At 66.4% G+C, this 55,803-nt stretch carries 54 protein-coding genes (2 of these 54 running past the window's edge); 30 read left to right on the top strand and 24 right to left on the bottom strand.

All coding sequences use genetic code 11. The annotated features are described in order from the left end of the window. Window positions 1-931, top strand: the final stretch of a protein-coding gene (locus tag BMI89_RS07405) for a cellulose synthase catalytic subunit (protein ID WP_078570404.1). The gene continues 1,058 nt to the left of window position 1, outside the view; the window shows 931 of its 1,989 coding nt (coding positions 1,059-1,989); its start codon lies beyond the left edge, outside the window; the stop codon is at window positions 929-931. A 17-nt stretch (window positions 932-948) separates the two neighbouring features. Here the strand turns inward: BMI89_RS07405 and BMI89_RS07400 are convergent, their stop codons facing one another. Continuing rightward, window positions 949-1,527 carry a hypothetical protein gene (locus BMI89_RS07400; RefSeq protein ID WP_078570403.1) on the bottom strand — a complete coding sequence of 193 codons (579 nt, stop codon included), beginning with the start codon at window positions 1,525-1,527 and terminating at the stop codon, window positions 949-951. A 278-nt stretch (window positions 1,528-1,805) separates the two neighbouring features. On the opposite strand from BMI89_RS07400, the gene BMI89_RS07395 reads away from it, so the two are divergent. Continuing rightward, window positions 1,806-2,939 (top strand): cache domain-containing protein, encoded by a 1,134-nt coding sequence (locus BMI89_RS07395; RefSeq protein WP_143593848.1) that lies wholly within the window; start codon window positions 1,806-1,808, stop codon window positions 2,937-2,939. A 68-nt stretch (window positions 2,940-3,007) separates the two neighbouring features. Here the strand turns inward: BMI89_RS07395 and BMI89_RS07390 are convergent, their stop codons facing one another. Next, window positions 3,008-3,574 carry a PAS and helix-turn-helix domain-containing protein gene (locus tag BMI89_RS07390; RefSeq protein ID WP_232621740.1) on the bottom strand — a complete coding sequence of 189 codons (567 nt, stop codon included), beginning with the start codon at window positions 3,572-3,574 and terminating at the stop codon, window positions 3,008-3,010. A 94-nt stretch (window positions 3,575-3,668) separates the two neighbouring features. On the opposite strand from BMI89_RS07390, the gene BMI89_RS07385 reads away from it, so the two are divergent. Genes BMI89_RS07385 through BMI89_RS07375 form a run of 3 tightly spaced genes read left to right on the top strand, consistent with a single transcriptional unit; the run spans window position 3,669 to window position 7,137 of the window. Further along, complete coding sequence (locus BMI89_RS07385) at window positions 3,669-4,835, top strand: acetyl-CoA acetyltransferase (protein WP_078570401.1); 1,167 nt, start codon at window positions 3,669-3,671, stop codon at window positions 4,833-4,835. Beyond that, window positions 4,832-6,334 (top strand): AMP-binding protein, encoded by a 1,503-nt coding sequence (locus BMI89_RS07380; protein WP_078570400.1) that lies wholly within the window; start codon window positions 4,832-4,834, stop codon window positions 6,332-6,334. The genes BMI89_RS07385 and BMI89_RS07380 overlap by 4 nt, the downstream gene beginning before the upstream one ends. Further along, window positions 6,334-7,137, top strand: coding sequence for a 3-hydroxybutyrate dehydrogenase (locus BMI89_RS07375; RefSeq protein WP_078570399.1), 804 nt, complete (start codon window positions 6,334-6,336; stop codon window positions 7,135-7,137). The genes BMI89_RS07380 and BMI89_RS07375 overlap by 1 nt, the downstream gene beginning before the upstream one ends. 107 nt (window positions 7,138-7,244) lie before the next feature. Here BMI89_RS07375 and BMI89_RS07370 read toward each other — a convergent pair whose 3' ends face one another. The 3 genes from BMI89_RS07370 to BMI89_RS07360 all read right to left on the bottom strand — a co-directional run bounded on the left by BMI89_RS07370 (window position 7,245) and on the right by BMI89_RS07360 (window position 10,257). Then, entirely contained in the window at window positions 7,245-8,783 is a 1,539-nt protein-coding gene (locus BMI89_RS07370; RefSeq protein WP_078547322.1) for a tripartite tricarboxylate transporter permease, read from the bottom strand. Between the two features lie 9 nt (window positions 8,784-8,792). After that, window positions 8,793-9,224, bottom strand: a complete 432-nt coding sequence (locus tag BMI89_RS07365; protein WP_078570398.1) for a tripartite tricarboxylate transporter TctB family protein — start codon at window positions 9,222-9,224, stop codon at window positions 8,793-8,795. Window positions 9,225-9,291: 67 nt separating this feature from the next. Further along, window positions 9,292-10,257 (bottom strand): tripartite tricarboxylate transporter substrate-binding protein, encoded by a 966-nt coding sequence (locus BMI89_RS07360; protein ID WP_078519231.1) that lies wholly within the window; start codon window positions 10,255-10,257, stop codon window positions 9,292-9,294. Between the two features lie 114 nt (window positions 10,258-10,371). Between BMI89_RS07360 and BMI89_RS07355 the strand changes: the two genes are divergently transcribed. The 3 genes from BMI89_RS07355 to BMI89_RS07345 are packed head-to-tail and all read left to right on the top strand — an operon-like array spanning window position 10,372 to window position 13,506. After that, window positions 10,372-11,052 (top strand): response regulator transcription factor, encoded by a 681-nt coding sequence (locus BMI89_RS07355; RefSeq protein WP_078570397.1) that lies wholly within the window; start codon window positions 10,372-10,374, stop codon window positions 11,050-11,052. After that, window positions 11,039-12,457 (top strand): sensor histidine kinase, encoded by a 1,419-nt coding sequence (locus tag BMI89_RS07350; RefSeq protein ID WP_143593847.1) that lies wholly within the window; start codon window positions 11,039-11,041, stop codon window positions 12,455-12,457. Before BMI89_RS07355 ends, BMI89_RS07350 begins: the two co-directional genes overlap by 14 nt. Next, window positions 12,454-13,506 (top strand): ABC transporter substrate-binding protein, encoded by a 1,053-nt coding sequence (locus BMI89_RS07345; protein WP_078570396.1) that lies wholly within the window; start codon window positions 12,454-12,456, stop codon window positions 13,504-13,506. Before BMI89_RS07350 ends, BMI89_RS07345 begins: the two co-directional genes overlap by 4 nt. Before the next feature lie 7 nt (window positions 13,507-13,513). On the opposite strand, the gene BMI89_RS07340 is transcribed toward BMI89_RS07345, so the two are convergent. From BMI89_RS07340 to BMI89_RS07330, 3 genes are read right to left on the bottom strand one after another with little or no spacing between them, the layout of a single operon-like run. After that, entirely contained in the window at window positions 13,514-13,987 is a 474-nt protein-coding gene (locus BMI89_RS07340) for a flavin reductase family protein (RefSeq protein ID WP_078570395.1), read from the bottom strand. Beyond that, the gene (locus tag BMI89_RS07335; RefSeq protein WP_078570394.1) at window positions 13,974-14,603 is read right to left on the bottom strand and encodes an FAD synthetase family protein; all 630 of its coding nucleotides are present in this window, start codon (window positions 14,601-14,603) and stop codon (window positions 13,974-13,976) included. The genes BMI89_RS07340 and BMI89_RS07335 overlap by 14 nt, the downstream gene beginning before the upstream one ends. Window positions 14,604-14,663: 60 nt before the next feature. Further along, window positions 14,664-16,229, bottom strand: a complete 1,566-nt coding sequence (locus BMI89_RS07330) for a 4-hydroxyphenylacetate 3-hydroxylase N-terminal domain-containing protein (protein WP_078570393.1) — start codon at window positions 16,227-16,229, stop codon at window positions 14,664-14,666. Window positions 16,230-16,388: 159 nt separating this feature from the next. Here BMI89_RS07330 and BMI89_RS20565 point away from each other — a divergent pair, with 159 nt between their 5' ends. The 4 genes from BMI89_RS20565 (at window position 16,389) to BMI89_RS07300 (ending at window position 20,043) form a co-directional block, all read left to right on the top strand. Further along, window positions 16,389-17,135 (top strand): IclR family transcriptional regulator C-terminal domain-containing protein, encoded by a 747-nt coding sequence (locus BMI89_RS20565; protein ID WP_168176779.1) that lies wholly within the window; start codon window positions 16,389-16,391, stop codon window positions 17,133-17,135. 128 nt (window positions 17,136-17,263) lie between these two features. Continuing rightward, entirely contained in the window at window positions 17,264-18,133 is an 870-nt protein-coding gene (locus tag BMI89_RS07310; RefSeq protein ID WP_078546917.1) for a dioxygenase, read from the top strand. Window positions 18,134-18,221: 88 nt separating this feature from the next. Further along, window positions 18,222-19,403 (top strand): muconate/chloromuconate family cycloisomerase, encoded by a 1,182-nt coding sequence (locus BMI89_RS07305; RefSeq protein ID WP_078570391.1) that lies wholly within the window; start codon window positions 18,222-18,224, stop codon window positions 19,401-19,403. A gap of 4 nt (window positions 19,404-19,407) precedes the next feature. Then, entirely contained in the window at window positions 19,408-20,043 is a 636-nt protein-coding gene (locus tag BMI89_RS07300) for a glutathione S-transferase N-terminal domain-containing protein (RefSeq protein ID WP_078570390.1), read from the top strand. Window positions 20,044-20,070: 27 nt separating this feature from the next. Here BMI89_RS07300 and BMI89_RS07295 read toward each other — a convergent pair whose 3' ends face one another. The 7 genes from BMI89_RS07295 to BMI89_RS07270 form a co-directional block, all read right to left on the bottom strand. Next, window positions 20,071-20,958 carry a LysR family transcriptional regulator gene (locus tag BMI89_RS07295; protein WP_078519240.1) on the bottom strand — a complete coding sequence of 296 codons (888 nt, stop codon included), beginning with the start codon at window positions 20,956-20,958 and terminating at the stop codon, window positions 20,071-20,073. A 115-nt stretch (window positions 20,959-21,073) separates the two neighbouring features. After that, the gene (locus tag BMI89_RS07290; protein ID WP_246831979.1) at window positions 21,074-21,664 is read right to left on the bottom strand and encodes a transporter; all 591 of its coding nucleotides are present in this window, start codon (window positions 21,662-21,664) and stop codon (window positions 21,074-21,076) included. Between the two features lie 15 nt (window positions 21,665-21,679). Beyond that, window positions 21,680-21,943 (bottom strand): hypothetical protein, encoded by a 264-nt coding sequence (locus BMI89_RS21070; RefSeq protein ID WP_246831978.1) that lies wholly within the window; start codon window positions 21,941-21,943, stop codon window positions 21,680-21,682. Window positions 21,944-22,058: 115 nt separating this feature from the next. Next, window positions 22,059-23,135, bottom strand: coding sequence for a 4-hydroxy-2-oxovalerate aldolase (gene dmpG, locus BMI89_RS07285; protein ID WP_078570389.1), 1,077 nt, complete (start codon window positions 23,133-23,135; stop codon window positions 22,059-22,061). Continuing rightward, window positions 23,132-24,049, bottom strand: coding sequence for an acetaldehyde dehydrogenase (acetylating) (locus BMI89_RS07280; protein WP_078570388.1), 918 nt, complete (start codon window positions 24,047-24,049; stop codon window positions 23,132-23,134). The genes dmpG and BMI89_RS07280 overlap by 4 nt, the downstream gene beginning before the upstream one ends. Before the next feature lie 22 nt (window positions 24,050-24,071). After that, the gene (gene dmpH, locus BMI89_RS07275; protein ID WP_078570387.1) at window positions 24,072-24,878 is read right to left on the bottom strand and encodes a 2-oxo-3-hexenedioate decarboxylase; all 807 of its coding nucleotides are present in this window, start codon (window positions 24,876-24,878) and stop codon (window positions 24,072-24,074) included. Continuing rightward, complete coding sequence (locus tag BMI89_RS07270; protein ID WP_281478234.1) at window positions 24,875-25,675, bottom strand: fumarylacetoacetate hydrolase family protein; 801 nt, start codon at window positions 25,673-25,675, stop codon at window positions 24,875-24,877. The genes dmpH and BMI89_RS07270 overlap by 4 nt, the downstream gene beginning before the upstream one ends. 249 nt (window positions 25,676-25,924) lie before the next feature. Here BMI89_RS07270 and BMI89_RS07265 point away from each other — a divergent pair, with 249 nt between their 5' ends. The 5 genes from BMI89_RS07265 to pcaD all read left to right on the top strand — a co-directional run bounded on the left by BMI89_RS07265 (window position 25,925) and on the right by pcaD (window position 31,022). After that, a complete protein-coding gene (locus BMI89_RS07265) occupies window positions 25,925-27,391 on the top strand; it encodes a 2-hydroxymuconic semialdehyde dehydrogenase (protein WP_078570386.1) in 1,467 nt (488 codons plus the stop codon). Between the two features lie 89 nt (window positions 27,392-27,480). Continuing rightward, window positions 27,481-28,368, top strand: a complete 888-nt coding sequence (locus BMI89_RS07260; RefSeq protein WP_078570385.1) for a LysR family transcriptional regulator — start codon at window positions 27,481-27,483, stop codon at window positions 28,366-28,368. Between the two features lie 132 nt (window positions 28,369-28,500). After that, window positions 28,501-28,857, top strand: a complete 357-nt coding sequence (locus BMI89_RS07255) for a 2-hydroxymuconate tautomerase (RefSeq protein ID WP_281478231.1) — start codon at window positions 28,501-28,503, stop codon at window positions 28,855-28,857. Between the two features lie 35 nt (window positions 28,858-28,892). Next, window positions 28,893-29,906, top strand: a complete 1,014-nt coding sequence (locus tag BMI89_RS07250; RefSeq protein WP_078546899.1) for a VOC family protein — start codon at window positions 28,893-28,895, stop codon at window positions 29,904-29,906. Window positions 29,907-30,239: 333 nt separating this feature from the next. Further along, window positions 30,240-31,022 carry a 3-oxoadipate enol-lactonase gene (pcaD, locus tag BMI89_RS07245; RefSeq protein WP_078570383.1) on the top strand — a complete coding sequence of 261 codons (783 nt, stop codon included), beginning with the start codon at window positions 30,240-30,242 and terminating at the stop codon, window positions 31,020-31,022. A gap of 179 nt (window positions 31,023-31,201) precedes the next feature. Here pcaD and pcaF read toward each other — a convergent pair whose 3' ends face one another. Genes pcaF through BMI89_RS07230 form a run of 3 tightly spaced genes read right to left on the bottom strand, consistent with a single transcriptional unit; the run spans window position 31,202 to window position 33,802 of the window. After that, window positions 31,202-32,407: a 3-oxoadipyl-CoA thiolase gene (pcaF, locus tag BMI89_RS07240; RefSeq protein ID WP_078570382.1), complete on the bottom strand. Its 1,206-nt coding sequence runs from the start codon at window positions 32,405-32,407 to the stop codon at window positions 31,202-31,204. Next, window positions 32,400-33,083 carry a CoA transferase subunit B gene (locus tag BMI89_RS07235; RefSeq protein WP_078570381.1) on the bottom strand — a complete coding sequence of 228 codons (684 nt, stop codon included), beginning with the start codon at window positions 33,081-33,083 and terminating at the stop codon, window positions 32,400-32,402. The genes pcaF and BMI89_RS07235 overlap by 8 nt, the downstream gene beginning before the upstream one ends. Then, window positions 33,080-33,802, bottom strand: coding sequence for a 3-oxoacid CoA-transferase subunit A (locus BMI89_RS07230; protein ID WP_078570380.1), 723 nt, complete (start codon window positions 33,800-33,802; stop codon window positions 33,080-33,082). The genes BMI89_RS07235 and BMI89_RS07230 overlap by 4 nt, the downstream gene beginning before the upstream one ends. 104 nt (window positions 33,803-33,906) lie before the next feature. Between BMI89_RS07230 and BMI89_RS07225 the strand changes: the two genes are divergently transcribed. Next, window positions 33,907-34,668 (top strand): IclR family transcriptional regulator C-terminal domain-containing protein, encoded by a 762-nt coding sequence (locus tag BMI89_RS07225; protein ID WP_078570379.1) that lies wholly within the window; start codon window positions 33,907-33,909, stop codon window positions 34,666-34,668. Window positions 34,669-34,671: 3 nt separating this feature from the next. Here the strand turns inward: BMI89_RS07225 and BMI89_RS07220 are convergent, their stop codons facing one another. The 5 genes from BMI89_RS07220 to BMI89_RS21015 all read right to left on the bottom strand — a co-directional run bounded on the left by BMI89_RS07220 (window position 34,672) and on the right by BMI89_RS21015 (window position 39,885). After that, window positions 34,672-35,433, bottom strand: a complete 762-nt coding sequence (locus BMI89_RS07220) for a DeoR/GlpR family DNA-binding transcription regulator (RefSeq protein WP_078539379.1) — start codon at window positions 35,431-35,433, stop codon at window positions 34,672-34,674. 96 nt (window positions 35,434-35,529) lie between these two features. After that, complete coding sequence (locus BMI89_RS07215; RefSeq protein WP_078570378.1) at window positions 35,530-36,177, bottom strand: DUF3047 domain-containing protein; 648 nt, start codon at window positions 36,175-36,177, stop codon at window positions 35,530-35,532. A gap of 91 nt (window positions 36,178-36,268) precedes the next feature. After that, a complete protein-coding gene (locus BMI89_RS07210) occupies window positions 36,269-36,523 on the bottom strand; it encodes a hypothetical protein (RefSeq protein WP_078519256.1) in 255 nt (84 codons plus the stop codon). 114 nt (window positions 36,524-36,637) lie between these two features. Then, window positions 36,638-39,211, bottom strand: a complete 2,574-nt coding sequence (locus BMI89_RS07205; RefSeq protein WP_078570377.1) for an HWE histidine kinase domain-containing protein — start codon at window positions 39,209-39,211, stop codon at window positions 36,638-36,640. Continuing rightward, window positions 39,208-39,885 carry a hypothetical protein gene (locus BMI89_RS21015; protein ID WP_210402147.1) on the bottom strand — a complete coding sequence of 226 codons (678 nt, stop codon included), beginning with the start codon at window positions 39,883-39,885 and terminating at the stop codon, window positions 39,208-39,210. The genes BMI89_RS07205 and BMI89_RS21015 overlap by 4 nt, the downstream gene beginning before the upstream one ends. 301 nt (window positions 39,886-40,186) lie before the next feature. Here BMI89_RS21015 and BMI89_RS07195 point away from each other — a divergent pair, with 301 nt between their 5' ends. The 11 genes from BMI89_RS07195 to BMI89_RS07145 are packed head-to-tail and all read left to right on the top strand — an operon-like array spanning window position 40,187 to window position 54,297. Continuing rightward, window positions 40,187-41,428 (top strand): glycosyltransferase, encoded by a 1,242-nt coding sequence (locus BMI89_RS07195; protein WP_078570376.1) that lies wholly within the window; start codon window positions 40,187-40,189, stop codon window positions 41,426-41,428. After that, the gene (locus BMI89_RS07190; RefSeq protein ID WP_168176778.1) at window positions 41,418-42,599 is read left to right on the top strand and encodes a glycosyltransferase; all 1,182 of its coding nucleotides are present in this window, start codon (window positions 41,418-41,420) and stop codon (window positions 42,597-42,599) included. The genes BMI89_RS07195 and BMI89_RS07190 overlap by 11 nt, the downstream gene beginning before the upstream one ends. Next, window positions 42,596-43,912: an O-antigen ligase family protein gene (locus tag BMI89_RS07185; protein WP_078570374.1), complete on the top strand. Its 1,317-nt coding sequence runs from the start codon at window positions 42,596-42,598 to the stop codon at window positions 43,910-43,912. The genes BMI89_RS07190 and BMI89_RS07185 overlap by 4 nt, the downstream gene beginning before the upstream one ends. A 4-nt stretch (window positions 43,913-43,916) precedes the next feature. Further along, window positions 43,917-44,522, top strand: a complete 606-nt coding sequence (locus BMI89_RS07180) for a colanic acid biosynthesis acetyltransferase WcaF (RefSeq protein WP_143593845.1) — start codon at window positions 43,917-43,919, stop codon at window positions 44,520-44,522. Further along, window positions 44,519-46,084, top strand: a complete 1,566-nt coding sequence (locus tag BMI89_RS07175; protein ID WP_143593844.1) for a hypothetical protein — start codon at window positions 44,519-44,521, stop codon at window positions 46,082-46,084. Before BMI89_RS07180 ends, BMI89_RS07175 begins: the two co-directional genes overlap by 4 nt. Beyond that, window positions 46,081-47,232, top strand: coding sequence for a glycosyltransferase family 4 protein (locus tag BMI89_RS07170; RefSeq protein ID WP_078570371.1), 1,152 nt, complete (start codon window positions 46,081-46,083; stop codon window positions 47,230-47,232). The genes BMI89_RS07175 and BMI89_RS07170 overlap by 4 nt, the downstream gene beginning before the upstream one ends. Then, window positions 47,213-48,430 (top strand): glycosyltransferase, encoded by a 1,218-nt coding sequence (locus BMI89_RS07165; protein WP_078570370.1) that lies wholly within the window; start codon window positions 47,213-47,215, stop codon window positions 48,428-48,430. Before BMI89_RS07170 ends, BMI89_RS07165 begins: the two co-directional genes overlap by 20 nt. Further along, window positions 48,427-49,317, top strand: a complete 891-nt coding sequence (locus BMI89_RS07160; RefSeq protein ID WP_078570369.1) for a polysaccharide pyruvyl transferase family protein — start codon at window positions 48,427-48,429, stop codon at window positions 49,315-49,317. The genes BMI89_RS07165 and BMI89_RS07160 overlap by 4 nt, the downstream gene beginning before the upstream one ends. Further along, window positions 49,314-50,321 (top strand): glycosyltransferase family 2 protein, encoded by a 1,008-nt coding sequence (locus BMI89_RS07155; RefSeq protein ID WP_078570368.1) that lies wholly within the window; start codon window positions 49,314-49,316, stop codon window positions 50,319-50,321. The genes BMI89_RS07160 and BMI89_RS07155 overlap by 4 nt, the downstream gene beginning before the upstream one ends. Further along, entirely contained in the window at window positions 50,318-52,327 is a 2,010-nt protein-coding gene (locus BMI89_RS07150) for an HAD-IIIC family phosphatase (protein WP_078570367.1), read from the top strand. Before BMI89_RS07155 ends, BMI89_RS07150 begins: the two co-directional genes overlap by 4 nt. Further along, the gene (locus tag BMI89_RS07145; protein WP_078570366.1) at window positions 52,324-54,297 is read left to right on the top strand and encodes an acyltransferase family protein; all 1,974 of its coding nucleotides are present in this window, start codon (window positions 52,324-52,326) and stop codon (window positions 54,295-54,297) included. The genes BMI89_RS07150 and BMI89_RS07145 overlap by 4 nt, the downstream gene beginning before the upstream one ends. 49 nt (window positions 54,298-54,346) lie before the next feature. Here the strand turns inward: BMI89_RS07145 and lipA are convergent, their stop codons facing one another. After that, entirely contained in the window at window positions 54,347-55,297 is a 951-nt protein-coding gene (gene lipA / locus BMI89_RS07140) for a lipoyl synthase (RefSeq protein WP_078519270.1), read from the bottom strand. 296 nt (window positions 55,298-55,593) lie between these two features. Between lipA and BMI89_RS07135 the strand changes: the two genes are divergently transcribed. Then, window positions 55,594-55,803 carry the beginning of a peroxiredoxin gene (locus BMI89_RS07135; protein ID WP_078570365.1) on the top strand. 339 nt of this gene lie beyond the right edge of the window, so the window shows 210 of its 549 coding nt (coding positions 1-210); its start codon is at window positions 55,594-55,596; its stop codon lies off the right edge, out of view.

Below are 55,803 nucleotides of genomic sequence, written 5' to 3'. Positions count from 1 at the left end.
CTCGCTCGGCCCGTTCTCGAAAAGCAACCTGCGACTGCGCGACCGCTGGAGCGTCATCGACTCGATCTTCTATTGGACCACGACCTTCCCCTTCCGGATCGCGGCGATCTGCTACCCCCTGCTCTACTGGTATTTCAACATCACGGTGGTGAATGCGGGCCTTGCGGATGTGCTGAGCTATTTCGGGGTCTACTACCTGTGGAGCCTGATGACGCTGAACAGGCTCAGCCGCGGCATGGTCGTGCCGCTGCTGAACGACGTGAGCCAGTTGATCGGCGCGATCCCGATCGCCCGCGCCGCCTTCACCGGCTTGCTGCGGCCCCATGGCCACCCGTTCTCGGTGACCGCGAAAGGCGGGGATCGGTCGAAGGTCGTCGTGCAATGGCGGATCATGATGCCGTTCCTGATCCTGTTTTTCCTGACGCTGGGCGGCCTTCTGATCGGGATCGTCTGGGATCGCTTCGCCTATTACGACGCGGGCGACGGCAAATGGGTGATCCTGTTCTGGACGGTCTATAACCTGTTCCTGCTGGCCGCGACCTGCCGTGCCTGCGTAGAGCTGCCCCGGCGCGAAATCCATGTGGCCGACAAGCCCGAGCGGATTTCCTTCGTCTCCGACGGCACGGAATACTGGGTCTGGATGACCTCTTTCACGATGGACACGGTGCGCCTGCGCGGCCTGACCCTGCCGGAACAGACCCGGGGGATGCTGACGATCGACCTGATCACCGACCCGATCGAATGCTACGTCATCGCGAAGACCCGCGATGGCGCGCGCCTCCAGCTTCTGCCGACTGAGGAACAGCGCGAAGAACTGTTCGTGCGCTTCTATGCCGAAGGGGACGAGCCGGGCGTCAGCCATGTGAGCGCGAGCGCGCTTCTGCACGACATCTACCGCCGCTTCTTGCCGAAATATTCCTCGGACGAGTGAGCCCGCGGGGCGCGCGATTAATAGGTATTGATGGAGATGCCGACGAAGGCTTCCTTGGCCAACGCGCGCCACCCCGCCCGGATCGAGACCGGCCCGCCGTCGATTTTCTGGGTCACCGCGATGGTACGCTCGGAATAGGTGTCGCTTCCGCCCGCGGAGAGTTCGAGCCCCAGCCCGGAGCGGTTCCCGGCCTGAAGCAGCGCAAACCAGTCCTGATCGATCGTGTTGTATTGCGCCAGCATGAAGACATGTCCGAAGCTGGTCGGCGTATACCGCTCCAGCCCCACGCGCGCACCGAGGCGCCAGTTATCGTCCGCCAAGGTGCGCCCGACGCTGGGGCCGAGTTTCAGCGTACCGATTCCCTCGAGCACGAAGTCCCGCGTGACGGCCGCGCCAGTCGACCATCCGCCATCGTAATCCGAGAAATTCGCGCTGAAGCTCACCTTCCCGCGCGACATCGAAAAGACCGTGTCGGAGGTATTCTGCGCCGCGTCGAACTGCACAAACGTGCCATCCGCGCGGGCTTGCGAGCCCGCCCCCAGTGACAGTGCCAGACAGGTCGCGATCGCGACGCTTACATCTTGAATCTTTTGCATATTACGTGTCCTGTAAGCCTGTGCCCGAGACCTTTGCGGCCCCTCGATCTGCTATTTGGTTTTTGCGGCAAGACCCGTCGATAGAGCCCTCGCAGCCCCGTGCCCCGGGAGCTTGTTCCTTCGAGTGTTTGACATCGCTTTGCGCTTTGCAAGCCATCCTTCCGGTCCGCGAAAAAATTTACCTTGAAATGGGCCCGCACCACTTTCTCGCCGTATTTACTCAGTAACCATGATTTAAATCGGACCCCTTCTACAATTAACGTAGGATTGAAGCGAAGATGACCATTCGTCGACATCACAATCTCGGAGGCATTTTCCTACGCACCGCTCTGGCGATGGTGCTCGTCGTGGCAGCGACCGCCGTCTTCGTCGCCAAGGTCGTGTCGGATCAGGCCCATGAATTTCAGACAACCATTGAACACAAGCTGGTTCTGAGAGGCTCCGACGCGATCGCGCTCAGCTTCAACACCGCGCTGATGCGCGAATGGGACAGTATGCATGCCGTTGCGCGAAGCATCGGCACCGCGTCGAAAGACGACATCAACAAGTTCATGGACGCCGTCGCCCGCACCGGGGGTCAGGTCGCCTGGGCAGGCTTCGCCGCGCCCGATGGCACCATCATCTCCGGCTCGAACGGCTATGATGTCGGCAAGAATGTCAGCTCCAAGCGGTGGTTCCGCGATGGCATCCGCGTGCCGTCGGTCGATTCCATCACCGAGACGGCCACCAATGCGCTGACCGGCAAGATGGAGTATTTCCTGAACCTCTCGACCCCCGTGAAGGGCCCGGACGGCCAGAAGATCGGCGTGCTCGTCTACCGCGTGCGGATCGCATGGGTGCGCAGCTTCCTGTTCGAGGCGAGCAAGGAGCTTGGCATCGACGTGGTCGTGCAGGACATCAACGGCGATACGGTCATCGACACCCGTCACGAGAGCACGCCCCTGCCCAAAAGCCTGACCTCGAGCGCGAGCCTGCGCAGCAAGTCTTCCGGCGTCTTCCACCTTGTCGACGGCAAGGACGGCGGAACCTATGCCTTTGCCCCGGATTTCGTCTGGAACAAACTGCCCAACTTCGGCTGGCGCGTCTTCGCGGTTCTGCGCCGCGACAACATCTCGAACGATCTGCCGGTTTTGACGCAGGTGACGCTGGCGACGGTCGCAGCCGCGGCGCTGTGCCTGCTCGGCGTGACGCTGGTGTTCCTCAAGCTGCTGCTGCGCCCGGTCGAGCGGCTGGCAGAGGATGCCAAGAGCATCGCGAACGGCAAATACGTCTTCCCCGAAGAAGCGACGAGCTCTCAGGAAGCCGCCTCGCTGTCGAGCGCGCTCGCGATCATCCAGAGCAAGCTCACCCCGCAGCGAAACGAGCGACCGCCGCGCCCGACACCTGAGGCGACACCTGAACCGCATTCGTGATCTGGGCCAGATTTGGAAACGAGACAGAAAGGGGCGCATCGGCGCCCCTTTTCCCTGGGACGCCGCGGCTAGAGCGGCAGCCCCGTCAACCGCGCTACCAGTTCGGCGGTGTTGCGCGCGCCGAGTTTCGCCTGCAGCCGCGCGCGATGGGCCTCTGCCGTGCGCGGCGACAGCTCCAGCACCCGCGCGATCTCCTTGTTGGTCTGCCCCTCGGCCAGAAGGGCTGCCACCTGCCGCTCGCGCGCGGTCAGATCGACGACGGGCCGCAATTCCGACAGATCGGCAAAGCTCCACACTGCGCGGGCGAAGGGATCGTGGGGCGTCAGCGATTGCCCCCGCACCCGGCACCAGAAGAGCGACCCGTCGCGGCGCTGCATGATCCGCTCATCGGCATAGCGCCCGGTCTCGCGCATCCGCCGCAACCCGATCTCGCCGATGCGAAGGAATTCCTCCTGCGACGGGTAGAGCACCGCGAGCGAGCGCTGCGGCAACTCGTCTTCGCGATAGCCGAAACTCTCGCAAAACCGCGCGTTGCACCGCTCGATCACCCGGTCGCGGGTGACCGCCAGCCCGACCGGCGCATGCTCGAACGCCAGCAGCGCCATCTCATCGCTGTCCAGCAGGTCCTGCTCCATCCTCTCCTCCTGATAGCGTAGTTCTACGAATAGAGGTCGTGCCGCCCCTGCGCTAGTCTCCCCCGCAACGGAGGATCATTGGGAGGAGCCCCGCATGGACGCGAAGATCGTCGGCTGGGGCCATACGAAATTCGGCAAGCTGGAGGGGCGCACGCTCGAGGATCTGGTTCTCGAAGCGGGCGGCGGCGCGCTGGAGCACGCAGGGATCGACCCGGCAGAGATCGACGGTATCTGGCTGGGGCATTTCAATTCCGGGCTGGTGCCGGATGGGTTCGCAAGCTCGCTGGCGCTGGGGATCGACGACAGGCTGCGCTTCACGCCTGCGACCCGCGTAGAGAATGCCTGCGCGTCGGGCTCGGCTGCGATCTATGCCGCGCGCGATGCGATCCGCTCGGGCCGGGTGAAGGCCGCGCTGGTGATCGGGGCCGAGAAGATGACCGCGAAGGACACCGCCGGCGTCACCGAGGCGCTGGCCGGGGCGTCCTACCAGATGGAGGAAGCGGGCGTTTCCTTCCCGCAGATTTTCGCACGTTTCGCGCAGGCCTATTATCAGGCGCATGGCGACCGTTCCGCGGCACTCGCCCGGATCGCGGCAAAGAACCACCACAACGCGCTCGCCAATCCGCTGGCGCAGATGCGCAAGGATGTGGGGTTCGAGTTCTGTAACACGGTCAGCGACAAGAACCCGATGATCGCCCCGCCGCTGCGGATGACCGATTGCTCGCTGATTTCCGACGGGGCGGCCGCGCTGGTCATGGTCGCCGACGACCGCGCGGGCGATTTCGCCAATTCCATCGGTTTCCGCGCCGCCGAGCAGGTCAATGACTACCTCCCGATGTCGCGCCGGGACCTGCTGGCCTTCGAGGGTCCGTCCGAGGCGTTCCGCCGCGCCTATACTGCGGCAGGCGTCAGTGTCGATGATCTCTCCTTCGCGGAGGTCCATGACTGTTTCACCATCGCGGAATTGCTCGTCTACGAGGCGATGGGGCTTGTGCCGCAAGGCTCCGGTGCGCGGGCCATCGACGACGGGTTGGTACTGCGCGACGGGCGGCTTCCGGTGAATATCTCGGGCGGGTTGAAGGCCAAGGGCCATCCCGTGGGCGCGACCGGCGTGTCGATGCATGTGCTGGCCGCGATGCAGCTCACCGGTCAGGCGGGCGAGATGCAACTGCCCGGCGCGGAGCTGGGCTGCGTCTTCAACATGGGCGGCTCGGGCGTCGCGAATTACTGCTCGATCCTCGAAGCGGAGCGCGCGGCATGAACCCGGCGGAGTGGCTGATCCGCAGTGCGGTCCGCACCCCCGACGCCCCCGCGCTGCTGCAGGGCGAGGAGCTGCGCGCCACCTATGCGGAATTCGCCGACCGTGCCGCCCGCATCGGGGCCGCGCTGGTGGCGAAAGGGATCGCGCCGGGCGACCGCGTGGCGCTGTTCGCCAAGAACTGCCCCGAATATCTCGAGGCGATCTATGGCATCTGGTTCGCAGGCGCGGTGGCGGTGCCGATCAACGGCAAGCTGCACCCGCGCGAGGCCGCATGGATCGTTGAAGCTTCCGAGGCGAAGCTGGCCTTCACCGGCGGCCCGGAAAACGATCTGGGCGTCGAAACGGTGGACCTGAAAGGCCCGGCCTATGCCGATCTTCTGCGCCATGACCCGATGCCCGCCCCGGTCGAGATCGCGGAAAGCGAGACGGTCTGGCTGTTCTACACCTCCGGCACGACCGGGCGGCCCAAGGGCGTGTGCATCACCTCGGCCAATGTGCAGGCGATGTGTCTGGGCTATTTCTCGGATGTCGACAGCGTCGAACCGCAGGACGCGATCCTCTACGCCGCACCGATGTCGCATGGCGCGGGGCTTTACAACTTCGTCCATGTGATGCGCGGCGCGCGCCATGTGGTGCCGCGTTCGGGCGGGTTCGAGGCCGACGAAATCCTCGATCTCGCGCCGAAGCTGCAACATGTCTCGATGTTCGCCGCCCCCACGATGATCCGCCGTCTGGTGGACCGCGCCCGCGCCACGGGCCAGACCGGCGAGGGCATCAAGACGATCGTCTATGGCGGCGGGCCGATGTATGTCGCGGATATCATCGAGGCGGTCGAGGTGATGGGGCCGCGTTTCGTGCAGATTTACGGTCAGGGCGAGAGCCCGATGACGATCACCGCCCTCTCGCGCGAATTGGTGGCGGACCGGGCCCATCCGCGCTGGCGCGCGCGGCTTGCTTCGGTCGGGCTGGCGCATAGCCCGGTCTCCGTGCGCATCGCCGATCCCGAAGGCCGCGCCCTGCCCGCTGGCGAAACCGGCGAGATTCTCGTGAGCGGCGCGGCGGTGATGGCGGGCTACTGGCAGAACCCCGAGGCAAGCGCGAAGGCGCTTCGCGACGGCTGGCTCTGGACCGGCGATCTGGGCACGATGGATGCGGACGGCTTCGTCACGCTGCAGGACCGCTCCAAGGACGTGATCATCTCGGGCGGCACGAATATCTACCCCCGCGAGGTCGAGGAGGCGCTGCTCCTGCACCCTTCCGTCCACGAGGTCGCGGTGGTCGGCAAGCCCGACCCGGAATGGGGCGAGAGCGTCGTGGCCTTCGTCACGCCCGCGCCGGGGTCCGAAGTCGACCCCACCGCCCTAGACCAGCATTGCTGCGAGCAGATCGCGCGGTTCAAGCGCCCCAAGGCGTATCGCGTGATCGCGCAGCTTCCCAAGAACAATTACGGCAAGGTGCTGAAAACCGAGCTGCGCAAAATGGTGACGGAGGAGGACTAATGTCGCGACTGGATGGAAAGACGGCTCTGGTAACGGGTTCGGTGCAAGGCATCGGGCTGGCAATCGCGAAATCGCTCGCCGAGGCGGGCGCGCGCATTGCTTTGCACGGTCTGGCCGATGCGGCGCAGGTCGCCGAGGCGACAGCGGTGCTGGAGGCCGCGGGCGCGCCGGAGGTGAAGTTCTTCGACGCCGACATGGCCGATCCGGCGCAAATCGACGCGATGATGGATGCGGTCGCGGATTGGGGCGGCGCGGATATCCTCGTGAACAACGCAGGCATCCAGCGCACGGCGAGCCTTGCCGAAGCCACGCCCGAAATCTGGAACGCCATTCTCGCGGTGAACCTGTCGGGCGCGTTCCACACGATGCGCCGCGCGATGCCGGGCATGGCCGAGCGCGGTTATGGCCGTGTCGTGAACATCGCCTCGGTGCATGGGCTCGTGGCCTCGGCCAACAAGGCGCCCTATGTCGCCTCAAAATTCGGTCTCGTCGGCATGAGCCGGGTGGCGGCGCTGGAATATGCGCAGGCGGGCACGCGCGAGGCGGGTGGCGTGACGGTGAACTGCATCTGCCCTGGCTGGACCGAGACCGACATCCTCGGGCCCCAGATCGCGGAGCGCGCGGCTGCACATGGCGGCGACCGGGCAGCGGGGATCGCGGATCTTCTGGCGGAGAAGCAGCCCACCCGGCGCATGTCCGACCCCTCCGAGATCGGGGCGCTCGCGCTGTGGCTTTGTGCGCCTATCGCGCATAACGTGACCGGCACCTCGATCCCGGTCGATGGGGGTTGGACCACGCAATAAGGCTCGGAGGAGAGAAAGGGGCGGCGGGTTGACCACCGCCGCCCCTTCCTTCGAACCGGCGCAGGCACCTCGGGGGAGGTGTGATGCCTGCGCTAGGGGGTGCGGTCTCAGTCCGAGATCGCACCCTCGTCATCGCGGCGCTCATGCATCCGCGCTTTCACGAAGCGGCTCAGGAACAGCGGCAGGATGAAGCCCACGATCGCCACGGTCCACAGACCGATCGCCAGCGGGCTGCCGACCAGCGTCCAGTAATCGCCGTTCGAGATCGTGACGGCCCGGCGCAGGTTGTTCTCCATCGTGTTGCCCAGAAGCGTGCCGAGGATGATCGGCACCAGCGGCACGTCGAGCTTGCGCAGCAGCCAGCCCATCACGCCGAACCCGATCATCACCAGCAGATCGAAGCTGGAGCCGGAGATGCCGTAGATCCCCACGAAGGAGACCATCGCGACGATCGGCATCAGGATGCGCGGCGGGATCATCAGCACGCGGGTGAAGATGCCCACCATCGGGATGTTCATCGCGAGCAGCATGAAGTTGGCGATAAACAGCGCCGCGATCAGGCCCCAGACCACATCGGGGTTGTTCTGGAACAGCAGCGGCCCGGGCGTGATGTTGAGCGACAGAAGCACCGCGAGAAGCACCGCCGTGGTGCCCGAGCCCGGCACGCCGAGCGCCAGCATCGGCACAAGCGCGCCACCGGCTGCCGCGTTGTTGCCTGCCTCGGGGGCGGCCACACCACGCGGATCGCCCGTGCCGAAGGTGTTCTTGCGGTCTACCAGCTTCTTCTCCATCGAGTAGGAGATGAAGGAGCCCAGCGACGCCCCTGCCCCCGGCAGCACGCCCGCGACGAAGCCCAGCAGCGACGAACGCAGCATGGTCGGCGTCGTCTCTTTCACCATCTTCCACGGCGGCGTGATGCGCCCGACCGAGACCTTGTGGCCCGCGCCGGTGGCCGAGCCGTGACGGTGCTCGAGGAAGATGAAAACTTCCGACAGCGCGAAGAGGCCGACGATGGCGACGAGGAAATCGAGTCCGTCATAGAGGTGGACCTCGCCGAAGGTCAGACGCGGCACGCCGGTCTGCGTGTCCACCCCGATCACCGACAGGCCAAGGCCCAACATCGCGGCGAAAGCCGATTTCGCCTGATTGGTCGAGGAGACCCCGCCCAGCGTGGCAAAGGCCAGTGCGAAGAGCGCGAAATATTCCGCCGGTCCGAACAGCAGCGCGAATTTCACCAGCTGCGGCGCCAGCAGGATCAGGCCCCAGGTGGCGATGAAAGCGCCCACGAAGCTTGCGATGCCCGAGAGAGACAGCGCCTCGCCCGCAAGGCCTTTCTTGGCCATCGGGTAGCCGTCGAGACAGGTCATCATCGCGGGCTCGTCGCCCGGGATGTTCAGCAGGATCGAACTGATCCGCCCGCCATACATCGCCCCGTAATAGACCGAGGTCAGCAGGATCAGCGAGGGGGTAGCGCCCAGCCCCAGCGTGAAGGCCAGCGGGATCAGGATCGCGACGCCGTTGGACGGCCCGAGCCCGGGCAACGCGCCCATCATGGTGCCGAGGAACGTACCCAAGAGCGCGAGCAGCAGGTTCTCGAAGGTCAGAGCGGTATGAAAACCGTCTGCGAGTGACATTAAGGTGTCCATCATATCACCTCAGAAGCCGAAGGGGCCGCTGGCGAGCGAGAGGCCCAGAACCAGCTTGAAAATTACGTAGATACCGATCGAGGTGGCGACGCCCACGACGACGGATTGCAACGGTCCCGTGCCCAACCGCCAAGTCAGGTAGGCGCTGGCAAAAGCGGTTGCGATCAGGAAGCCCACGATGGGCAGGAACTCGGCATAGAGGATCATCACCACAACGGCGGCGAGGATTTCGGCGAGCCGCGCGAGGCTCGGCCAGACCGGGTCGGGATCGGGGCGCAGCAAGATCACGAGCGAGGCCAGCCCGAGGATCACCGCGATCACCAGCGGGAAGGTTTTCGGCCCCACCGCATCCGACAGGAAACTTTCTTGGATTTGCAGCGTCGCCCAGCCGTAGAACAGCGCGAGGCACAGGCCGACGGCGCCGAAGATGCGATCACTCATGATCCCCTCCCTTGGTATGAAGGCGCGGCGGCACTCGAAAGCCCGCCGCGCGCATGGGTTGTCTCGCTTACTTGATGATGCCGATCTGGCGCGAGATGTCCTGAATCTGCTGGACCGAGTTCTGCACGAAGCTCTCGAATTCAGCGCCCTGCAGATTGAGCGGGGCCAGACCGTTGGCCGCCATCACCTGCTTCCACTCGTCGGAGGCGTAGAGCTGGCCGACCTTGTCGACCCACATCTGGTAAGCCTCGTCGGACATGCCGCCCGGAGCGTAGAAGCCGCGCCAGTTCGCGCCGATCGCGTCCACGCCCTGCTCTTTCGCGGTCGGGAATTCCGAGAATTCGCCGTCCAGACGCTCGGGCGCCAGCACCGCGATCACGCGGATATCACCGGAGTCGACGAAGCCCTTGGCTTCCGACAGATCGCCGGTGAAGGCCTGCACGGAGCCCGCCAGAAGCTGGGTGACCGCTTCGCCGCCGCCGTCGAAGGCGATGTATTTGACCTTGCGCACATCATCGATGCCGTAAGCGTCGGCCGCGATCAGCACCTTGAGGTGATCCCAGCCGCCCACAGCCGAGCCGCCCGCGACGGAGACCGAATTCGGATCGGCCTTGATCTTGTCGAGCAGTTCGGGAAGCGTCTGGATGTCGCTGTCGGCTGCGACGGCGATCACGCCGTAATCCGCGCCGATCGAGCCGACCCAGCGGACCTGATCCATCGAGTTGCCCGGATAGGCGCCTTGCGCCAGACGGGTCGCGGTGGCCGAAGAAGCCGCAACGATCAGGTTGTCGTCGTCATTGCGCTTGTTGACCACTTCGGCGAAGGCCACGCCACCGCCGCCACCGGCGAGGTTCACGACCTGCATGGTCGAGTCGATGAGGCCCAGATCCTGCATGGTTTTGCCGACCTGACGGCAGGTGAAGTCCCAGCCGCCGCCGGGGTTCGCGGGCGCGATACATTCCTGCGCCGAAGCGCCGGTCGCAACGGTGAGTGCCGCGACGGCAATCGCCGCGCGCATGAGTTTAAAAGCCATGGTATATCCTCCACTGTCCGCCCGTTGCCTCCCGCAGCGGGCTATGGACCGGGTTTTACCGCTTGAACCTGTCACGAACCTGTCACAGGTTCAGAGGCGCATGAGGGAGGAAGAATGCGGCTCTTGCTAGTGGAGGATGCCGAGGAGCTGGCCGAGGCCACGCAACGTCGGCTTGCGCGCTCGGGTATGGCCTGCGATCTCGCCGCCTCCGTGGGCGAGGCGCGCGATTTTCTGGCGGTGCAGGCCTATGACGCGGTGATCCTCGACATCAACCTGCCCGATGGCAGCGGCACGGACCTTCTGCGCGAGATGCGCGCGCAGGCCGCCACGATGCCTGTGCTGATGCTGACAGCGCAATTCTCGGTCGATGACAAGATTTCCGCCTTCGAGCTCGGGGCCGACGACTATCTCGTAAAACCCTTTGATCACCGTGAGTTGGAGGCAAGACTTCATGCGATCGGGCGACGGCAGACGACGGATCGCTCCGCCGATCTGGAACTTGGCCATCTGCGCTATAACGCGACGGCGGGCAGCGCCACGGTCGGGGATCAGGCGTTGAAACTGACGGGCCGCGAATTCGCGCTGCTGGGCCTGCTGATGCGCAATGCAGGGCAAGTGATGTCGAAGGATCGGCTGCACGAGGGGCTATACGCCTTCGACGACGCGGTGCCGGGCGACAATGCGATCGAGCTCTATATCGCGCGGCTGCGCAAGAAGATCGCGGGCAGCGGGGTCGAGATCGAGACCCTGCGCGGACGCGGCTACCGTCTGGCGGCGCGCGATGGCGATGTCTGACGGCGTGCGCTCCCGCGAGATCGGCATCTCCGCCACGCGCTCGCTGACCGCGCGGCTCGTGACCGGGCTGTCGGGGCTGATGATTATCGGCGGGTTGATCCTCGCGCTGGCGGCCTTCGCCTATGGGCGCGCCGCGGCCCGTGACGCCTTCGACCGGCTGCTCGTGGGCGCGGCCAATGACATCGCCGCCTCGATCTCGATCCGCGACGGCGCGCCGGTCGTCGATCTGCCGGTCTCGGCGTTTGAGCTGCTGGCCCTCGCCCCCGATGACCGCATCGCCTATCAGGTCAGCGGCCCGAAAGGCGCGGTGCTCACGGGCTACGAGGATCTGCCCCGCCCCGACACGACCGCACAGGATTCCGAGCTCTACGACGCCCGCTTCAAGGGAGAGCCCGCGCGCTACATCCGGGTCACGCGCCGTTTCGCGGAGCGCCAGTTCTCCGGCACGGTGGAGGTGATCGTCGGCCAGACCCTGCGGGCACGCACCCAGCTTGCGCTCAGCATCACCCGCAACGCGCTTGGCGGGCTGGCGGTCGGCGGCATCGCCATGCTCGCCTTCGCGATCATCATCGTGCATAGCGCGCTGCGCCCGCTGGAACGGCTCGCCCATCGCATCTCGGAACGCGACCCGCAGGACCTCACCCCGATCCGCGCCGCCGTGCCGCGCGAGGTCGATGTGATGGTGCAGGCGACGAACGGGTTCATGGGGCGACTGGACCGGCAGTTCGCCACGATGAAAAGCCTGATCTCGGACACCGCGCATCAGCTGCGCACCCCCGTTGCGGCCCTGCGCGCGCAATCCGACCTCGCCGCCGAAGAGGACGACCCGGCCCGGCGCGACCAGATCGTCGCGAAGATGCATTCCGGCACGGTGCGGCTGAGCCGCCTGCTCGATCAGATGCTGTCGCGCGCGCTTGTGATCCACCGCGCCGACAGTGCGCGGCGCGAGCGGGTCGATCTGCGCAACATTGCCTTGGATATCTTCGAGGAAGGCGATCACGCCACCCTCGCGCCGGGCAGCGAAATCCGGCTGGAGATCGCCGAGACGGAGGTGCCCGTGCTGGCCGATGAGCTTTCGCTGTCCGAGGCCGCGAAGAACCTGCTGGGCAATGCGCTGGCGCATGGCGAAGCCCCGGTCACCATCGGTGCGGAGCTGCGCGACGGGCGCGCCCGGCTCTGGGTGCGCGACGCAGGCCCCGGACCCACGCCCGAGCTGCGCGCGCGTCTGGGCGAGCGTTTCGCGCCGGGACACTCGGACACGCGTCGCCGCGGTGCGTCGAGCGGGCTGGGCCTCGCCATCGCGCAATCGGTGGCGGAAACCTATGGCGGCACGCTGGAAATGGAGAGCGATGCGGCAGGCTTCACCATCGCGATCACTCTCCCTCAGGCGGAGGAAACCACATGATCCGCGCGCTCCTGTCCCTGACGCTCTGGCTATGCCTGAGTTCCACCGTCGCGGCGGCCGAGCCCGAGGCCGTGCGGACCTTCGGCCCGGATCAGCCCGCACGCAAGATCACCCTGCGCACCACGACCGACGTCAACATCCTCGCCCCCGCGATCGAGGCGTTTCTCGACACCCAGCCCGGCCTCGCGATCCGGTTCGAGCAATGGGGCTCGAACGACCTCTACGATATTTCCGAGGCCGACTGCGCGTCCGGCAAACCCGGCGCTGATCTGGTCATCAGCTCGGGCGTGCAGCATGTGGTGAAGCTGGTGAACGACAATTGCGCGGCCACATGGGTCTCGCCCGAGACCACGGCGCTGCCGAAGGAGTTGCGCTGGCGCGATCAGGTCTGGGGCATCTCGCGCGAACCTGCGGTGATGATCTACAACCGCGCGCTGGTCCCGCCCGAGGACGTGCCGCGCACGCGCTTCGATCTGGTGGACCTGCTGCGGCCTGCGCAATCGCCCTACACCGGCAAGGTCGCGACCTATGATATCGCGGATTCCGGGCTGGGGTTCCTGTTCGCTTTCCTCGACAGTCAGGAGGCCAGCACCTTCGGCGCGCTGACCGAGGCCTTCGCGCGCTCCGGCGCGGTCGCCACCTGCTGCTCGGCCGAGATCATCGACGGGGTCGCGGGCGGGCGCTACCTGATCGCCTACAATATCCTCGGCTCCTATGCGGCACAGGCGGCGCGCGACAATCCCGATCTGGGGATCATCGCGCCCGCCGATTACACGCTGGTTCTGTCGCGCGCAGCCTATCTGCCGGGGCGCGAGCCCAACCCGACCGCCGCGAAGCTGCTGGATTTCCTGCTCTCGCCAGCGGGTCAGAGGGCGCTGGCGAAGACCAAGCTGATCGACCCGATCACGCGCGACGGTGGCGGCAGCGACAGCGACGAGACGCTGGCCCTGCAACGCCTCATCGCGCTTGGCCCGGCGCTATTGGTTGCGACTGATACGATGAAAACCGCGCGATTCCTCGAACGCTGGCGGGATATCTTCGCGCAATAGCGTTGGCCTAGCTCGCCAGCGCGCCGAACTTGCCGCCGCAGAACAGAAGCGGTCGGGCCTCCAGATCGCGGTCTATCTCGACCACACGGCCGATGAAGAGCGTGTGATCGCCCGCCTCCACCTCCTGCGCGACCTCGGTCACGAAGACGCAGGCAGCCCCCGGCACGACGGGCATCCCGGCGCGCTCGATGAAGGGATCGTTATGCGCGGGATCGTGGCGGCCCGCGAAATGCATCGCCAGCCCTTCCATCTCGTGATTGAGCACCGAGACCGCGTAGCGCCCCGAGGCGCGCACCTTCTCGCGCAGCTTGCAGTTATGATCGAGCGAGATGGTGATCAGCGGCGGGTCGAGCGAGACCGACATGAAGGCATTCGCCGTCATCCCGTGGTCGCCATCTTCGGTGCGCGTCGAAATCACCGTCACGCCGGTTGCGAAACTGCCGCAAGCGTCGCGCAGATCGCGCGGATCAATTCCGGACATCGAATTCCTCCCCAAATCTCATATCCTGTGTCAGAAGCGCGCCCGACATCAGCGCTGCGGCATCGGTCGAGCCCTGAAGCGCCACGGCCTCGCGCGACCGGCCTTCGGCGCGCAGGCCCCGGATGCGCGTGGACGAGATGACCTCGCCGCCTTCGCACAGCACCGCGGGCGCCAGCGTCACGTCGAAACGCTCGGCCAATGTGGTGACGCTGCCCGCCTGTTTCGCGCCGAAGCGGAAATCCGCGCCGACATGGATGCGGGCCGGGTTGATCCGCGCCAGATCGTCCAGAAAGGCCTGCGGGCTGCGCGCCGCGTAGCTTTTGCAAAACGACGCCAGCACGATGTAATCCGGCCCGAGCCGCGCAATCCGGGCGAGTTTCTCCGAGACGGGCGACAGTTGCTTGGCGCGTCCGAAGAACACTTTCGGCGGCGGATCGAAGGTCCAGACGACCGACGCCACGCCTGCCGCCCGCGCCTCGGCCACGGCGCGCGTGATCAGCGCCTGATGGCCGCGATGGACGCCGTCGAACGCGCCGATGGTCAGGACGCTCGCGGGCAGCGCGATCTGATCGTCGCGCAGCACCTGCGTCTTCATACCTGTGAAATCCAAACTCATGGGGCTCCTCCTTCCCCGGGGTCGTGGGCTGCGCGAGGATCCCGCGCAGCCCCTTCAGTCTCAGGCCTGGAACCCGCCCTTGAGGCGGTTCACGTCCCAAGGGTTCACGAGATCCTTCGACACCCAGCCGTCGAGGTCGTATTCGCTCATGAAATTGTCGACGAGACCGCGCATCATATCCAACTCGCCCGTGGCCTGAGCGGTGAACATCGTCTCCATGCGGATCGCTTCGTAGTTGCCCGCATAGTTGCTCTCGTAGAGCTCGTGACGACCGCCGAATTCCGAGCCGATCGCGTCCCAGAGGAGCTTCAGGAGCTTCACCCGGTCGACCGCGACCATCCCGTTCGAGCCGCGTACGAAGCGGTCGAGATAGGGGCGCAGGTCTTCCGATTGGAAATCGAGCGTCGAGGACGGCAGGTAGATCAGACCCGAGGCGACGTGGCGCTCGATCAGCTCCTTGATCCGGGAATAGGCCATCGGCGCGAAGACGCGGTAAGCCATCGCCGAGGACGATTTCGGCGCGAGATAGCCATCGGTGCCGACCCAGACATCGGGGTTCATGACCATTGCGTCGCTGAGGCCCCAGAACAGGTTGCGCCAGCCGATCACCTCGCCCACCGCCGTTTGCGGCCCGCGGAAGCCGCCTGCCCCGGTCGCATCCAGCGCCTTCGAGAACAGACCCGCGATGAAGTCGAGCTTCACCGCGAGACGGGTGCAGCCATGCAGCGTGAAGCGCGGCGCGAAGCCAGAGGCCGGGAAGAAACCGTTCACCTTCTCGATGTCGCCATAGAGGAACAGGTTCTCCCACGGCACGAGCACCTTGTCGAAAACGAGGATCGCGTCGTTCTCATCGAGGCGCGAGGAGAGCGGGTAGTCGAAAGGCGTGCCCATGACGGCGGCGTTGAGCTCGTAGGACGCGCGGGAGATCAGCTTCACGCCGGGGCTGTCCATCGGCGCGGTGAAGGTCAGCGCGAACTTCTTGTCTTTGATCGGCACGCCGTAATAGCCGATGAAGTTGTAATGCGTCAGCGCCGAGCCGGTCGCGACCACTTTCGCGCCCGAGACCACGATCCCCGCGTCGGTTTCCTTCTCGACCTGCATGAACACGTCGCCGGTCTCCTCAGCCGGCAGGTGACGGTCGATCGGCGGGTTGATGATCGCGTGGTTCCAGTAGTCGAGACGCTCCTGCGACTTGGCATACCAGTTTTTCGCGTTCTGCTCGTATTCTCCGTAATAGCCGGAATTCGCACCCAGCGTGCCAAGGAAAGCCGCCTTGTAGTCCGGCGCACGGCCCATCCAGCCATTGGCGACGCGCTGCGTCTCGGCGATGGCGTCGCGGCCCGCGATCAGGTCTTCCTTCGTCTTCGCGCCCTTGAAGAACGGGTGCGTCCAGCCGCCCGAGCCGGTATCGGTGGGACGCCCGATCGTGGCCTTCTCGGCATGGAGCTTGTCATACCAGCGCGCCACCATGCGCGACGAGTTCCGAAATGCCGGGTGCTTGGTCACATCCTTGACGCGCTCGCCATGGACATAGACTTCGCGGGCGTCCTGCAGGCTCTCGAGATATTCGTCACCGGTATAGGGGGTCGTGACGCCGCTCTGGGCGTCTTTCACTTGGTCTTTCATGGTTCCTCCTCCATCAGGTCGGATGAACGAAAGACATGTCCGACCTGTCCCCTTCACGGTGCCGGAGCCGGGCTGATACCGAAAGGTATCGACAAATACCGCGACTTTTTCCGGCAATACCGGAATTCTGAGACCCGAAATCACCGCGGGAGGGTCCAGATGAAGACATTACGCAAGGTCGGGGAGCTTTTGCGCCAGTTCACCGCCGCACAGCCGGAGCATTCGGTCACGGATCTGTCACGCGCGATCGGCAATTCCGTGAGCGGCACGCATGACCTCGTGAACGGTCTGGCGCGAATCGGATTGCTGCGAAAGGTCGAGCGCGGGCGCTATCGGCTGGGTCCGCTGGTCGCGACGCTGAACCGCGCGCTGGAGGATAGTTCCGCGCTGACGGAGGCCGCGCGGCCCGTGCTGGCGGCGCTCTGGCGCGACTATGGCGAGACGCTGCACCTGACCTTGCACGATCACGGGCGGCTTCTGGTGCTCGACGCGCTGGAGGGCACGCAGGCGCTGCGGGTCTCTCGCGAGGCGCTGGGGTCTTGGATCTCGCTACATGACAGCCCGCCGGGGATGCTGCATCTGGCGCAGTTCTCCCCGGCACAGCTTGATGAATATCTCGACCGGCACACGCGGCCCGGCTCGCGGCTGGAGGATCGCGCACGCCTGCGCGCGGAGCTGGACGCGCTCGCACGCGACGGGTTCAACGCGGGCGCGCCGAAGGACGAGGCGGATGTGATCTGCGTCTCGGCGCTGATCCGCGACCATATCGCCCAGCCCGTCGCGGTGCTGGTCATCTCGGTCCCCCGCTCGCGCCACGAGGTCCAGCCGCGCGCCTTCCGCAATATCGCCCTGGGCGCCGCGCGGACGATCTCTGAACGCCTGGGGTATGAACTTCGCCCAAACTGAACCTTTGAGGTATTACAGGATACCGCGCACCCGTCTGGCCCAAGCCGCGTGCGCCATGCAAATCTCCCTTATCGAATTGAAGGCGCCGCCCGGAGGAGGGCCGCCCGCCGCATCCGAGGAGGAGACTTATGCGCAACGTAACCGTGGATAATGTGACCGATGTGGTCATCGACTCGCTGGGCCAGCACGCCACGCTCGAGCCGCGCCAGCGCGAGATCATGGAAAGCCTGATCAAGCATCTGCACGGGTTCTGCAAAGACGTGAACCTGACCCATGACGAATTTCTCTATGCCTGCGACTATCTGGGCCGCGCCGGTGCGCTGTGCTCGGACAAGCGTCAGGAATTCATCCTGCTGGGCGACATTCTCGGCGTCGAAGTTCTGGTCGACATGCTCTCGAACCCGATCTCGGGCGACGAGACCGTCTCGACCGTGCTCGGGCCGTTCTTCCGCGAGAACGCTCCGGTGATGCCGAAAGGCGCCTCGACCGTTCAGAAGAACTTCGAGGGTCAGGAAACCGTCTATGTCGAGGGCTATATCCGCGACAACAAGGGCAACCCGATCCCCGGCGCGATCATCGACGTCTGGGAAGACGCGCCGAACGGTCTTTACGAGAACCACGATCCCGATCAGCCCGAATACAACCTGCGCGGCCGCTTCGAGAGCGACGAGAACGGGCATTACGCCTTCGTCGCGATCCGCCCCGTGCCCTACCCGATCCCCGGCGACGAGACCGCGGGCGAGCTGATCCGTTACATGGGCCACCACTGCATGCGCCCGGGCCATATCCACATGATGGTCACGCGCGAGGGCTACCGCCCGCTGATCTCGCAGATCTACGACGCCGATAGCGACTATCTCGACAGCGACTCGGTCTTCGCCGTGAAAGAGGACCTGATCGGCAAGTTCGAGAAGGCGCCCGAAGGTTCGGACACCGATCTGGTTCTGCGCTTCGACTTCACGCTGGGCAATCAGGCTCAGGCGATGGCCGCGGAATGATCCGAGTGGCGTAAAGAGTTCCCGGCGCCGCACGCGTGGCGCCGGATTTACCTTGAAGACCAATGACATATTTCGAAGGACAGAGCCGATGACTACGCCCGGCGTTGCGAAACTCGCAGATCATTTTCAGGGCGCGGACGCCCATGCGGGTCGCCAGATCGCGAAGATCGAGACTATGATCGTCGATTGCCCGACGACCCGGCGTCACAAGCTGTCCAACACGGAAATCAACTTCCAGTCCTATGTGATCGTGCGCGCCGAACTGGCCGACGGATCGGTCGGCTGGGGCGAGGCATCGACGCTGGGCGGTCCTCGCTGGGCCGAGGAAAGCGTCGAGGCGATGAAGGCCAATATCGACACGTATCTGGCCCCGGCGCTGGCGGACGCGAATGCGCTCGATTTCGAGCTGAATGCCGCCAAGATGGCCAAGGCCGCGAGCCGTAACAACGCCGCGCGCGCCGCGGTGGATGCAGCGCTCTACGATGCCGCCGGGCACTCGCTCGATCTGCCGGTCTCGGTCCTGATGGGGGGCGCGGTGCGCGACAAGATCGAGGTGATCTGGGCGCTGGCCTCCGGCGATGCCGATCAGGAAATCGAGGAAGCCAACCGCAAGTTCGACGCGCGCGAGCATCGCCGCTTCAAGATCAAGCTGGGCTTCAACACGCCCGATCAGGACATGATCCGCCTGCGCAAGATCGTCTCGGCGCTGGAGGGCAAAGCCACCGAGATCATCGTCGACGTCAATCAGGGCTGGACCGAAGCGGTCGCGATCCGCTACCTGCCGCAGCTGGCCGAGATGGGCGTCTCGCTGATCGAACAGCCGCTGCGCCCCGGCCTGATCGCCGCGACCGCGCGCGTGGCCGCGCGCGCCGCAATCCCGATCATGGTCGACGAGGCCGCCTTCACCGGCCCCGATATTATCGCCAACGGCATCGCCGCGGCCGGCTCGGTCTATTCGCTGAAACTGGTGAAATCGGGCGGTCTGAACGAGATCAAACGCGCCGCCGGCATTGCGCAGGCCTGCGGGATGGAGCTGTATGGCGGCTGCCTGATCGAAAGCGGCATTGGCGCCGCGGCGCATCTGGCGGTTTTCTCGACCCTGCCCCGGCTCGAATGGGGCTGCGAGCATTTCGGCCCAAAGATCCTGAAAACGGACCTGACCGGCGGCGAAATCCGCTTCGCCGATTTCCACGTCCATTGCCCGACCGGCCCCGGCCTCGGGATCACGGTGAACGAGGACGTGCTGGCCTCCGTCGCGCGGAAAGGCTGAGCCGATGCCGATCCTGCACTGGTCCCCGCGCTCGCCCTATGTCCGCAAAGCGATGGTCGCGCTGCATGAGAAAGGTCTGGCCGATCAAGTCGAGACCGTGCGCACCCATGCCGATCCGATGATCCCGCATGAGGGGCTGATGGCGATCAACCCGCTGTCGAAAATCCCGACGCTGGAGCTGGAGGACGGCCGCGTGCTGTTCGACAGCCATGTGGTCTGCGAATGGGCCGATCTGGAAAGCGCGGACGGCCCGCAGCTTTTCCCCGCCGACCCCGCCGCGCGGCTCGAAGCCGAGCGCGACGAGGCGCTGGGAACGGGGCTTCTGGATGTGGCACTGCCGTGGCTCGTGGAGCTGAAGATGCGGCCCGAGGAACAGCGGTCCGAGCAGATGCTCGCCGTCTACCGGACCAAGATGAACCGGGTTGCGGATTGGCTCGAAGACCACGCCCCACGGCTGACCGAGCGGCCTTTCGATATCGGACATCTGAGCATCGGCGTAGCGCTGTGTTATCTCGATTTCCGCTTCGAGGGTGAGGGCTGGCGCGAGGGCCGCCCGGCACTGGCGGAATGGCACGCACGCTTTGCCGAGCGCCCGTCTGTGCAGGTCACGACCTTCCGCGACGACCCGCGACCGACTTAACGCATCACTTGAACTTCTCGCCACAACCTACTGTTTTCGCGCGAATTTCCGGGTCACCTCCAGAAAGTGCATTACCTGCGGCGCGCGATTGTCGAGCCGCGCATGCACGGTCAGGCCGGTCCCCGGATTATAGCCCTTATAGGGCCGGAAGATCACGCCGGGGCGCTGCGTGCGCGACACCGATTGCGGCACCACGGCGATCCCCACGCCCACGGAAACAAGGCTGATCGCAGATTGAAAATCCTGCGCGAGATCGACGGCCTTCGGCTTGAACCCTTCCCGCGCGCAGATATCGAGCACGACATCGGCATAGCTGGGCCGGGGCTTGCGCGGATAGAGCACGAAGGTCTTATCGGCGAGGTCGGCGAAATGGATCTCGGCGCGGGTGCCGAGGTCGGAATTGTCGGGCAGCGCGAGGATCAGCGGCTCGGTGCAGAGCGGCTCGCGCCGGAATTCCTCGTCGTCGAGGATCGGCCGCGCCACTGCAATGTCGATCTCGCGGCTGACCAGCGCGGTGTGCAGCTCGGCATTGTTCATCGCCGAGAGCTGCAGCTCGACCTCCGGGTAGAAGGAGCGGTAGGATTTGATCAGCGTCGGCAGCACCCCATGCGAAGCTGAGCCGACAAAGGCGATCCGCAGCCGCCCGCCCGCGCCCGAGCCCACCATCTTCGTCTCGCGATAGGCCGCATCCAACCTTTCAAGCAATTGCCGCGCGTGATCCTGCAACACCTCGCCCGCCTGCGTCAGCCGGATCTGGCTGCGCGAGCGGTCGAAGAGCTGCACCTCCAGCTCGGCCTCCAGCGCCGCGATCTGGCGCGACAGCGGCGGCTGCGCGATATCGAGCCGGTTCGCCGCGCGTCCGAAATGCAATTCCTCGGCCACCGCGAGGAAATATTTGAGCCGCTTGAAGTCCATTCCCACGCCTCCTCCCGTTGATACCATATAGGTCATAACGGAACCCTCCTCACTATCGCAAAAGGTATTGGATAATGCCGGGCACGAATGAGGGCTCGCGCCCGGCGGGGGAGGATCAGAAGACCTTCAGGAAACGCAGCTCCGCGACCACGTCGTTGCGGAACCCGCCATCGCTGTTCACGTCCTTTGCCAGCATCCCCTGCACCTGGACGGTCGGGGTAACGAAAGTATTGGCATAGAGGCGGATCTGATCGCGCTCGGTGCGCTGGCCGGTATCAGCGCCGCCCACCTTGATCTTGCCGCCACGCTGCGAGGACAGGCCGAAGGACACGGAGGTCTTCTGGCCGAATTGCTTGCGCAGATAGGCCTGAACCTGCGTGGCGGGGCTGCGCTCGATCTTCTGCCCGCTCTCCGTGTGGTCCATCGTGACCGCCACATCGGCCATCGCGTCGAAATAGAGCCCCTGCCCGAGCCCCTGAATGAACCCGATCTGCGGCGTCAGCGTCCACGTCCCAGAGCCCGCGCTGACCTTCGCCGCTTCATACTGGCCCGTCGGGGCGGTCACGAAGGCGGTCACGCCCAGCGTTGTCCCTGTCTCTGGGTTCGACGGCTGCACCGGCCAGACCGAGAAGCCCAGCGTCAGATCGCCCACGCCCGATTTGGTCGGCTGATCGCCACCGCCGATGCGCGCAGTTTCGAAATTCACGATCGGCAGCACCGCCTAATAGAGCGCAGGCATCCCGAAGGCTTCGGAATAATGCAGCCCGCGCAGGACCATCACATTCACCTTGGCCTTGCTGTCGGGCACCTTCGTCCCGCCGAGCTCGAACGTATCGGCGCTCTGGTGCTGCAGATAAAGCAGCCCGATATTCGTGCCGGACGGCAGGATGTTGTAATCCCCCGGGGCCACGTCGATCGCATGGGCCGGCAGTGCGGCAAGCGACATCAGCGCGCTCAAAGCGAGCGCGGCGCGTTTCAGTTTCATGGATTTCCTCCCTTCGCGTTTCTCTGGTCCGGTCGCTCCGGGCGTCAGGGCTCCTCTTCCCCTGCCCGGTCCGGCTTTCCGCGCGCCGTTGGGACCGACGCGCGGAAAGGATCTGTCAGGCGCTCTCCTTCAACAGACCGCGTTCGCGGGCCATGGTCATTGCGGTGTCCTGGATCATGTCTTCCTGACCGCCGATCATCTTCTTGCGGCCCAGTTCGACAAGGATGTCGCGCGCCGGGATGCCGAAGCGCTCGCCTGCGCGTTTCGCGGGCAGCAGGAAGGTCGAATAGACCCCCGCAAAGCCCAGCGTCAGCGCCTCGCGGTCGGCGCGCACGACGTGATCCATGAACGGAACCACGACATCCTCGGCCAGATCCATCAGCGCGAAAGTGTCGGAGCCAGTCTCGATCTCCATCCGGTCGCAGACAGCGGCCAGCACCTCGATGGGCGCGTTGCCCGCGCCCGCGCCCAGCCCTGCGAGCGAGGCGTCGATCCGCGTCGCGCCCGCGCCGATGGCGGCGATGGAATTGGCGATGCCGAGGCCAAGATTGTGGTGACCGTGGAAGCCGATTTCGGTTTCCGGTTTCAGCGCATCGCGCATCATCGCGATCGCATGGGTGACCTCATGGGTCAGCATCGCGCCCGCCGAGTCCGTGACATAGACGGTGTTGGCGCCATAGCTCTCCATCAGGAGCGCCTGTTCGGTCAGCCCCTCGGCCGAGTTCAGATGCGACATCATCAGGAAGCCCGACGCATCCATGCCAAGCTTGCGCGCGAAGGCGATATGCTGCGGCGAGGTGTCGGCCTCGGTGCAATGGGTCGCGACATGGACCGAGCGCGCACCGCACTGATAGGCCTCTTCGAGCTCTTTCATCGTGCCCAGACCGGGGATCAGCAGCACCGAAATCGTCGCCTGCGTCACCACCTCGGCCACCGCCGAGATATATTCGGCATTGGACGCCAGCGCGCGGCCATGCTGGATCGAATTGCCGCCCAGACCCGCGCCATGGGTGACCTGCATGTAAGGCACGCCCGCCGCATCGAGCCCCTTGGCGATCTTCACCATCATCTCGACCGGGATCTGCTCGCGCTTGGCATGCATCCCGTCGCGCAGGGACATGTCGTGCAGCTTGACCTTGCGGCCCTCGAGGCCGGATTTCACTTTCTGTTGGATCACGCTCTCTGAGGTCATTGTGCCGGCTCCAGTTTCTTGAGTTCCATCGACCCGTCGAGGATCCGCTCGGCGAACATCTCGGCGGTGCGTGCCGCCGCCGCCGTCATGATGTCGAGATTGCCCGCATAGGTCGGCAGGTAGTCGCCAAGCCCTGCGACCTCCATGAAGACCGCGACGCGATTGCCGTCGAAATCGGGGCCGTTCACCAGCTTGTAGCCGGGCACGTAGCGCTGAACCTGCGCGATCATTTCCTTGACCGATCTGGTGATCGCGGCCTGGTCCGGCTCGCCCTCGACCTCGCAATAGATCGTGTTGCGCATGATCATCGGCGGATCGGCGGGGTTGATGATGGCCAGCGCCTTGCCCTTCTTCGCGCCGCCCACCTTCTCGATCGCGTTCGAGGTGGTGAAGGTGAACTCGTCGAGGTTCGCCCGCGTGCCCGGCCCGATGGATTTCGAGGAAAGCGAGGCGATGATCTCGGCATATTCGACCGATTGCACCGCGCCCACGGCCGAGACGATCGGGATCGTCGCCTGACCCGCGCAGGAGATCATGTTGACGTTCATCGGCGTCGCTTTCGCCAGATCGCCGAGGTTCACCGGCGGCACGCATAAGGGGCCGATCGCGGCAGGCGTCAGGTCGACCATGAACACGCCCAACTCGTTGAGCTTGCGCGAGTTTTCCGCATGGACATAGGCCGAGGTCGCGTCGAAAGCGATCTGGATACCGTCTGCCTCGACATGAGGCAGCAGCCCGTCGACGCCCTCATGGGTGACCTTCAGCCCCTTGTCCCTGGCGCGCTTGAGACCATCGGAATTGGGGTCGATGCCGACCATCCAGACCGGCTCCAGCACGTCCGAGCGCAGCAGCTTGAACATCAGATCGGTGCCGATATTGCCCGACCCGATCAGGGCACATTTGATCTTGTTCATCTTGAACCTCCTTGGCTCGGGATCACTCGGTGAAACTCACCGTGATCGAGCCCATCTCGTAAAATCTCGCGGTGATGGAATCGCCGGGTTTGACGGCCACGGCGGCGGTGATCGCGCCAGCCATCACGAAGCTGCCCGCGGGCAGAACCTCACCCATGTCACCCAGCACACCGACCAGCATCGCGATCGCCTCGGCGGGGTGTCCCAGGACCTCGGCGCCCGCGCCGATCTGGGCGATCTCGCCGTTATGCTCCAACACGACGCCCACCGTCCGCAGATCGAGCGCATCGGGGCGGATCATCCGCCCGCCCGGCACATAGCGCGCCGAGCTGGAATTGTCGGCCAGCACCGATTCCAGATCGAACTTGAACCCGGTGAAGCGCGAGTCGATCACCTCCAGCGCGGGCTGGACGTAATCGGTGGCGGCCAGCACGTCTTCTCGGGTGACCTTGCCCGACAGCTCCTTGTTGGTGACAAAAGCGATCTCGGCCTCGACGCGCGGGTGGATCATGTCACTGACGGTGATCTTCGAGTTCGCCGGACGCTCCATCGCATCGGTCAGGAAGCCCACGCCGGGGGTCGAGACGCCCATCTGCGCCATTTTCGGCTTGGAGGTCAGCCCCGCTTTCCAGCCGATCACCCGCTCGCCCTTCTTCTCCAGATTGCGCCGCAGCGCGGTCTGGACGCGATAGGCATCGGCGATGCTCAGATCGGGGTAATCCTCGGTAAGTTTGCGGATCGGCACCGCGTAGCGCTGCGCGGTCTCGACGCGCTCGGCCATGCGGATGATCGCTTCCTCATCGACGGTTTTCGGTTGATCGAGGCTCATACCATCGCCCTCCCGGCAAAACGCATCTCGCACGAGCCGATGCCCGCGATCTCGCAAGTGAAATGATCGCCATCCGTGACGGCCAGCAGCGGCGCCTGCGCGCCCGACAGGATGATCTCTCCGGCCTTCAGCGGAATGCCCAGACGGCCCAGCGTATTGGCCAGCCACGCGACCGCCATCACCGGCGAGCCCTGCACCGCGGCCCCTGCCCCGGTGGCGACGACTTCGCCGTTCTTCTCGATCACCATGCCTGCGAGGCTCAGGTCCAGATCGCGCGGATCGGCCTTGGCCTCGCCCAGTACGAACACGCCGCAAGACGCGTTATCGGCCACGGTGTCCTGGATCTTGATCTGCCAATCTTGATACCGGGTATCGACGATCTCGAAGCACGGCGTCACATAGTCGGTCGCGCGGATCACATCCGTCACGGTCACGCCCGGCCCGATCAGGTCTTCCTTCAGGCGGAAGGCCAGCTCGCCCTCGAGGCGCGGCTGCATCAGTTTCGAAAGGTCGATCGTCGCGCCGTCCTCGAACAGCATCCGCTTCGTCACCTGTCCGAAATCGGGTTGGTAGACGCCAAGCGCGTCCTGAATGGCGCGGCTCGTCAGGCCGATCTTCTTGCCGACGACCGCGTCGCCCGCCTCCAGACGCCGCTCCAGCATCCGCAACTGGATGCGATAGGCGTCCTCGATGTCGCTCTCGGGTTCGAGCGCGCTGATTTTCTGAGTCGGTCGGCCCGAGCGCAGCGCGTCATACAGCGCATCGCCCAAGCTCTCGATCTTGGTGCTGTCCAGCATATGTCCTCCGTCGCGGCCCTCCTCTGCGTCGGTCTCGTGAAACCGATACGGGCTGCCTCCGGATCAAGGCTAAGACGGCGGCGCGATACGCTCCAATACTTTGACGGGCCGGGTTTGATACGGGTTTTGCATCGCGCACCGATGCGGCATCATGCAAAAACGGTATCGCGTGCGGGATGCAAAAGCATTGGAGCGTATCGGCCGGGTTGCCTAGCTTGTCGCCCAAGAGGTGGCTCACGGGAGGACGATATGACCACGCATAAGCTCTTCATCGACGGCGAATACCGCGCCGCGCAATCGGGCAAGACCTTCGACAAGATTTCCCCCTCGACCGGCGAGAAGATCGCCGATGTGCATGAGGCGCTGGCCGAGGATGTGAATGACGCGGTTGAGGCGGCACAGGCGGCGCTGAAAGGCCCCTGGGGCAAGATGCCGAAGGCGCAACGCTGCGACCTGTTGATGAAGCTCGCCGACGCGATCGACGCGCGCAAGGCCGATTTCATGGAAGCGGAAGTGGCCGATACCGGCCACACGCGTGGCTTTGCCGAGAAGGTCGAGATTCCGCGCGGCGCGGCGAACTTCCGGATCTTCGCGGAGATGCTGAAGAACACCGGCGGCGAGTATTTCCACATGGATACCCCCGACGGCACGGGCGCGGCCAATCTCGAGCTGCACCGTCCGAAAGGTGTGATCGGGGTGATATCGCCCTGGAACGCACCCTTCCTGCTGATGACGTGGAAAGTCGGCCCGGCGCTGGCCTGCGGCAACACCGTCGTCGTGAAGCCGTCCGAGGAAAGCCCCGCCACCGCGACACTGCTGGGCGAGGTGATGAACGAGGTGGGCATCCCGAAAGGCGTCTATAACGTGATCCACGGCTTCGGGCCGGAAAGCGCGGGCGAATTGCTGACCCAGCATCCGGGCGTCAACGGCATCACCTTCACCGGCGAGACCCGCACCGGCGAGGCGATCATGAAACAGGCCGCGGTGGGGCTGCGCGATGTGTCGTTCGAGCTGGGCGGCAAGAACCCCGCCATCGTCTTTGCCGATGCGGATATGGACAAGGCGATCGAGGTCACGATGCGCTCGTGTTTCGCCAATACCGGGCAGGTCTGTCTGGGCACCGAGCGGATTTATGTCGAACGCCCCGTCTTCGAGGAATTCGTCAGCCGTCTGAAAGCGGGCGCGGAAGCTCTGATCCAAGGCGGACCGGATACCGACGGCGCGACCATCGGCCCGCTGATCTCGGCCGAGCATCGCGAAAAGGTGCTGAGCTATTACAAGAAGGCCGCCGATCTGGGTGCGCAGATCATCACCGGCGGCGGCGTTCCCGACTTCCCCGAAGGCGACTATCGCAACGGGGGCTTCTTCGTCGAGCCCACGATCTGGACCGGTCTGCCCGAAGACAGCCCCATCGTGCGCGAGGAAATCTTCGGCCCTTGCTGCCACATCCAGCCCTTCGACAGCGAAGACGAGGTGATCGCGATGGCCAATGACACCAATTACGGGCTGTCGGCCACGCTCCTCACCGAAAATCTCAGCCGCGCCCATCGCGTCGGCGGGCAGATGGAGGCGGGTCTCGTCTGGGTCAATTCGTGGTTCCTGCGCGACCTGCGCACGGCCTTCGGTGGCTCGAAATCCTCCGGGATCGGACGCGAAGGCGGGGTGCATTCGCTCGAATTCTACACCGAGCGGACGAACCTCTGCCTCAAGCTGTGAGCGTCCTCCCTCGTCTCAAGGCTTGTGCGCGCGTCCCGGCTTGTCCGGGGCGCGCGTTCGCGTAACTGTGGACGCGGAAAGGGAATGTCATGAACCTGCGCCAGCTTCGCTATTTCATCGCCGTGGCCGAGGAGCTGCATTTCGGTCGCGCGGCCGAGCGGCTGCATGTCTCCCAGCCGCCGATCACCCGCCAGATTCAGGCGCTGGAGGAACAGCTCGGCGCGCAGCTTTTCAACCGCACGCCGCGCGGTGTGGAGCTGACGCAAGCGGGGGCGCTGTTTCTCGATGAGGCGCGCAATATCGCGGCGCTGCTCGATCAGGCGGCGGACCGGGTGCACCGGGCGTCCGAGGGCGGGCTTGGCCGGATCGACATCGCGATCTTCGGCACCGCGATCCTCAGCTTCATCCCGCGCATCATCCTCGAATTCAAACGCCGCTACCCGGATGTGAAAGTGGTGATGCACGCGCTCGACAAGCTGGCGCAGATCGAGGGGCTGCAGAACCGCTCGATCGATCTGGGCTTCAACCGGATGCTGACGCCGGTGCCGGGGCTGGCGATCGAGGAGCTGGCCTCGGAGCCGCTCTATATCGTCGTGCCCGATCCGGGGCCTTTCGCGGATCGCGAGAGCGTCGCGCTGTCGGAACTGGCGCGCGAGCCGATGATGCTGTTTCCCGCCAGCCGCGCGCAGGGGTTCGTCGAAAAGGTCACGGGGCTCTGCCACGAGGCGGGGTTCGCGCCCAATGTCGCGCAGGTCGTGGGCGACGGCTTCACCGCGATGGCGCTGGTGGCGGCAGGGTTCGGCGTCTCGGTCGTCCCGCAATCGATCACATCGGTCATCATGGAGGGCGTGAAATGCCTGCCGATCAGTGATGTGAGCGAGACCGCGCGGGTCGATATCTCCTGCATCTCCCGAGAGGATGACACGTCCCCGATCGTCGCGAACTTCCTAGAAGTCGCACGCAGTTTAAGTCAATAAATTCCGCCACTTGAAAAACGTTCTTCATGCGACAGACCGGACGCGATCCGGGTACTGCATCATGCCATTTGACGGGTTTCCTCTTACCCGGAGCGATGCGCCTTCGGTATCGCAACCCGGACTAAATGGTATTTGATCGTATCGCCTTTTCTGCCCCAATCTCGGTCCACGGACACGCCGAGGAGGCCCCGACACGCGGGGAATGAGGGCGCGTCCCGAGACAGAGGAGCAGTCATGCCGGTAATCCAGATCAACCTTATGGAAGGCCGCACCGAGGCGCAGAAAGAAGCGCTGATGCGCGAGGTCACGCGCGCAGCGGTCGACACGCTGGGCGTCAAGCCGCAGGCCGTTCGGATCATGCTCAACGAGCTGCGCTCGGGCCATTACGCGGTCGCGGGCGAGCCGAAATATGTCGAAGCGAGCGAGCAACCCGCCGCCTCGAACGGCACAGCCCCGACCAACGGCCACGAGAAGGCCCCCGCAAACTGACCGCATTCACCTTATCGAGCTTTAGGGAGGACACCATGAGCTTTCAGGAACAGATCCACGATATCGCGCAGCTTGCCTGCATCGAACTTTTCACCCCCAAATTCGAGGAAAGCTTCTGGTTCTTCCACGATGTGCTGGGCATGACCCCCACCGAGGATGACGGCAAATCCTGCTACCTGCGCGGCTACGAGGATCGCTATCACCACTCGCTGAAGCTGACCCGCTCGGACAAGGCCGGGATCGGCATGGTGGGCTGGCGCGCCTCGTCGCCGCAGGCGCTGGAGCGCCGCGTGGCCGTGCTCGAGGCCTCCGACAATCCGGGCAAATGGGTCGAGGGTCACAAGGGCTATGGCCGCGCCTATGAATTCACGACGCCGGACGGCCACAAGCAGCACCTGTTCTGGGAGGTCGAGTATTACGAGGCCCCGGCAGAGCTGAAATCGAAGTTGCTCTCGCGCGCCCAGAAGCGTCCGCTGCGCGGGGTGCCGGTGCGTCGTCTCGACCACGTCAACCTGCTCTGCTCGGACGTGACCAAGAACGGCAAGTTCCTGCAGGACAATCTCGGCTTCCTGAAGCGTGAGAACGTGGTCTTCGGCGGCTCGGACGAGCTGGCGGCGTGGTTCTCGGTCAGCCCGCTCGTGCACGAGGTCGCCTTCACCAAGGATCAGGCAGGCCCCGGCAACCGTCTGCACCATGTCGCCTTCTGGTATGGCAATCAGGGCCAGATGCTCGACCTTGCCGACATCCTGCAGGAATATGACGTGACCATCGAGGCGGGCCCGGCGAAGCACGGCGTCTCGCAGGCCTATTTCATGTATGTCTACGAGCCCGGCGGCAACCGCATCGAGCTGTTCGGTGACACCGGCTACCTGATCTTCGATCCGGACTGGAAGACGCTGACCTGGGACGAGAGCAACTTCTTCAACGGCGGCGGCGTCTGGTTCGGCGGCGAGCTTCCGCAGGACTTCTTCGTCTATGGCACGCCCATCGTCGAGGCCGCGATGGCCGACGCGGAGACCAAGGACGAAGTGGCCGAGCCGGCCGAGTAACACCTCTCCGCAGTTTCGGAGACTGGCCATCCCCTCGGGGGGTGGCCTTTTTGGTTTTGGGCGGAAAGGGCCGCGCCCGACCTCGGGTGGGCGCTGTACGCGCTCTGTGGCTTGGCGCTTTATCTCGCAAGCCCGTAGACCGGTTATACCCGCGACGCCTTCGCCAATGCGCCCTCCCGGGGGGAGGTCGGGCGCGGCCCGGGGCTAGTCGCCCCGCGCCAAGGAGATCCCGCCCCCTCCAAGGGTATCACAAGGGTAATCCCCAATACCTCCGCGGTATGTTTTCCTTCCCCCGTCCCGCGCGCTACAACCTCCCGCAAAGAGGAGGCTTTCATGCACGCACTGACCCATGACGGGGTGACGCTCCACATTCTCGACGAAGGCCCGCGCGACGGGCGCGTGGTGATGTTCGGCAATTCGCTGGGCAGCGATCTGCGGCTTTGGGAGGCGCTGATCCCGCATCTGCCCGAGGGGCTGCGGCTGATCCGCTTCGACAAGCGCGGGCATGGGCTGAGCGATTGCCCGCCCGGCCCCTACAGCATCGAGGACCTCTCGGGCGACGCCGCCGCGATCTGCGATGCGCTCGGGCTGCGGGACGTGACCTTTATCGGCCTCTCGATCGGCGGGCTGATCGGCCAGAGCCTCGCCGCGCGCCGCCCCGATCTTCTGCGCGCGCTGGTCCTGATGGATACCGCCGCCAAGATCGGCACGCCCGAGATGTGGAACGAGCGGATTGCCAATGTGCGCCGCGACGGCATCGCGAGCATCTCCGACGCGATCCTCGCACGCTGGTTCGCGCCCGGTTTCGCCGAAGCCCACCCGGCGGAGTTCACGCTCTGCCGCAACATGCTCGAACGTGGGCCCGACGAGGGCTATGCAGGCTGCTGCGCGGCGATTGCCGGGGCCGATCAGACCGAGGCGACACGGGCGCTGACACTGCCGGTGATGGCGATGACGGGTGCGGATGACGCCTCGACCCCGCCCGATCTGGTGCGCGGCACGGCGGAGCTGTGCGGCGCCGCGTTCCACGAGATCGCGAATGCGGGCCACCTGCCCTGTTACGAGCAGCCCGAGGCGGTCGCGGCGCTGCTGAAGGATTTCTTGGACAAGACCTGAGCTAACACCCCGCCCGGTGCGCGCCGAAGGCGCAGGGCGCGCGACGGCCCGTCCCGACGGGCTGGCGCGATTGAGGCGGCGTGCCCAGCGGGAAGCTCAGAGGAATGTGGCGGGCATAAACCGCAGCGGCGGAGAACGGGCGCGCGCCACCCCACGGGCCGCCGCGCACCCTGCTTTCGTTACACCGCTTCCAGCGCCACGGCGATGCCTTGACCCACGCCGATGCACATCGTGGCAAGTGCCCGTTGGCCCTTGCGGCGTACCAGCTCCAGCGCCGCCGTGCCGGTGATCCGCGCGCCCGACATCCCCAGCGGATGGCCAAGCGCAATCGCGCCGCCATTCGGGTTCACGCGCGCATCGTCATCCGCAATGCCGAGATCGCGCAGCGTGGCCAGACCTTGGCTCGCAAAGGCCTCGTTCAGCTCGATCACGTCGAAGGCGTCCTGCGTCAGCCCCAGCCGCGCCATCAGCTTCTTGCTGGCAGGCGCGGGCCCGAAGCCCATGATCCGCGGCGGCACGCCCGCTGCGGCCCCGCCCGAGATCTTCACCAGCGGCGTCAGCCCGTGTTTGCGCACGGCCTCCTCGGACGCGATGATCAGCGCCGCTGCGCCATCGTTCACGCCGGACGCATTGCCCGCCGTGACCGTGCCGTCGGGCCGCACGATGGGCCGCAGCTTGGTCAGCGCGTCCAGCGTGGTGCCGGGGCGCGGGTGTTCGTCAGTGTCGACCACGACCGGCTCGCCCTTGCGCTGCGGGATCGTGACCGGGGTGATCTCCTCGGCCAGACGGCCTTCTTCCATCGCCTTGGCCGCAGCCTCCTGCGAGCGCAGCGCGAAGGCGTCCTGATCTTCGCGGCTCACGCCGAAATCATCGGCCACGTTCTCCGCCGTCTCGGGCATCGAGTCGACGCCATGAGCGTCTTTCATCAGCTTGTTCACGAAGCGCCAGCCGATGGTCGTGTCATAGACCGCATTGGCGCGGCTATAGGCGGCCTCGGCCTTGGGCATCACGAAGGGCGCGCGCGACATGCTCTCGACGCCGCCCGCGATCATCAGATCGGCCTCGCCCGCCTTGATCGCGCGGGCGGCGGTGACGATGGCATCCATCCCAGAGCCGCAGAGCCGGTTGATCGTCGTCCCCGGCACGTTCACCGGCAGGCCCGCCAGCAACGCCGACATGCGGGCCACGTTTCGGTTGTCTTCGCCCGCCTGATTGGCGCAGCCGAAGATCACGTCCTCTACCGCCTCCCAATCGACGCCCGTGTTGCGCGCCATCAGGGCTTTCAGCGGGATCGCCCCTAGATCGTCGGCCCGAACAGACGCCAGCGCGCCGCCGAAACGGCCGATCGGGGTTCGGATATAGTCGCAGATATAAGCGTCACGCATCGGCCAGCTCCTCGGGACAGATTAGATCACCCACCTCGCCCTCGACATGGAGGGTCGCACCGGTGACGGATTGCAGCTCCTCCATCGAGATCGCGGGGAGCTTTTCGCGCAGGACGAAGCGGCCATCCACGACGTCCACCACGGCGAGCGACGTATAGACGCGGGTCACGCAGCCCACACCGGTCAGCGGGAAGGTGCAGGCCTCGACCAGCTTCGGCTGGCCCTTCTTGGTGACGTGGTCGGTGATGACAGCCACGCGTTTCGCGCCATGCACGAGGTCCATCGCCCCGCCCACGGCCGGCACGCCTTTCGGCCCGGTCGACCAGTTCGCCAGATCGCCCGTTTCGGCCACCTGATAGGCGCCGAGGATTGCCACGTCGAGATGCCCGCCGCGCACCATCGCGAAGCTGTCGGCATGGTGGAAGAACGCGGTGCCGGGCTTCAGCGTGATCGCCTTCTTGCCCGCGTTGATGAGGTCCCAGTCCTCCTGACCGGGTTCGGGCGCACGACCGAAGCCGAGAACACCGTTTTCCGTGTGGAAGATCGCCTCGCGACCTTCGGGCTGGAAGCGCGCGACCATCTCGGGAAAGCCGATCCCGAGGTTCACATAGGCGCCGTCCTCGATGTCCTGGGCGGCGCGCCAGGCGATCTGTGCATTGCTCAGTTTCTGGGTCATGGGTGATGGGCTCCGGCGCGGTTCAACTCTTCTTCCTGGGCGGGGTTGGCGACCTCGACGATCGCATCCACGAAGATGCCCGGGGTGACGATGACTTCCGGGTCGATGTCGCCCGGCTCCACCGCTTTCGTGACCTGCACGACGACCCTTGAAGCCGCCGTCGCCATCAGCGGCGAAAAGTTGCGCGCCGCCATCCGGTAGGTGAGATTGCCAAGCGCGTCGCCCTGCTCGGCCTTGATCAGCGCGTGATCGGCCTTGAGCCAGCGCTCCATCACGTAGTCGCGGCCGTCGAATTGCTGCACCGGCTTGCCCTCGGCCAGATCGGTGCCAACGGAAGTCGGTGTGAAGAAGCCCGGAATGCCCGCGCCGCCTGCGCGGATACGTTCAGCCAGCGTGCCTTGCGGGACCAGTTCCAGCTCGATCTCACCCGCCAGATAGCGTTCGGTGAACACCGTCGGATCGGCCGAGCGCGGGAAGGAGCAGATCATCTTCTTGACCATGCCCTGTTCGATCATCGCGGCGATGCCGACATGGCCGTTGCCCGCGTTGTTGTTGATCACGGTCAGCCCCTTGGGCGATCCGGTTTCGAGAAAGCGGTCGATCAGGGCGTGGATCAGTTCGATCGGGGCCCCCGAGCCGCCAAAGCCGCCGATCATAACCGTGGCGCCGTCTTTGATATCGGCCACGGCCTCGGTCAGCGAGGAAAGTCTCTTGTCCATTTGCGGTCCTCCTGAGGCCTGGGATTTAGACCTGCGCGGGACGGCTTTCCACGGATTTCGTGCGCATCTTGACATTTGTTCGCATCGCGCGAAAACCTGTTCGCATGTTGAACAAACCGACCGATTTCATCGCCTCTTTCGCGAAAGGCCTGCGCGTCATCGAATGTTTCGGGGCCGAGACGCCGCGGCTCTCGATTGCCGAAGTGGCGCAGGCCACGGGCTTCGACCGGGCCACCGCGCGGCGCTGCCTGCTGACGCTGAATGCGGAGGGCTATGCGGAATACGACGGCAAGTTCTTCACCCTGACGCCGAAGGTCTTGCGGCTCGGGATGGGGGCGCTGGCCTCGCTGCCGCTGCCGCAGATCGTGCAGCCGTGGCTCGATCAGCTGACGGATCGGATCGGGCAAAGCTGCTCGGTCTCGATCCTCGACGGGACCGAGATCGTCTATCTCGCGCGGGCGGCGCAGAGGCGGGTGATGTCGATCGGGTTGATGCCGGGGTCGCGGCTGCCCGCGCATTGCACCTCTATGGGGCGCGTGCTGCTCGCCGCTCTTCCCCCGGAGGAGGCGCGCGCCGCGGTGGAGGCGTCGGACCTGACGCCGCGTACGGCTTACAGCCTCACCGATCCGGGCGAAATCCTCGCGCGCATAGATCAGGTGCGCCGCGAGGGTTACGCGGTGATCGATCAGGAGGTGGAGATCGGGCTGCGCTCCATCGCGGTGCCGCTTTACGACATGCATGGGCGGGTCGTGGCCGCGCTCAATACCGGGATGGCCGCGAGCGCCGACCCGGCGGAGAGCCTGATCGAGACCTATCTGCCGGAACTCACGCGGGTGCAGACGGGGCTGCGGCGGGTGCTGCGCTAAGGCTCACCCCGCCACGGTGATCTCGGTGTCCCATTGCGCGCAGAGCGCCATGAGCGCGTCCGGCAAGGGCTTGTCGATGAAGACCCGGTCGATATCGGAGAGCGAGGCCAAGCGCACCGGCGCGGAACGTTCCAGCTTTGACGCGTCGGTCACCAGAAAGCTCTGCCGCGCCTGCCGCAAGATCCGGCGGCTCACGCGCACTTCGGCCAGATCGTAATCGAGCATGTCGCCGTCCGCATCGAGCGCGGAGGTCCCGATCACCGCGAAATCGGCTTTGAACTCGCCCATGAAATCCGCCGTCAGGTCGCCCACCAGCCCGCCATCCGAGCGGCGCAGGTTGCCGCCCGCTACGAGGATATCGCAGCTCTCATTGGCCAGCAGGATATTGGCAACGTTGATGTTATTCGTGACCACGGTGATGTTGCGGTGATGCAGAAGCTCTCGCGCCACCGCCTCGGTCGTGGTGCCCAGCGTCAGCACGATCGAGCTGTTGTCGGGGATCGCCTGCGCGCAGGCGCGCCCGATCGCCGCCTTTGCTGCCTCGTTCATCCGGCGGCGCTCTTCATAGGCGAAATTCACCACGCCGGTGCGGATCACCGCCCCGCCATGCACGCGCTCCAGATGGCCCGCTTCGGAGAGCTCCGTCAGATCGCGCCGGATCGTCTGGACCGAGACATTGAAGCGTTCGGCCAAGGCTTCGACCACGACGCGGCCTTCGTCGCGCGCGATTTCGAGAATTTCGGACTGTCGGAAATTGAGCGCCATCCTGCCCCCCTTTTGGGCCTTGCTGCCACAGGTTACCGACAAAGTCATGTCTTGGCAGTGTTTTTGTGTGAAATCACCGGGGACGGTGTGGCGCGGTCAGTTCAGGCTCAGCCCCTCGATCCGGGCGCGGATCGCGCTGTCGGTGTCGTCGCTGTCGCCAGACAACGCCAACCCCACAAGCTGCGTCGCCTGGCCTCCGAAAGCGCGCTGGTAGTCGCGCGCGAGATCGACGCTCTCGGAATGCGATCCGGTGCCCGCCGGGCGCAGCACCACGGTCTTGCCGCGCGCGCCGAGATAGGGCGAGGGCAGCAGCGCCCCGCGCCCATGCTTGCCGCCCCAGACATACATCAGCACGCGCGCCTCCTTTACCGCCAGAAGCTTGCGGATGCTGGCCCCTTCATTGGCGCGGGCGACGGCCTCGGGCATGAAGACGAAATAGAGCGACAGATCGCGATCATCCCCGCCCTTGCGGTCGAGCGGCGTCGGCGGAACGCTCTGGCTGACCGACCACTGCCACGCGGCCTTGCGCGTGCCCCAATCTGCGCGCGGCAACGCCCGCCAGATCAGCGAGACCGAGCCGTCCGAGCGCATCGCGACACCATTGGCCGATTGTTGCCAGTCGTTGGAGGAGAACAGCGAAAACCGCTGCTCGGTCCAGCCGCCGAAGATCGAGGCCGAGGCGAGGCTCGGCATCAGCGCAGCGCAAAGGCTTGATACGAGAAAGGCGATCGACAGGCGGCGCATGACACTCTCCTCTTGCTTGAGTGACAGGGCTACGCAAAGGACCGCCGCGCCGGATCACTCGGCCCGGGTCGCGCGCATAGACCCACGACCGTCACTGAAGGCTGTCGAGGCGCAGCACCGCTTTCAGATCCTCCATCGTGGCACGGACGATGTCGGCATTCTCGCTCAGCCCATCGCAAATCCCGAGTGCCGCCTGATCCTCGCAAAATCGCGGCAGGAGGCGGGCGCTGGAGGCGCAGACACTGGCGACATTCCCGAGCGTGTGCAGCGCCGCGCGGAGCTTCGCGATTTCGTCTTCGGTGAAATCGGCCCGGCTACCGCCGACCGTGTTGGCACTCACATTCATAGCGACCCCCGTTTGCCCAGTCCCGCGGGGTCAGAATTATCACGGAAACTTACATGCCAGATACGTCAAATCGTTATTGGACGGTCAGATATGATCGAAGTTCTGTGCGTAGGGTCACGCAATTGCGTTTTGCAAAGCCTCTCTGAGCGAGTCGGAGGAGAAGGGTTTCTGGACGACCGTGCAGGGCGGGTAGATTTCCAGCAGGTCAGGCGCAGACCCGTAGCCCGTCGCCAGCACGAAGGGCACGCCCATCTTGTGCAACCGCTCGGCGACCGGCACGGATTGCTCGTCTCCGAGATTGACGTCGAGCACGGCGAAATCGGGTCGCGCGCCCTCCAACCATGTCAGCGCGCCTTCCACCGAAGAGGTGATCTTGACGTCGCGCGCGCCCAGATCCTCCAGCACGCCGGCGGCGTCCATCGCGATGATAAGCGTGTCTTCCAGCACCAGCCCCTGCCCCGACAGGCGGAAGGCGGCGCCGGTCTGCCCGGCGGGTGCCGCCGCAACGTCTCCCTCCGTGCCGGGCTGATCGATCAGCTCCGCGATCGTGGTCGGCGGGATGCGGAATTGCGCCTCCACCCCGGTCATCTTGTAGGAAATCTCGGCATCGCCGCGCAGCTCGTGCGGGATCGAGTTCTCGATGATGATCGACCCGAAGCCGCGCCGTTTCGGCGGGGTGACGGGCGGACCGCCGCGCTCTTTCCAGTCGATCAGCAGCCCCCCGCTGTGATCGGTGGAGAGCGCGATCTCGACGCGCCCGCCGCTATCGCACAGCCCTCCATATTTGATCGAATTCGTCGCCATCTCGTGCAGCACGAGCGCCAGCGTCGTATAGGCCTGCGGCGAAATCAGCGCATCGGGCCCGGTGATGATCACGCGCTCGGCCTTGCGGTCGGCATAGGCGGCGAATTCGCATGAGATCAGCCCATGCAGGGAGGCGGGCTCCCAATGCTCGGCCGTCAGCTGGTCATGCGCCCGCGCCAGCGCCTGAATTCGCCCGTCGAGATTGTCGGTGAACTCTTCGAGCGAGCGCGCCGAGCTGCGCGACTGCGCCAGCAGCCCGCGCATCAGGTTGAGGATATTGCGCACCCGGTGGTTCAGCTCCGAGATCAGCAGCTCCTGATGCTCCTGCGCGCGCTTGCGCTCGGCCGAGGTCGCGTCGGTGATTTTGAGGAAGATCTCCAGCAGGACCGTGCGCAGCAGTTCCGCTGCGTGGCATTGCTGGTTCGTCCAGGGGGCCGAGCGCCCGGTGACCGTCTCGCGCCAGACCTCGAAGCTCTTGCGCGGCGTGAGCCGCACGCCGTTCGGGCCGAGCTGCGCGGGTTTCGTCGGATCGCCCGCCCATTCGACCGTATCTGCGATCTGACGGCGGAACAGCACGAGATAGTCGCGCGGCCGTTTCGAGATCGGAATGGCAAGCAGCCCCGCCGCGCGCTCCGGGAAGTCGCGGGCCGGTTCGTGGGCGCGACCCAGCTGATCGGTCGCGAAGGTCGAGGACCCGATCGACCGGTCCAGCATGCGCGCGATCCCGGCGAATTCCTCTTTGGTCGGCGTCGTCCCGGTCGCGCTGAATTCCTCGTTCTCATAAAGGACGAGCCCGTCATGCGGGATCACCAGACGGATTTCGTCGGAGACCGCCATCAGGCTTTCCGACAGCGCCTTGCCATCGGCCATATGCCCCATCAGCGTGCGCTGCAAGCTGGCCGTATCGGATTGCGCCTGCTTGCGCTCCCCATCCTCGAACTTGCTGAGTTCATAGGAAAACATATGGGCGTACATCTCGATCGCGGTGCGCAGCTCGTAGTCGATGTAGCGCGGCGCATCATGATGGCAGGCGAACAGCCCCCACAGCTCGCCGTCGCGCATGATCGAGACCGACATCGACGCCCCGACGCCCATGTTGCGCAGGTATTCGATATGGATCGGCGAGACCGCCCGCGTCACCGCCAGCGACATATCGAGCGGCTGCCCGTTCAGATCGACCCCGGGCAGCACCGGCGCGCCGGGATCGTTCACATCCGCGATCAACCGCAGCAGTGCGCGTTTATACAGGGCCCGCGCCTGCACCGGGATATCGCTGGCCGGGAAGCGCAGCCCGTCATAGAGGCGCTGCTGGTCCTTGCGGGTCTCGGCGATGACCTTGCCCGATTGATCGGGCTGAAATTGGTAGATCATCACGCTGTCGAAGCCCGAGAGCGCCTGCAGCCCCATCGCCGCATCGCGCGCAAGCCGCTCCAGCCCCCGGTCGCGACGCAGGCGCGCGATCTGCGGGTAGACATCGGTCATCACATCGCGTCCGCGCGTGCCCAGCTTCGGCTCGAATTCGACGACCAGATACGGCCCCGAGGCATGCAGCGAGACGTCGAAACTCTTCCCATTCGCTTTCAGTACCACACCGAACAGCCGCACCGCCGTCTCGCCGCCCTCTGCCGTGCGCAGGCTCGCGCGGATCCGATCGAACCCGTCCGAGACGATCAGGTCGGCCAGTGGACGGCCAAGCGCCTCCTCACAGGCCATGCCGAGGATCTCCTCGAGATTGGTCGAGGCGTGCTGCACGATCCAGTCGCTCGAGAGCGCCAGAAGCGCGCCGTAGCTCTGGACCCGGCCCAGTTGGTGGATCGGCTCGCGGTCGCAATCGGTCAGATCGACGGGGCGCTGGCTGGGGGCGGGGCTGGTATCGGACGTCACGTCGGCTCCTTGGGCGTCAAATTGGTGTCTGTCGCGATCCTGGCGGGCCGCGGATGGTCAATGGAATTGGAGGCAAGCGCTGGTGCGAGAGCGTCGGACGGCGTGCCCGCCCCCTGCGCCTGCACGGCCTGCGCGAAAAGATGGAAGCCTCGCGTCGCATCGGCGACAATACGAGTTGCGCGCGGCTCTGCGGGCCTCAGCGCGTCGAGCGTCGCGCAATGCCGTTTCCACAGCGCCCCGGCGGCAGGTGCCTGAAAATAAAGCGGTTTGACCTCGGCCGGGGTCTCGGCGAAGACCTTGCGGTCGATCACCTGCGTCCCGAGCCGCGAGCCCAGCACGAGATAGTCGACCGCCAGCGGGTCGAGCAGCCCCTGCTCTGCGTCCGGGGCGGGCACCGGGTGCACAGGACGGCCCAGCCGCGCCAGATCCCGGTCGAGCCGGTCGAGCAAATCGCTCAGCAATCCCGCGCAGAGCGCGCCGGGAGCCGCATGGCGCGCCAAGACGCCAAGCCCCGCAGCCTGCGCCGCGAGGAACCAACCCAGCTTCTGCGCCGGGGCCGCGAAGAACTGGGAGAATTGCGCCTCCCCCGCCTCATGCGCGGCGGAGGTCTCGTGTCTCAGGATTTGTCGGAAGGACACCGCATGCAAAGGCGCGGGCCTGTGAATCTTGGTCATTACAAACCCGTCTGCGGCGTGTCGTGGAAGCTGGAATATCTTCAACGCCGGAGCTCGGCAAAGGTTTCTTTGCGGGAACCAGAATTGCAGCTGCGCGGTTCGCGCGCGCGAGAATTCACAGTGCGCAGGGCCACGCGGGCCGCTCTCCGATGCGCCCTCTGCGGCCTTCTGGCCGCTCCCACAGGCCATGCTTTCGACCATTAACCTCAAATTAACCTCGCTTGCGCGACGGTTAACGCGAGGTCAACCAAGCGCGCCCCGTCGCCTCCCGACCTCGCGAACCGAGTGAAGGAGTGGGATTGTGATCATCAGCGGCGCATCGCTCGACATTCTGATGCTGACCCCGTGGTTTCCGAACCGTCCCGACGGCTGGCCGAGCCGCTTCGTCGCCGACAGCGCAAGGGCGCTCGCGCGGCGGGGCCACCGGGTCCGGGTCGGCGTGCTGCGCGGGCTGACGCCTGCGGGCACAGCGCGGCTCGCATCGCCCGAGCATCGCGGCGAGATCGACGTCACGCGCTTCCCCGAGATCGAGGAGATCCGCCTCGCCCGCTACCCGACCCTGCCCGGCGGGCTCATGCGCAAGCTGACCAATCGCACGCTCGACCGGGCGCTCACGGCGCTGGCGGACGAGATGATCGCCGCGCGCCGTCCCGATGTGATCCTGGTACAGACAGAGACCCTCGCACCTGCCGCGCAGTCGCTGGCCGCGCGGCTGGGACTGCCTGTGGTCGGCGTGCTGCACGGCGAGAACAGCAATTGGCGGTATCTCTGGACCAACGGGCAGGCCGAGCGGTTTCGGGACGCCCTGGGCGGGCTTGACCGGCTTGTGGTGGTGGGCGAACCGCTGCGCCGTTTCGCGACCGATCTGTCCGGGCGTGGGGATCATATCGAGGTGGTCTGGAACGGGGTCGATCCCGCGCCTGACCGTCCGCCTCTGCGGCTGCCGGACGAGGCTCCCCTGCGGCTGGTGAGCGTCGCCAATCTGCATCCCGCCAAGGGGCTGAACCTGCTGATCGCGGCGCTCGGACGGCTTGCCCGAGAGGGGGACACACCATGGCATCTGACAATCATCGGCGACGGGCCCGAGCGTGCCAATCTCGCCGCCCAAATCGCGCGGCAGGGGCTTGCGCATCGGATCACCCTCGCCGGTCAGAAACCACATGAAGATGTTCTCGCAACGCTCGGACAAAGCGACATTTTCGTATTGCCCTCATGGCGAGAGGCTTTCGGGATCGTCTATCTCGAGGCGATGGCGGCCGGCGCGCTCTGCATCGGGGTCGAGGGCCAGGGCCCCGGGCAATTCCTGCGCAACGGCGAGACCGGCTATCTGGTCGCGCCACGCTCGGTCGGGGCGCTGGTCGAGACGTTGCGCCCCCTGGTGACCGGACCGCGTGCCGAGTGGCGCCAAATTGCGCGCGCGGGCACCCGCTTCGCCCGCGATCATGCCAGTTGGGATGCCCATGCCCGCGCATTGTCCGAAGTGCTGCACGTCGCCTGCGCCCGCGCCGCCCCTTATCCGCAGGAGGCCCGCCTTGTCGGTTAAGCCTCCCTGCCCCGAAGCCTGCCCCGGCTCCGCGCTCGCGGTGCTGATCGAGCCCGCGCCGTACATGGTCGCAATGACCACCGCGCTGGCAGAACAATTGCCCACCGGTCTCACGGTGCGCTATGTCTCGGCGGCGGTTACGCAGAGATGGGCAGACGCCGCGCCCGAAACCATCCTGCCCGCGAAGCGTCTGGCGGCCCTCGTCACGCTCTGGCGCGAGATCCGCAGCACGCGCCCCACAGTCATTTTCGTCGCCGGTTGGGCGCATTTCCCCCTGCTGGCTGCGATCGTCCTAGGCAAACTCTCTGGCGCGCGGATCATCGCGCTGAGCGACACGTGGATGAGCCCTGCACGCGGGGTTCGCGCGGTGCTCAAGCGTCGGATCCTCGAGATGATCGACGGTTTCTGCCCGGCAGGCCAGCGTGCTGCCGACTATCTTCGCGACCAAGGCGTGCCGCCCGAGAAGATCGTCCCCGGACGGATGAGTTCGGACACCGCCGCCATCGCGCGCCACGTTCGCACCCTCGGCCCTGACGGGCGGCAGAAGATGCGCGCGCGGCTCGGGATCGCGGCCGATGCGCCCGTGTTGATGTTCCTCGGGCGGCTCGCCCCCGAGAAAGGGCTGGACCTGCTGCTGGACGCTTTCGCGCAGCTCAACGCCGCTCAGGCGCGTTTGATCGTGGCGGGCGACGGGCCGCTTGGCGAGACACTGGCGAAGGCGGCGGCACGCGATCCCCGTATCCTGTGGCGCGGGCGGCTCGAAGGGGCGGCACTGCGCGATCACCTCGCCGCCGCGGATTGCCTCGTCCTGCCGAGCCGCGCCGAACCTTTCGGGCTGGTGATCGGCGAGGCGCTGGCCGCGGGCTGCGGTGTCGTGGCAAGCGGGGCCTGCGGCGCGGTGCCCGACCTGCTGGGCGGGCGCGAGGCCGGGCTGATCGTGCCGCCGGGCAACGCTGGCGCGTTGCACGCCGCACTGGCCCGCGTCTGCGCCGATCCCTATCTGCGCGCCCGGATGCGGGGCGATGCGCCAGCGGCCATCGCAGGCTGGTCGAGCGCGGGTTGGGCGAGCCAGCTCTGCACGCTGGCCGAGCGGGTGACGCACGACGCGCCCGAAATCACGCGAAAAGCCAGCTCCGCGCCCGCGCCCAACCGCAAGGCGGAACGCGCATGAGGCTCGCGATCCGCAAACGCGGCCTGTTGTTGGGCCTCGGCATCGTCGCCACCGCCGCGCCGAGCGTCATCTATGTCAACACGCTCTTCGGACCCGGCGCGCGTTGGGCAGCGATGGGGGCGCTGGTCCTCGCGCTTCTGCTCAATGGCCGCCTGTGGCGCAAAATTCCGGGCGACGGGATGTATTTCCGGCTGGCGCTGCTGGGCTTGGCGGCGCTGTCTGCGCTGTGGTCGAGCGTGCCGCATCTGAGCGGTCCGAAAGCCGCGACTTACGGGCTGACCGCGCTGGCCTTCGCCTCGGCGGGCGCTGCCTGGGCGCAGCACACGCGGCGGCGCGATCTCTTCGCGATCCTCTGGCCGCTGCTGGCGCTGGTGCTGTTCGCTGGGGTCGGCGGGCTGCGTTCGGGCTTCGGCACGGTCGAGATGAACGCGGATATCTCGCTCTATCGGGGGCTGAGCGCCAATTCCAACTTTCTCGCCCTGATGATCCTCACCGTCGCGCCACTGCCACTGTGGCGGCTCGCCCAGCGCCGGATCGGGCGACAGAGACGGCTGTTCTGGCGCGCGGTGGTACTGATCCTGACGGTGCTGGTGCTGATGAGCCTGTCGCGGGCGAGCCTTCTGTCGCTGACGGTGCTGATCGCGGTCTTCCTTCTCGGGCGCGGGCTCAAGCGGCTGGCGATGGCGGCGGCAACGCTTGGGGCGGTGCTGTCGCTTCTGTGGCTCTATTTCCCGGACCGGGCGGAGACGCTGACACAGCGCTATCTCTTCAAGGCCTCCGCACAGACCGAGACCCTGATCGCCTCGCGCGCAGAGACCTGGGCCGCCACGCTCGAAGGGGCCCGCGCGGGCGGCATCTTCGGGCTGGGCTTCGGCGTCTCGTATGGGTTCGACGACTACGCGCTGTCGGCGAGTGCGTCGCACTATGGGCGCGAGAAGACCAATTCGGCGCTGGCGCTGATCGAAGAGGTCGGGCTTGCGGGGGCCGCGCTCTTCACCGGAATGCTGCTGCTGATCACACGCGGCGCGGTTCTCGCGGCCCGGCATGCGCGCCGCCGCAGCGACCGGGTGCTGATGGCGCTGTTGCTGGGCTATCTCGCGGCACTCTTCACGCATGCGCAGTTCGAGGCATGGCTGCTCTCGCCCGGAGGCGCGGCGACCCCCGCCTTCTGGACCGCGCTGGGGATGACGACCGCGCTGGCCAAGCGCATTCGCACCCGGCTCAAGCCCGCTCGGCTCAGCCCGAGCGTGGCAGGCGCGATCGAAGCGGTCCGGGCACGCTTCCCCCAAGCTGCGGTGCGCTCCAATGCGTGATGCCATGCCCCTCCCTGTCCCGCCGCAACCGGGCCCCTCCTCCCAGCAAGGTCCCTTCCGGCCGATCGCGGCGCAGGACCTGTCCCGCTTCCCCCGCCCCGTGATCGCGGGCAATCGCGGCTTTGGCTGGCGCGTGGCGTGGTATCTGGTCAATGCGCTCTTCTTCCAATCGGCGCTTCTCGCCCTGATCCCCTCGCGGGCGAAAGCCGCGATCCTGCGCGGGTTCGGGGCGAAAGTCGGCCCCGGCCTCGTCTGCAAACCGCGCGTCACCATCAAATACCCGTGGCTTCTGGAGATCGGCGCGCATGTCTGGCTGGGCGAGCGCGTCTGGATCGACAATCCCGGCCCGGTGCGGATCGGCGCTCATGTCTGCATCAGCCAAGGGGTGCGCATCGTCACCGGCAGCCATGACTGGGCGCGTGGCGATTTCCGCTTCTTCGCACGACCCATCGAGATCGGCGACAGCGCATGGGTCACGGCGCATCGCGTCTTGCGCCCGGGCGCGGTCGTGCCGCCGCGTGTCGTCGTGCTGGACGATGTCAGCGCCGGAGACGGGCGAGGCCCGTGCGCGGCATCGGATGGCGTATCCTCGGAGGGCGGTGTCCGATGAGCGTCTCCGTATCGTCCCCCGGGCCTTTGCCTTCCTCCTCACCACAATCACCTCCGTCGCGTGCGCTGCGCAATGGGGCGATTACATGGGGCCAGATCGCAGGCGGGCTGGTTGCGCGGTTACTGAGCACCCGCTTTGCGCTCGCCGCTTTGGGGATCGAGGCGATGGGTGCCTATCTCGCAGCCCTCGCGCTCGCGCTGATCGCGAGCATTGTGACCGGCGCGCTGCAAAGCACGACGCTGCGGGCGCTCTCCCTTGCGCCGTTGGCAGAGAGACCGCGCCTCTTCAATGCGCTGATCGGGCTGCATCTGCGGGTGGCGCTCGGCGTGGCGGGAATTGGCGTAGTTCTCGGCCCACCCGCGCTGGCGGGGCTGTTCGAGCTGCCCCCCGCGCTGGCGGATCAGGCCCGGGTCGCCTTCTTCTGCGTTCTAGCGGCGAGCGTCGTCGCGATCGTGCTCGCCCCGTACGAGATCGCCCTGCAGGCGCGCGAAAGGTTCGGGCTGTTCGCCGCACTCGATCTGGCGCGGGCTGTCGCGCTGATCCCGGTGTCCTATCTTCTGATCGGGCACCCCACGCCGCCGCTTGCCGCCTTCGCCGCGCTCTCCGCCGGGCTGAGCCTGAGCGTAACCCTTGCGGGAGCGTGGCGGGCGCGCCAATCTCTGCCGGAGACGCGGCTGCATCTGCGCTGGATCCTGAACATCCGCCCCGCCCGCGGACAGACCGCGCTCCTGTCGTGGTCGATCCTCGGCGGGCTGGCGGCGAGTGCGCGGGCGCAGGGCATGGTTCTTCTGATGGCCGCGCTGGGCGGTCCGGTCGCGAGTGCGGCCTATGGGCTGGGCAACCAACTCCCCACCGCTTTGCGCCAATTCGCCGAGGCTACACGTCAGGTTCTGGCCCCGCGCCTCTATGCCGATCATGCCGCAAGAGGCTCTGACGGCAGCGTCACCGGCGCGCTGGTCGCCAGCCGGATCGCTGCGCTGATCGCGTTCGGGGCGGCGATCCCGATGGCGGTGAACGCCCCGGCGCTGCTGTCGCTCTGGCTGGGGCGCAGCAGCCCCGAGATGGTGATGGTGGTGCGGCTGATGCTGGCGGCACTCGCGCTCGATCAGCTGAGCGCGGGCTTGGGGCTGGCCTTTCTCGCGCGCGGTCGCATCGCGTGGATGCAAGGCTGGGGCGCCGCACTTGCGGTGATGAGCCTGCCCGCCGCCTTTCTCGTCGGTCGGGCCAGTGGCGAGATCGGCGCGGCGCTTTGGGTGGCGCTTGCCGCCACCACCGCGATCGCCGCGCTACGGATTATGCTTCTGACGCGCCTCTCCCCCGGCACCGCCACACGCTGGGCGCACGAGACCCTGATCCCTGTGCTGGCGAGCGCGCTGCCCGTGGCGCTTGGCGCGGCGCTGGTGCAGGGACTGCTGCCCGAGGGCGCGGCGCGGCTGGCGCTGAGCCTCGGGCTCTGCGCGGCACTCTGGCTCGGGGCAAGCTGGCGGCTGGGGCTGAGCGCGCCGGAACGTGCGCGACTGACCGCACTCCTGCGACGCCGCCCGGCGGAGGGCCCGGCATGAGCGTGCCACCCAAAAAACCGCGCGCCGTGCTCGCCCATGGGATCTGGGGGCGCGGCGGGGCCGAGGCGGTGGCCGCCTGGACGCTTGTGGCGCTGCGCGAGCGGTTCGATCTGACCCTCGTCACGCGTGGCGGCTTCGACTGCGACGCGCTCAACGCGCTGGCGGGCACCGACCTCTCTCCCGGCGATCTGCGGGTGCTCACCCTTCCCGCGCGAAGCCGCATCGGCACCTTCGAGGCAGCGCGGTTCAACCGGGCGCTGGCGGCGCTCGGGCGGGACTACGATCTGCGGGTCTCGCTGTCAGGCGTCCGCCGCTGGAACGCGCCCGCGCTGCATCTGCTCTCTGCCCGCGACTGGCATCCCGCGCTCGCAGGGCAAACGGGCCCGCGCGCCAAGATCCTGCGCCGCGTGATCGACGGTCCCGCCCTGCGCCCGCGCCCCGATGACATGGTAATCGCCAATTCGCATTGGCTCGCGGCGGCGAGTGCCCCGCTTTGCCCCGGCCGGGTCCGCGTGATCCCCCCGCCGGTGGCGCTGGCCGCCTCCGGCTCGCCCCCCGACTGGTCGGCGCGGCGCGAGGATGTGCTGATTTTCGGCCGGATCGCGCCGGAAAAACGGATCGAGCGGGCCATCGCCATCGTCGCGCGCGCTCGTGCCCAAGGGTTTCACTGCAGGCTCGTGATCGCCGGGCCCGACGGGCCGCCCGATTACATGGCCCGTATCCGCGCGCTGATCGCTGGGCAAAATTGGATCGAACGGCTGCCCCCTCAGAGCGGTGCCGCGAAAGCCGCGCTTCTGGGATCGCTGCGCTACGGGCTCAATTGCTGCGAGGTGGAGGCCTTCGGCATCGCCACCGCCGAGATGGCCGCCAGCGGGATGATCCCTCTGGTGCCGCGCGGGACCGGGCAGGACGAGATCGTCTCCGCCCCGGACTGCCGCTTCTCGGGCGAGGCAGAGGCCGCGCGCTGCCTGCTGGCCCTGTCGCGCGACGCGGACCTGCAATCCCGGCTCAGCGCCGCCCTGCAGGCCGACGTCACGCGCTTCGCCCCTGCCCGGTTCACCGCCGCCCTCGCGACCGCGGCTATGGACCATCTCTCTACCGACCCGACGCCTCAACCGGAGTTCTCCCATGATCTCTCCCCCGCCTGAAATCACCGTTCTGCATATCGTGCCGGACCTGCGCCGTTGCGCCGGAGGGATCGCAGCCAATGCGCCCGCTCTGGCGGAGGCGCTTGCGGCGCAGGGCATCGCGAGCCGCTTTCTGACCCGCGCCTTCGACCCGGACGCGGAGATCGCCGCGCGCTGCCTGCGCGTCGCGCCCACGCAAGGTCCGAACGTCGCGCAGCTCGCGCGGGCGATGGCCGGGATGCGCGCGCAAGTGAAGGCCGGCGCGCGGATCGTGGTGCATAGCCACGGGCTGTGGGACCCGCTGAACCATGCGGGGCTGCGCCTTGCCGCCGATCTGGGGCTGAGCCGGATCGTCAGCCCGCACGGGATGCTGCTGCCATGGGCGCGGGCGCACAAGCGACGCAAGAAAGACCTCGCATGGCACCTGTATCAGCGTCGCGATCTGGCACGGGCGGAGCTTTTGCACGTCACCTCGCAGGCCGAGGCGGAGGCGGTCGCGCACCATTGCCCGGTCGCGCGGATCGCGCAGGTTCCGCTGGGGATCGCCTTGCCGCCGGAGAGTGCGCCAACCCGGACGCGCAGCCCGAATGGGCGCAAACGGCTCCTGTTTCTCGGGCGGCTGCACCGGGTCAAGAACCTCGACACGCTGATCCGCGCCTTCGCCGCCTGCGCGCCGCGCGATTGGGAACTGCGTATCGTAGGCCCCGACGAGGACGGCCTGACCTCGGCGCTGCGCGCCCGCGCGGTCGAGCGGGACGCGGCAGAACGCATCACCCTCGCAGGACCGGTCTGGGGTGCTGCGAAACAGGCGGAAATCGTGGCGGCCGATGCGCTGATCCTGCCGAGCCATACCGAGAATTTCGGCACTGTGGTTGCCGAAGCGCTGGCCGCCGCCCGCCCCGTGATTACCACGACCGGCAGCCCTTGGGCGGAACTGGCCAAGGCGGGCTGCGGCTGGTGGGTCGCGCCCGATCTGGCGGGCTTGGGCGGCGCGATTGCGGCGCTTGGTGCGACCACCGCGCCCGAGCGCGCGGCGATGGGCGCGCGCGGGCGGGCGCTTGTGGCCCGGGCCTATCTCTGGCCGCAGGTCGGGGCGCAGATGGCGGCACTTTATCGGCAGGCCGCGGCCCTGCGTGCGGAGGCTGCACGGAGCGGCCAAGGTGCTGCGGCACAAAACCCTGAGCGTCTCGCCAGCCTCATCGGGAGGGCGGGCGAATGAGCCTCATGCTGCGCCACCGGATCGACCGGCTTATGAGCTATCACCTCGCCGAGCGGCTGCCCCAACAGGGTCTTGCGCTGGCGCGGGGCAACGGGCTCAGCGCCTATTGGTTTCGCGAGACGCTGAATTTCGGCGATCTGCTGACGCCCGCGATCCTGCGCCATCACGGTTTCACCCCGGTCCATGCCTATCCCGACCGCGCGCAGCTGACCGCGACTGGATCGGTGCTAGAACACCTGACCGAGCAATATCGCAGCACGATCCTCGGCTCCGGGTTCATCGATGCGCGCAGCACACGGCGCTTCACCGGGGCGCGGATCGTGGGGCTGCGCGGCGCGCTGAGCCGGGACCGGATCGAGGGCGTGGGCCATAGCGTGCTCCTCGGCGATCCCGGGCTTTACGCAACACGTCTTCTCGTTGGAGGGGCCGAGAAACGGCCCTCCCTGCCCGCGCCGACCCATGCCTTCGGACTGGTGGCCCATCACGCCCATCTCGACGCGCCGGAATTTGCAGCGTTGAAAGCGCGGCACGGGGCGGCGATCCGGGTGATCTCGCCCGCCGCTCCGCCCGCGCGAGTGATCGCGCAGATCGCCTCTTGCGAACGCATCGCCTCGGCCTCGCTGCACGGGCTGATCGCGGCGGATGCGCTTGGCCTGCCCGCGATCTGGCTGGCCGCGCCGGGGCTAATCGGCGGCCGGTTCAAGTTCGACGATTACGCCAGCGCGGTGGCCCGGCGCGGCTGGGAGCCCGTGGCGCTCACGGGCTTGGAAAGCCTTGCCGATCTTCGCGCCCTCGCGAGCTGCGCCCCGCAAAACGCTATCGACGGCGCGATCGCCGGGCTGGCCCGCGCCTTCACCCAATTCGCCGAGGAGGTCGCCTTCGCATGACCGCGCTTTCGCCAAGGATGGACCACCTTCCCCGTCTCTGCACGCCCAGCGCCGGGCCCGACCGCTGCGCCGATCTGAGCGTGGTGATCCCGCTCCATGACAAGGCGCCTTTCATCGCGCGCACGCTCGCCTCGATCGAGGCGCAAAGGCCTGCGCCCGCCGAAGTGGTAGTGATCGACGACGGCTCCAGCGACGAGGGCGCCGCGCTCGTGGAGCGGATTGCCGCGCGCTCGCCGCTTACCATCCGTCTGATCCGGCAGGACAATCGCGGTGTGAGTGCCGCGCGCAATGCCGGGATGCGGGCCGCGCGGCGCGACTGGATCGCCTTTCTCGACGCCGATGACGCCTATCTGCCGGGCGCGCTGGCCGCGTTCGAGCGCGCAAGGCGGACGGTCCCGGGGGCGGAGGTGATCTTCGGCGAGGTGTGCCACGCGGGGCGGGACACATCGCCCGCGCCCGAGCTTACCGAGGCCCCTGTGCTTTTCCTGAGCGATTACTTCGCGCATCTGGTTCGGGGCGGGCCGGAAATCACCGCCTCCGCGGTGATGATCCGCCGTGGCGCGCTTATCCGCGCGGGCGGATTTCCCGAAGGCGTCACGGTCGGCGAGGACAGCGACACGTGGTTTCGGCTGGGCTGCGAGGCGCGGTTTGCCTATCTCCCCGCCCCCGTCGCCCGCTACCACATCGAAGACGGCGCGAGCGGCTGGCGCGCGCATCAAGGCGAGGTGCCGCATTGGCATCAGACCTTCGCGGACTGGATCGCGCGCGGACGTATCGCTTTGCCGCGACGGCGGAGCGCGGCGCGGTTTCACGCCTATTCCTGCCTGCATGCAGTGATCTGGCATGCAAATGCGGGCCAGAGGGATGTGGCGCTGGCGCGGCTGGCGCAGGTGGATTGGCAGGTCGCGCCGAAAGCGCTTTGGGCGAAGGCGCTGGTGATCGCGCTTGCGCCCTCGCTGCTGAGAGCGTGGCTGCGACTGAAACCCCGGAAGGCCGCGCGATGAACGGGGGGGAGCTGGAGCTGTCCCGCGCGATCCGTGCGCAAGTCGACGCCCTTGCCGAAGAATTGCAAAGGCTGGCAGAGGCGCCGAGCCCTGCGGCACTGCAGCAGGCGCGCACGGGCTGTGCCTTGCTCGCGCATCACCTCGCGCAGGGAGAGGCCGCGCAGGGCTTCACGGCTTTGGCGGGATGGCTGAAGCTGACATATGGTGCCGCGCGGCTGTCCGAAACCGGGGACGACGGGACTACGCTCGCCGCTCTCTGGCACGACAGGCTCAGCCCGGAGCTGTCGGAGGCTGCCCGCACCACGCTCATGGAAGGCTTGACGCGGCTGACCGAGACGCTGGCCCGACCGCCCGGTCGTGCGCTGCGGGTTTTGTTCATCGGGGATTGCCTGATCTGGGATATCGCGACGCAGCTCAAGATCGCGGCGGCGGCGGAGGGCATCGTGATCACGCCGCATCTCTGCGCCCAGCGCGACGGGGCGGAGTTGCGCCGCGCGCTGGAGCGGGCTGGCCCGGTCGATCTGGTCTTCTACGCACCCTTCGGTTTCGGCTTCGCGCAAAGCTATACGCGCGCCCTTGCGCCCAGTGCCCTCCTGCGCCCGATGGCGCGCGACCTGCCCGGTTTACGCGCCACGCTGGATGAGGTGGAGGTGACGCTGTCCCACCTCCTCGCGCGGACCGACGCCCCGGTTTATCTGCATGACATCTCGGGCGCGCGGCAGGCTTCGGGCTGGCGCGGTGCGGTGACGGATCGCATCGGCGCGCGGAGGCGAGCCCGCGTGGCGGCGTGGCTGAACGCGCGGCTCGATGCGCTGGCGCAGCGGGCGGCGCGCCCGGTTCTGCGTATCCCGGAGGCCGCAGAGGCGCATCGACTGGGTCCGGCGGCGGGGCGCGTTCTCTTCGAGGCGGGCGATCTGCACCCCACGGCGCTTGCGACCTCTATTGCATCCGGCCCCTATCTGCGCGCCTGCCGTGCGGCGCATCTGCTCTCGCGGCGCAAGCTGGTGGTGAGCGATCTCGATAACACGCTCTGGGCGGGTGAAATCGGCGAGGGTCCGATTGCGCATCACCACGACCGTCAGGCCCTGCTGCTGCGACTGAAGGCGCGCGGGGTGTTGCTTGCGGTAGCCTCGAAGAACGATCCGGCGAATATCAGTTGGCGGGGTGCTGCGCTGCGGGCGTCCGATTTCGTCGCGTGCGAGATCGACTGGGCGCCGAAGACGGGCAATATCGCCAAAATTGCGGCGCAGCTGAACCTCGCGCCCGAGAGCTTCGTCTTTCTCGACGATCGCGCGGATGAGCGCGCGCTGGCCGAAGCGGGGTGTCCGGGGCTGCTGGCGCTTGACCCGAACGCGCCGGAGACGTGGCAGTTGCTGGACGACTGGGCCGATCAACGTGCCTCGTTTGCGGGTTCCGACCGGACCACGCTCTATCAAGCGCGGGCGGCGCGGCAGGCCTATGTCGCCACCCCGTCGGAAGCCCCCGGTGCCGCCTATCGCCAGCTTGGACTGCGGGTCACGATCCGCACCGCCAAGCGGCGCGATCTGCCCCGAGTGGGCGAGTTGATCGCGCGCACCAATCAGTTCAATACGACGCAGGTTCCGATCTCGACTGAAGCGCTCTGCGATCCTTCCCGCCATGTTCTGATCGCCGAAGCGCGTGACAGGTTCGGGTCGATGGGGATCGTGAGCGCGCTCGTGATCGCGGATGGGGCCGAGGCGGGTGAAATTACCCAATTCGTTCTCAGTTGCCGGGCTTTCGGCTACGGGATCGAGACGGCGCTGTTGCAAACTGCGCTGGCGGCACAGTCGGGCCGTCCCTTGCGTGGACGGATCAACGAGAGCCCCCTCAACGCGCCGTGCCGCGACGTCTATGCCGCGAACGGCTTCACGCTGCGGGACGGGATCTGGACGGCACAGGAGCCACGGCCCGATCTGATCCCCGATTGGCTGAGCCTCGACATCGCGCCTGACCTGCGCGTGTTCGGCGCAAAGGTGACTGCATGAGCGCGGGTCTGCCCCATCGCCGCGACATTCAGGTGCTGCGCGCGCTCGCCGTGGCGATGGTGGTGCTCTATCACGCGGATCTTTCGCTCGCGGGCGGCTATCTCGGGGTCGACATCTTCTTCGTGATTTCGGGCTACCTGATCACCGGGATGATCGCGCGTGCAATGGCCGAGGGGCGGTTCTCTTTGCGCGCGTTCTACCTGTCGCGCGCCAAGCGGCTGCTGCCTGCGGCCTTTGCCGTCTATCTCGCGACCGCCGTGGCCGCGCTCTGGCTGCTGTCGCAAGCCGAGATGGCGCGGTTTCTCGACACGCTCGGGGCGGCGTTGAGCTTCACCTCGAATATCGCGCTATGGCAAAGCGTGAATTACTTCACCGCAGGCGCGCAGTTGAACCCGCTTCTGCATAGCTGGTCGCTGTCGCTGGAGGAGCAGTTCTACCTCGTCACGCCCCTCGCCATGCTGATTACGCCGCGCAGGCATTGGCCGAAGCTACTGATCGGCGCGCTGACGGTCAGCCTCGTCGCCTGCCTCGTTTTGGCCCCGCGCAGCCCGGTTGCGAGCTTTTTCCTGCTGCCGACGCGGGCGTGGGAACTGATGGCCGGGGCGGTGGTAATGCTGTTCGAGCCGCGGATCGCAAGGCGTGCCGGGCGCTGGCTGGGCCTGCTCAGCCCCTTGGCGCTTGTCGTTTTTCTGGCGGTCTGCACTGTCGCGCCGGGTGCGGGCTGGGGCTCGGTCCATCCGGGGCTGGATGCGGTGATCGTGGTCGGGGCCACGGCGCTTGTGATCGCGGCGCGGCCCGTCTGGATGAATGGGGATCATCGGATGATGCGACCGCTCCTCTGGCTCGGCGGGATTTCCTATGCTCTCTATCTCGTGCACTGGCCGCTTTTCGCGCTGACGCGCAACGCGTGGTTGGATGCGCCTTTGCCGCTCTGGCTGCGGCTGAGCCTGATCGCTGTTTCGCTGGGGCTCGCTCATCTGCTGTATATCGGGATCGAGCGCCCGCTGCACCGCGCGCCGCTGCCCTCATGGCCGCGCGCAGCGGGGCTGGCGCTTGGCGGGACGGTGGCGCTATGGCTGATAGCCCTCGCCCTGCCCGGCCTGCGCACGCCTCCGCGCGACTACCTCGCGCTCGGGTCCGCCAATACCGGGATCGCGCCGGGATGCGACTTCACCGGGGCGTTCGACCCGGAGGCCCTGTGCACGACAGGCCCGCACCCGACCACGTTCCTCTGGGGCGACAGCTACGCGATGCATCTGGCCGCGACCCTACCGCCCGAGATCGGCCCCATCGCGCAGGCCACGAAATCCGCCTGCGCGCCGGCGCTCGGCCTGTCCCAGATACAGCCTGAGGTCGGTCAGGATGCCATCTGGGGCGAAGGCTGCATCCGCTCGAACGCCGCAATCATAGCCTATCTGCAAGCCCATCCCGAGATCACCCGCGTCGTCATTTCCAGCCCCGTCGCACAGATCCTAGGTTCCAAACCGCGAGGCATGGCGATGGAACGCGGCCGGATCGTCCCCTTCGCAATGACCTTCGCCCGAGGCCGCGCCGCCTTGCACGCGGCTGTGCAGGCCATCGCGCGCCCCGACCGTCGGATCGTCGTGGTAAGCCCGCCGCCCTCTGTTGGCACGAATTTCTTCGCCTGTCGCGAACGGGCCGAAAGCGGGCTTTTCAGCTTCGGCCCCCGCGCGCGTTGCGAGATGCGGCAGACGGAGGCGCGGGCTTATCGCGCGCAGGCCTTCGCCGCGCTCGACGGGCTAGAAAAGATCGAGGGCGTGCGCGTATTGGATCTGATCCGCGTCCTTTGTCCGGATGAGACCTGCCCGCTGGAGGAGGCTGGCACGCCGCTTTACCGCGATGCGGGTCACCTGAGCATCCAAGGCGCGCAGGCCTTGGGCGCGCGCGACGCGTTGGGGTTTCGCGCGCTGTTCGGTCTGGACGAAAAACTCACGCGGCTGGAGAAATGAAAAACCCGGCCATGTGGGGCCGGGTTCGTTCAAATCGCTTGGGACGCGCTCAGCTGAGACCGAGTTTCTTCAGCCGGTTCTCGCGGAGCCGCGCGAAATCGTCGCCCGCGTGATAGCTCGAGCGGGTCAGCGGCGTGGCAGAGACCATCAGGAAGCCCTTGCCGTAAGCCGCTTTCTCGTAGTCGCGGAACTCGTCCGGGGTGATGAAACGCATCACCGCGTGGTGCTTCGGCGTCGGCTGCAGATATTGCCCGATGGTCAGGAAATCGACATCGGCCGAGCGCATGTCATCCATCACCTGACGGACCTGCGGCGCGTCCTCGCCCAGACCGACCATGATGCCGGATTTGGTGAACATCGACGGGTCCAGCTCTTTCACGCGCTGCAGCAGACGCAGCGAGTGGAAGTAACGTGCACCGGGGCGCACGCCGGGATAAAGGCCCGGCACGGTTTCGAGGTTGTGGTTGAAGACGTCGGGGCGCGCCTCGACGACCTTCTCCAGCGCGGCGGGCTCGCATTTGAGAAAGTCCGGCGTCAGGATCTCGATCGTGGTGTCGGGCGAGCGGTGGCGGATCGCGCGGATCGTCTGGGCGAAATGCTCCGCCCCGCCATCGTCCAGATCGTCGCGGTCGACCGAGGTGATCACCACGTGGTTCAGACCCAGCGTCTCGACCGCATGGGCGACGCGGCCCGGTTCGAACACGTCGAGCGCATCGGGGCGACCGGTGGCCACGTTGCAGAAGGAACAGCCACGGGTACAGATCTCGCCCATGATCATCATGGTGGCGTGACCCTGGCTCCAGCATTCGCCGACATTCGGGCAGCCTGCCTCTTCGCAGACGGTGACCAGCTTGTTGGTCTTCAGAATGTCGCGCGTCTTCTTGTAACCTTCCGAGACCGGCGCTTTCACGCGGATCCAATCGGGTTTCTTGGGCTGAGCATTGTCGGCGCGATGCGCCTTTTCGGGGTGGCGTTCACCGGGCATCTTGAGATCGCGCATGATCCATCCTTTCGGAGTGCGGTTGATCGTCACATAAGCCGATTGCGTGTCGGATGCAAATGCGCAGGCCCGAAGGCAGCCTTGCACATCGCGCGCGGCTGACCTGCGCGGAAGCGGCGGTCAGGATCACCACAAGGAAAACGAATTCAAAGACGCCGAACATCTCCGCGCATCCGAAAGGGTCTCGCGCAGCGAATGCCGCAACTGCAAAGTCAGCGATTGTGACCGAAAGGGACATCCGCTAGTCAGGACACTCTCCAAAACGCAACCTCCCCAACCGATAAAGGAGACCTCCCATGCTTCCCGGTTCGAAACTGCCCGAAGTGACCTTCCACACCCGCGTGCGCGACGACAGCATCGAGGGGCCGAACCCCTTCCGCTGGGAGGACAAGACCACCTCGGATTACTTCGCGGGCAAGCGCGTGGTGCTGTTTGCACTGCCCGGCGCCTTCACCCCCACCTGCTCGACCTACCAGCTGCCCGGCTTCGAGAAGGGCTTCAACGAT

The sequence above is a fragment of the Thioclava sp. F36-7 genome (assembly GCF_002020075.1).
GTDB lineage: Bacteria > Pseudomonadota > Alphaproteobacteria > Rhodobacterales > Rhodobacteraceae > Thioclava > Thioclava sediminum.
This window is presented reverse-complemented; position numbering and strand designations above follow the sequence as displayed.

Coding starts and splice junctions, on each gene's coding strand:
- BMI89_RS07400 (WP_078570403.1), bottom strand. CDS start 1,527: ATGCAAAAGATTCAAGATGTAAGCGTCGCGATCGCGACCTGTCTGGCA.
- BMI89_RS07395 (WP_143593848.1), top strand. CDS start 1,806: ATGACCATTCGTCGACATCACAATCTCGGAGGCATTTTCCTACGCACC.
- BMI89_RS07390 (WP_232621740.1), bottom strand. CDS start 3,574: ATGGAGCAGGACCTGCTGGACAGCGATGAGATGGCGCTGCTGGCGTTC.
- BMI89_RS07385 (WP_078570401.1), top strand. CDS start 3,669: ATGGACGCGAAGATCGTCGGCTGGGGCCATACGAAATTCGGCAAGCTG.
- BMI89_RS07380 (WP_078570400.1), top strand. CDS start 4,832: ATGAACCCGGCGGAGTGGCTGATCCGCAGTGCGGTCCGCACCCCCGAC.
- BMI89_RS07375 (WP_078570399.1), top strand. CDS start 6,334: ATGTCGCGACTGGATGGAAAGACGGCTCTGGTAACGGGTTCGGTGCAA.
- BMI89_RS07370 (WP_078547322.1), bottom strand. CDS start 8,783: ATGGACACCTTAATGTCACTCGCAGACGGTTTTCATACCGCTCTGACC.
- BMI89_RS07365 (WP_078570398.1), bottom strand. CDS start 9,224: ATGAGTGATCGCATCTTCGGCGCCGTCGGCCTGTGCCTCGCGCTGTTC.
- BMI89_RS07360 (WP_078519231.1), bottom strand. CDS start 10,257: ATGGCTTTTAAACTCATGCGCGCGGCGATTGCCGTCGCGGCACTCACC.
- BMI89_RS07355 (WP_078570397.1), top strand. CDS start 10,372: ATGCGGCTCTTGCTAGTGGAGGATGCCGAGGAGCTGGCCGAGGCCACG.
- BMI89_RS07350 (WP_143593847.1), top strand. CDS start 11,039: ATGGCGATGTCTGACGGCGTGCGCTCCCGCGAGATCGGCATCTCCGCC.
- BMI89_RS07345 (WP_078570396.1), top strand. CDS start 12,454: ATGATCCGCGCGCTCCTGTCCCTGACGCTCTGGCTATGCCTGAGTTCC.
- BMI89_RS07340 (WP_078570395.1), bottom strand. CDS start 13,987: ATGTCCGGAATTGATCCGCGCGATCTGCGCGACGCTTGCGGCAGTTTC.
- BMI89_RS07335 (WP_078570394.1), bottom strand. CDS start 14,603: ATGAGTTTGGATTTCACAGGTATGAAGACGCAGGTGCTGCGCGACGAT.
- BMI89_RS07330 (WP_078570393.1), bottom strand. CDS start 16,229: ATGAAAGACCAAGTGAAAGACGCCCAGAGCGGCGTCACGACCCCCTAT.
- BMI89_RS20565 (WP_168176779.1), top strand. CDS start 16,389: ATGAAGACATTACGCAAGGTCGGGGAGCTTTTGCGCCAGTTCACCGCC.
- BMI89_RS07310 (WP_078546917.1), top strand. CDS start 17,264: ATGCGCAACGTAACCGTGGATAATGTGACCGATGTGGTCATCGACTCG.
- BMI89_RS07305 (WP_078570391.1), top strand. CDS start 18,222: ATGACTACGCCCGGCGTTGCGAAACTCGCAGATCATTTTCAGGGCGCG.
- BMI89_RS07300 (WP_078570390.1), top strand. CDS start 19,408: ATGCCGATCCTGCACTGGTCCCCGCGCTCGCCCTATGTCCGCAAAGCG.
- BMI89_RS07295 (WP_078519240.1), bottom strand. CDS start 20,958: ATGGACTTCAAGCGGCTCAAATATTTCCTCGCGGTGGCCGAGGAATTG.
- BMI89_RS21070 (WP_246831978.1), bottom strand. CDS start 21,943: ATGAAACTGAAACGCGCCGCGCTCGCTTTGAGCGCGCTGATGTCGCTT.
- dmpG (WP_078570389.1), bottom strand. CDS start 23,135: ATGACCTCAGAGAGCGTGATCCAACAGAAAGTGAAATCCGGCCTCGAG.
- BMI89_RS07280 (WP_078570388.1), bottom strand. CDS start 24,049: ATGAACAAGATCAAATGTGCCCTGATCGGGTCGGGCAATATCGGCACC.
- dmpH (WP_078570387.1), bottom strand. CDS start 24,878: ATGAGCCTCGATCAACCGAAAACCGTCGATGAGGAAGCGATCATCCGC.
- BMI89_RS07270 (WP_281478234.1), bottom strand. CDS start 25,675: ATGCTGGACAGCACCAAGATCGAGAGCTTGGGCGATGCGCTGTATGAC.
- BMI89_RS07265 (WP_078570386.1), top strand. CDS start 25,925: ATGACCACGCATAAGCTCTTCATCGACGGCGAATACCGCGCCGCGCAA.
- BMI89_RS07260 (WP_078570385.1), top strand. CDS start 27,481: ATGAACCTGCGCCAGCTTCGCTATTTCATCGCCGTGGCCGAGGAGCTG.
- BMI89_RS07250 (WP_078546899.1), top strand. CDS start 28,893: ATGAGCTTTCAGGAACAGATCCACGATATCGCGCAGCTTGCCTGCATC.
- pcaD (WP_078570383.1), top strand. CDS start 30,240: ATGCACGCACTGACCCATGACGGGGTGACGCTCCACATTCTCGACGAA.
- pcaF (WP_078570382.1), bottom strand. CDS start 32,407: ATGCGTGACGCTTATATCTGCGACTATATCCGAACCCCGATCGGCCGT.
- BMI89_RS07235 (WP_078570381.1), bottom strand. CDS start 33,083: ATGACCCAGAAACTGAGCAATGCACAGATCGCCTGGCGCGCCGCCCAG.
- BMI89_RS07230 (WP_078570380.1), bottom strand. CDS start 33,802: ATGGACAAGAGACTTTCCTCGCTGACCGAGGCCGTGGCCGATATCAAA.
- BMI89_RS07225 (WP_078570379.1), top strand. CDS start 33,907: ATGTTGAACAAACCGACCGATTTCATCGCCTCTTTCGCGAAAGGCCTG.
- BMI89_RS07220 (WP_078539379.1), bottom strand. CDS start 35,433: ATGGCGCTCAATTTCCGACAGTCCGAAATTCTCGAAATCGCGCGCGAC.
- BMI89_RS07215 (WP_078570378.1), bottom strand. CDS start 36,177: ATGCGCCGCCTGTCGATCGCCTTTCTCGTATCAAGCCTTTGCGCTGCG.
- BMI89_RS07210 (WP_078519256.1), bottom strand. CDS start 36,523: ATGAATGTGAGTGCCAACACGGTCGGCGGTAGCCGGGCCGATTTCACC.
- BMI89_RS21015 (WP_210402147.1), bottom strand. CDS start 39,885: ATGACCAAGATTCACAGGCCCGCGCCTTTGCATGCGGTGTCCTTCCGA.
- BMI89_RS07185 (WP_078570374.1), top strand. CDS start 42,596: ATGAGGCTCGCGATCCGCAAACGCGGCCTGTTGTTGGGCCTCGGCATC.
- BMI89_RS07180 (WP_143593845.1), top strand. CDS start 43,917: ATGCCCCTCCCTGTCCCGCCGCAACCGGGCCCCTCCTCCCAGCAAGGT.
- BMI89_RS07175 (WP_143593844.1), top strand. CDS start 44,519: ATGAGCGTCTCCGTATCGTCCCCCGGGCCTTTGCCTTCCTCCTCACCA.
- BMI89_RS07170 (WP_078570371.1), top strand. CDS start 46,081: ATGAGCGTGCCACCCAAAAAACCGCGCGCCGTGCTCGCCCATGGGATC.
- BMI89_RS07165 (WP_078570370.1), top strand. CDS start 47,213: ATGATCTCTCCCCCGCCTGAAATCACCGTTCTGCATATCGTGCCGGAC.
- BMI89_RS07160 (WP_078570369.1), top strand. CDS start 48,427: ATGAGCCTCATGCTGCGCCACCGGATCGACCGGCTTATGAGCTATCAC.
- BMI89_RS07155 (WP_078570368.1), top strand. CDS start 49,314: ATGACCGCGCTTTCGCCAAGGATGGACCACCTTCCCCGTCTCTGCACG.
- BMI89_RS07150 (WP_078570367.1), top strand. CDS start 50,318: ATGAACGGGGGGGAGCTGGAGCTGTCCCGCGCGATCCGTGCGCAAGTC.
- BMI89_RS07145 (WP_078570366.1), top strand. CDS start 52,324: ATGAGCGCGGGTCTGCCCCATCGCCGCGACATTCAGGTGCTGCGCGCG.
- lipA (WP_078519270.1), bottom strand. CDS start 55,297: ATGCGCGATCTCAAGATGCCCGGTGAACGCCACCCCGAAAAGGCGCAT.